46 protein-coding genes (1 of these 46 cut by a window edge) are annotated in these 57,671 nt (G+C 66.2%); 24 read left to right on the plus strand and 22 right to left on the minus strand.

The annotated features are described in order from the left end of the window. The 8 genes from JYP50_RS00295 to JYP50_RS00330 form a co-directional block, all read right to left on the minus strand. Positions 1 to 1,455 carry the 5' end (the start) of a peptidase domain-containing ABC transporter gene (locus JYP50_RS00295; RefSeq protein ID WP_206558457.1) on the minus strand. Its footprint begins 1,605 nt before the window's first position, so only the first 1,455 of its 3,060 coding nucleotides appear in the window; it begins with the start codon at positions 1,453 to 1,455; its stop codon lies off the left edge, out of view. A 57-nt stretch (positions 1,456 to 1,512) separates the two neighbouring features. Further along, on the minus strand, positions 1,513 to 2,262 hold the full coding sequence (locus JYP50_RS00300) for a peptidylprolyl isomerase (protein WP_206558458.1): 750 nt from the start codon (positions 2,260 to 2,262) through the stop codon (positions 1,513 to 1,515). A gap of 13 nt (positions 2,263 to 2,275) precedes the next feature. Continuing rightward, the gene (locus JYP50_RS00305; protein WP_206558459.1) at positions 2,276 to 3,649 is read right to left on the minus strand and encodes an HlyD family efflux transporter periplasmic adaptor subunit; all 1,374 of its coding nucleotides are present in this window, start codon (positions 3,647 to 3,649) and stop codon (positions 2,276 to 2,278) included. Beyond that, positions 3,650 to 6,088 (minus strand): FHA domain-containing protein, encoded by a 2,439-nt coding sequence (locus JYP50_RS00310; protein ID WP_206558460.1) that lies wholly within the window; start codon positions 6,086 to 6,088, stop codon positions 3,650 to 3,652. Further along, positions 6,089 to 7,573, minus strand: a complete 1,485-nt coding sequence (locus JYP50_RS00315) for an efflux transporter outer membrane subunit (RefSeq protein ID WP_206558461.1) — start codon at positions 7,571 to 7,573, stop codon at positions 6,089 to 6,091. 182 nt (positions 7,574 to 7,755) lie between these two features. After that, positions 7,756 to 8,064, minus strand: a complete 309-nt coding sequence (locus JYP50_RS00320; protein WP_206558462.1) for a hypothetical protein — start codon at positions 8,062 to 8,064, stop codon at positions 7,756 to 7,758. A 69-nt stretch (positions 8,065 to 8,133) separates the two neighbouring features. Next, positions 8,134 to 8,442: a hypothetical protein gene (locus tag JYP50_RS00325; RefSeq protein WP_206558463.1), complete on the minus strand. Its 309-nt coding sequence runs from the start codon at positions 8,440 to 8,442 to the stop codon at positions 8,134 to 8,136. Positions 8,443 to 8,694: 252 nt separating this feature from the next. After that, positions 8,695 to 9,033 carry an FHA domain-containing protein gene (locus JYP50_RS00330; protein ID WP_206558464.1) on the minus strand — a complete coding sequence of 113 codons (339 nt, stop codon included), beginning with the start codon at positions 9,031 to 9,033 and terminating at the stop codon, positions 8,695 to 8,697. Between the two features lie 145 nt (positions 9,034 to 9,178). Here JYP50_RS00330 and JYP50_RS21930 point away from each other — a divergent pair, with 145 nt between their 5' ends. After that, a complete protein-coding gene (locus JYP50_RS21930) occupies positions 9,179 to 11,047 on the plus strand; it encodes a patatin-like phospholipase family protein (RefSeq protein WP_206558465.1) in 1,869 nt (622 codons plus the stop codon). Continuing rightward, entirely contained in the window at positions 11,044 to 11,661 is a 618-nt protein-coding gene (locus JYP50_RS00340) for an FHA domain-containing protein (protein ID WP_206558466.1), read from the plus strand. The genes JYP50_RS21930 and JYP50_RS00340 overlap by 4 nt, the downstream gene beginning before the upstream one ends. A 20-nt stretch (positions 11,662 to 11,681) precedes the next feature. On the opposite strand, the gene uvrA is transcribed toward JYP50_RS00340, so the two are convergent. Continuing rightward, complete coding sequence (gene uvrA, locus JYP50_RS00345; RefSeq protein ID WP_206558467.1) at positions 11,682 to 14,540, minus strand: excinuclease ABC subunit UvrA; 2,859 nt, start codon at positions 14,538 to 14,540, stop codon at positions 11,682 to 11,684. Between the two features lie 482 nt (positions 14,541 to 15,022). On the opposite strand from uvrA, the gene JYP50_RS00350 reads away from it, so the two are divergent. The 3 genes from JYP50_RS00350 (at position 15,023) to ssb (ending at position 18,279) form a co-directional block, all read left to right on the plus strand. Further along, positions 15,023 to 16,237 carry an MFS transporter gene (locus tag JYP50_RS00350; protein WP_347136696.1) on the plus strand — a complete coding sequence of 405 codons (1,215 nt, stop codon included), beginning with the start codon at positions 15,023 to 15,025 and terminating at the stop codon, positions 16,235 to 16,237. Further along, on the plus strand, positions 16,234 to 17,649 hold the full coding sequence (locus tag JYP50_RS00355; RefSeq protein ID WP_206558468.1) for an FAD-dependent oxidoreductase: 1,416 nt from the start codon (positions 16,234 to 16,236) through the stop codon (positions 17,647 to 17,649). Before JYP50_RS00350 ends, JYP50_RS00355 begins: the two co-directional genes overlap by 4 nt. 117 nt (positions 17,650 to 17,766) lie before the next feature. Continuing rightward, entirely contained in the window at positions 17,767 to 18,279 is a 513-nt protein-coding gene (gene ssb, locus JYP50_RS00360) for a single-stranded DNA-binding protein (protein WP_206558469.1), read from the plus strand. A gap of 132 nt (positions 18,280 to 18,411) precedes the next feature. Here ssb and JYP50_RS00365 read toward each other — a convergent pair whose 3' ends face one another. Both JYP50_RS00365 and JYP50_RS00370 read right to left on the minus strand, forming a co-directional pair. Next, positions 18,412 to 19,050: a sulfotransferase family 2 domain-containing protein gene (locus JYP50_RS00365; protein ID WP_206558470.1), complete on the minus strand. Its 639-nt coding sequence runs from the start codon at positions 19,048 to 19,050 to the stop codon at positions 18,412 to 18,414. A gap of 1 nt (position 19,051) precedes the next feature. Beyond that, positions 19,052 to 20,095: a 2OG-Fe(II) oxygenase gene (locus JYP50_RS00370; protein WP_206558471.1), complete on the minus strand. Its 1,044-nt coding sequence runs from the start codon at positions 20,093 to 20,095 to the stop codon at positions 19,052 to 19,054. A gap of 211 nt (positions 20,096 to 20,306) precedes the next feature. Here JYP50_RS00370 and JYP50_RS00375 point away from each other — a divergent pair, with 211 nt between their 5' ends. From JYP50_RS00375 to JYP50_RS00385, 3 genes are read left to right on the plus strand one after another with little or no spacing between them, the layout of a single operon-like run. Then, positions 20,307 to 21,179 carry a sugar nucleotide-binding protein gene (locus JYP50_RS00375; protein ID WP_206558472.1) on the plus strand — a complete coding sequence of 291 codons (873 nt, stop codon included), beginning with the start codon at positions 20,307 to 20,309 and terminating at the stop codon, positions 21,177 to 21,179. Positions 21,180 to 21,181: 2 nt separating this feature from the next. Then, positions 21,182 to 21,709, plus strand: a complete 528-nt coding sequence (gene moaB, locus JYP50_RS00380) for a molybdenum cofactor biosynthesis protein B (RefSeq protein ID WP_206558473.1) — start codon at positions 21,182 to 21,184, stop codon at positions 21,707 to 21,709. Then, the gene (locus JYP50_RS00385; protein WP_347136697.1) at positions 21,706 to 22,911 is read left to right on the plus strand and encodes a molybdopterin molybdotransferase MoeA; all 1,206 of its coding nucleotides are present in this window, start codon (positions 21,706 to 21,708) and stop codon (positions 22,909 to 22,911) included. Before moaB ends, JYP50_RS00385 begins: the two co-directional genes overlap by 4 nt. A 182-nt stretch (positions 22,912 to 23,093) precedes the next feature. Here JYP50_RS00385 and fabB read toward each other — a convergent pair whose 3' ends face one another. Together fabB and fabA are read right to left on the minus strand one after the other, a co-directional pair. Further along, complete coding sequence (gene fabB / locus JYP50_RS00390; protein ID WP_206558474.1) at positions 23,094 to 24,320, minus strand: beta-ketoacyl-ACP synthase I; 1,227 nt, start codon at positions 24,318 to 24,320, stop codon at positions 23,094 to 23,096. A 4-nt stretch (positions 24,321 to 24,324) separates the two neighbouring features. Further along, the gene (fabA, locus tag JYP50_RS00395; RefSeq protein WP_206558475.1) at positions 24,325 to 24,840 is read right to left on the minus strand and encodes a 3-hydroxyacyl-[acyl-carrier-protein] dehydratase FabA; all 516 of its coding nucleotides are present in this window, start codon (positions 24,838 to 24,840) and stop codon (positions 24,325 to 24,327) included. A 286-nt stretch (positions 24,841 to 25,126) separates the two neighbouring features. Between fabA and JYP50_RS00400 the strand changes: the two genes are divergently transcribed. Genes JYP50_RS00400 through JYP50_RS00410 form a run of 3 tightly spaced genes read left to right on the plus strand, consistent with a single transcriptional unit; the run spans position 25,127 to position 28,766 of the window. After that, complete coding sequence (locus JYP50_RS00400) at positions 25,127 to 26,569, plus strand: mannose-1-phosphate guanylyltransferase/mannose-6-phosphate isomerase (RefSeq protein ID WP_206558476.1); 1,443 nt, start codon at positions 25,127 to 25,129, stop codon at positions 26,567 to 26,569. Continuing rightward, positions 26,566 to 27,393, plus strand: coding sequence for a UTP--glucose-1-phosphate uridylyltransferase GalU (gene galU, locus JYP50_RS00405; RefSeq protein WP_206558477.1), 828 nt, complete (start codon positions 26,566 to 26,568; stop codon positions 27,391 to 27,393). Before JYP50_RS00400 ends, galU begins: the two co-directional genes overlap by 4 nt. Positions 27,394 to 27,401: 8 nt before the next feature. Beyond that, a complete protein-coding gene (locus JYP50_RS00410) occupies positions 27,402 to 28,766 on the plus strand; it encodes a phosphomannomutase (protein ID WP_206558478.1) in 1,365 nt (454 codons plus the stop codon). 118 nt (positions 28,767 to 28,884) lie between these two features. Here JYP50_RS00410 and JYP50_RS00415 read toward each other — a convergent pair whose 3' ends face one another. From JYP50_RS00415 to JYP50_RS00435, 5 genes are all read right to left on the minus strand, one after another. Further along, entirely contained in the window at positions 28,885 to 30,279 is a 1,395-nt protein-coding gene (locus tag JYP50_RS00415) for a hypothetical protein (protein ID WP_206558479.1), read from the minus strand. Positions 30,280 to 30,608: 329 nt separating this feature from the next. Beyond that, entirely contained in the window at positions 30,609 to 32,651 is a 2,043-nt protein-coding gene (locus JYP50_RS21675; RefSeq protein WP_241262675.1) for a choice-of-anchor U domain-containing protein, read from the minus strand. Between the two features lie 18 nt (positions 32,652 to 32,669). Beyond that, the gene (locus tag JYP50_RS00425; protein WP_206558480.1) at positions 32,670 to 35,213 is read right to left on the minus strand and encodes an IPTL-CTERM sorting domain-containing protein; all 2,544 of its coding nucleotides are present in this window, start codon (positions 35,211 to 35,213) and stop codon (positions 32,670 to 32,672) included. A gap of 53 nt (positions 35,214 to 35,266) precedes the next feature. After that, positions 35,267 to 36,460: a membrane dipeptidase gene (locus tag JYP50_RS00430; protein ID WP_206558481.1), complete on the minus strand. Its 1,194-nt coding sequence runs from the start codon at positions 36,458 to 36,460 to the stop codon at positions 35,267 to 35,269. 69 nt (positions 36,461 to 36,529) lie between these two features. After that, positions 36,530 to 38,836 (minus strand): TonB-dependent receptor, encoded by a 2,307-nt coding sequence (locus tag JYP50_RS00435; protein WP_206558482.1) that lies wholly within the window; start codon positions 38,834 to 38,836, stop codon positions 36,530 to 36,532. Between the two features lie 149 nt (positions 38,837 to 38,985). Between JYP50_RS00435 and JYP50_RS00440 the strand changes: the two genes are divergently transcribed. Continuing rightward, complete coding sequence (locus JYP50_RS00440; RefSeq protein ID WP_206558483.1) at positions 38,986 to 39,906, plus strand: LysR family transcriptional regulator; 921 nt, start codon at positions 38,986 to 38,988, stop codon at positions 39,904 to 39,906. Positions 39,907 to 39,958: 52 nt separating this feature from the next. Here JYP50_RS00440 and pgi read toward each other — a convergent pair whose 3' ends face one another. Further along, positions 39,959 to 41,599: a glucose-6-phosphate isomerase gene (gene pgi, locus JYP50_RS00445; protein ID WP_206558484.1), complete on the minus strand. Its 1,641-nt coding sequence runs from the start codon at positions 41,597 to 41,599 to the stop codon at positions 39,959 to 39,961. Positions 41,600 to 41,689: 90 nt separating this feature from the next. Continuing rightward, positions 41,690 to 42,652 carry a polyprenyl synthetase family protein gene (locus tag JYP50_RS00450; RefSeq protein ID WP_206558485.1) on the minus strand — a complete coding sequence of 321 codons (963 nt, stop codon included), beginning with the start codon at positions 42,650 to 42,652 and terminating at the stop codon, positions 41,690 to 41,692. 271 nt (positions 42,653 to 42,923) lie between these two features. Here JYP50_RS00450 and rplU point away from each other — a divergent pair, with 271 nt between their 5' ends. The 4 genes from rplU to proB all read left to right on the plus strand — a co-directional run bounded on the left by rplU (position 42,924) and on the right by proB (position 46,431). Next, positions 42,924 to 43,232 carry a 50S ribosomal protein L21 gene (gene rplU / locus JYP50_RS00455; RefSeq protein ID WP_206558486.1) on the plus strand — a complete coding sequence of 103 codons (309 nt, stop codon included), beginning with the start codon at positions 42,924 to 42,926 and terminating at the stop codon, positions 43,230 to 43,232. A 15-nt stretch (positions 43,233 to 43,247) separates the two neighbouring features. After that, complete coding sequence (gene rpmA, locus JYP50_RS00460) at positions 43,248 to 43,505, plus strand: 50S ribosomal protein L27 (protein ID WP_206558487.1); 258 nt, start codon at positions 43,248 to 43,250, stop codon at positions 43,503 to 43,505. A 590-nt stretch (positions 43,506 to 44,095) separates the two neighbouring features. Further along, positions 44,096 to 45,286, plus strand: a complete 1,191-nt coding sequence (gene cgtA, locus JYP50_RS00465; protein WP_206558488.1) for an Obg family GTPase CgtA — start codon at positions 44,096 to 44,098, stop codon at positions 45,284 to 45,286. Positions 45,287 to 45,309: 23 nt separating this feature from the next. After that, positions 45,310 to 46,431 (plus strand): glutamate 5-kinase, encoded by a 1,122-nt coding sequence (gene proB, locus JYP50_RS00470; RefSeq protein ID WP_206558489.1) that lies wholly within the window; start codon positions 45,310 to 45,312, stop codon positions 46,429 to 46,431. 44 nt (positions 46,432 to 46,475) lie between these two features. On the opposite strand, the gene JYP50_RS00475 is transcribed toward proB, so the two are convergent. Beyond that, positions 46,476 to 48,017 (minus strand): aldehyde dehydrogenase family protein, encoded by a 1,542-nt coding sequence (locus JYP50_RS00475; protein ID WP_206558490.1) that lies wholly within the window; start codon positions 48,015 to 48,017, stop codon positions 46,476 to 46,478. 218 nt (positions 48,018 to 48,235) lie between these two features. Between JYP50_RS00475 and JYP50_RS00480 the strand changes: the two genes are divergently transcribed. Beyond that, entirely contained in the window at positions 48,236 to 49,075 is an 840-nt protein-coding gene (locus JYP50_RS00480; RefSeq protein WP_206558491.1) for a ZIP family metal transporter, read from the plus strand. Between the two features lie 35 nt (positions 49,076 to 49,110). Beyond that, positions 49,111 to 49,560, plus strand: coding sequence for a methyltransferase family protein (locus JYP50_RS00485; protein ID WP_206558492.1), 450 nt, complete (start codon positions 49,111 to 49,113; stop codon positions 49,558 to 49,560). 30 nt (positions 49,561 to 49,590) lie between these two features. Here JYP50_RS00485 and hemH read toward each other — a convergent pair whose 3' ends face one another. Next, a complete protein-coding gene (gene hemH, locus JYP50_RS00490; RefSeq protein WP_206558493.1) occupies positions 49,591 to 50,673 on the minus strand; it encodes a ferrochelatase in 1,083 nt (360 codons plus the stop codon). 247 nt (positions 50,674 to 50,920) lie between these two features. On the opposite strand from hemH, the gene JYP50_RS00495 reads away from it, so the two are divergent. The 6 genes from JYP50_RS00495 (at position 50,921) to JYP50_RS00520 (ending at position 57,650) form a co-directional block, all read left to right on the plus strand. Next, positions 50,921 to 51,268: a UrcA family protein gene (locus tag JYP50_RS00495; RefSeq protein ID WP_206558494.1), complete on the plus strand. Its 348-nt coding sequence runs from the start codon at positions 50,921 to 50,923 to the stop codon at positions 51,266 to 51,268. A gap of 270 nt (positions 51,269 to 51,538) precedes the next feature. Beyond that, the gene (locus JYP50_RS00500) at positions 51,539 to 52,969 is read left to right on the plus strand and encodes an amidohydrolase (RefSeq protein ID WP_206558495.1); all 1,431 of its coding nucleotides are present in this window, start codon (positions 51,539 to 51,541) and stop codon (positions 52,967 to 52,969) included. 155 nt (positions 52,970 to 53,124) lie between these two features. Beyond that, complete coding sequence (locus JYP50_RS00505) at positions 53,125 to 53,577, plus strand: MarR family winged helix-turn-helix transcriptional regulator (RefSeq protein ID WP_206558496.1); 453 nt, start codon at positions 53,125 to 53,127, stop codon at positions 53,575 to 53,577. Positions 53,578 to 53,818: 241 nt separating this feature from the next. Then, the gene (locus JYP50_RS00510) at positions 53,819 to 55,021 is read left to right on the plus strand and encodes an acyl-CoA dehydrogenase family protein (RefSeq protein ID WP_206558497.1); all 1,203 of its coding nucleotides are present in this window, start codon (positions 53,819 to 53,821) and stop codon (positions 55,019 to 55,021) included. A gap of 10 nt (positions 55,022 to 55,031) precedes the next feature. Beyond that, complete coding sequence (locus JYP50_RS00515) at positions 55,032 to 56,162, plus strand: acyl-CoA dehydrogenase family protein (RefSeq protein ID WP_206558498.1); 1,131 nt, start codon at positions 55,032 to 55,034, stop codon at positions 56,160 to 56,162. Positions 56,163 to 56,261: 99 nt separating this feature from the next. After that, the gene (locus tag JYP50_RS00520; RefSeq protein ID WP_206558499.1) at positions 56,262 to 57,650 is read left to right on the plus strand and encodes an ABC1 kinase family protein; all 1,389 of its coding nucleotides are present in this window, start codon (positions 56,262 to 56,264) and stop codon (positions 57,648 to 57,650) included. Positions 57,651 to 57,671 lie beyond the last annotated feature (21 nt).

Consider the following 57,671-nt stretch of genomic DNA (forward strand, 5'->3'; position numbering starts at 1 on the left):
GAGGATGTTCTGGATAATGATCGGGGGCACGACCCCCAGCAGCTGAATGACAAAGGTGGCCAGGAACAGGTTGGCGAGGATCTTCTTGTAGGGCTTGAGATAGCCGACAAAGCGCACCCAGGGCGAGCGGCTGGCGGCCACCTGCACCATGTCCGCCCCCGGGGAGAACAGCAGGCAGGTGCCGCTCCAGCCGCGCTCGAATTCCTGCACGGTCATCTTGCGAAAGCCCGGCCCGGGGTCCGCGACCCAGACGTGGCTCTTCGACACCCCGTATACGATGATGTAGTGGTAGCCCTCCCAATGCGCGATGAACGGCAGGTCGAAGCCCAGCAGGGAATCGAAGGTACACTGCACGCCGCGGGTGCTGAAGCCTAGCGACTCGCCCACCCGGGCCAGGCTGTCCAGGGTGGCGCCCTGGGTCGTGACATTGGCCATTTCGCGCAGTTTGCCCAGGGTGATGGGGATGCCGTAGTGCTTGCAGATCATCGCCAGGCAGGCGGCGCCGCAGTCCATCTCCTCGGCCTGCTCGATCAGCGGAAAGCGGCGGATCAGCCGTTCGCCCATGCCCGGGCGGTTTTTGAGGTCCAGCAGCAGTGGCCGGCGGCGCCGTTCGGCCAGGGTTTTCTGGCGCAGCAGCTCCCGGTCGAGATACTGGACGCGTTCTTCCAGGGCCTCGCGCAGGCGGGGATTGCGCTCCAGGATGAAGGCCACGGTCTGCGCCGGGATAACCAGCAGGACCGTGTCGGTGACCGCCAGCGCCGAGCTCATCTGCTCTTGCCCGAGCAGGCAGGCCCGCTCGCCGAAGACTTCGCCCTGGCGCAGGGTGGCGAGCGGGTATTCGCTGCCGTCCTCGGTGCGCTGGATCTTGACCTCGCCCCGTCGCACTACGTACAGCCGCCTGTCGTCGCGGTCGCCCTGGGTCAGAATCGACGTGCCCGCCTCGACCCGTTTGACTCCCACGCTGCTGATATAGCGCTCCAGTTCGTCCTTCTCCACCTTGCCGCGCAGGTCGAACAGGCGGGTCACGAAACCGCCGGCGGAGCTGATGGCGATGTAGCTGGTGACGAAGGTGCGCGCGGCCTCGTTGCGCTGCAGCAGCGGCTTGAAGGCGGCCCCCGGAATGTACAGCAGTTCGGTCTTGCCGGACGAGCGCGCGGCGGATTCCAGGCGATGCTGGCGGATGACGGACAGCTCGGCGAAAACCTCGCCGGGTTTGCGCACGCCGAGGCTGACTTCCTTGCCATGCTGTTCATTGAACAGACGAACGGCCCCGGTGCGGACGATATAGAGGCCGCTGGCTTCATCGCCGACATCGGCGATGGTTTCACCGAACTTGTAGTGCCGGGTCTCGGCGACCGCCGCAAGCTGCCGCAACTCCTCCGCGGAGAACGCCGACAGGAATTCCACGTCGTTCAGGAAGTCCTGGGGCGAGCCCGAGTGAGCGGCTTCATTCAATGTGGCATCTCCGGTCATTGTCCTGTCGCGCAATGGGCCTCACTGCCAGTGCCGGCTTCACAGCATCTCGATGCGATGCTCTTTGGCGCGCGCCGCCAGCCACTCGTCGCGCAGCATGCGGCGTATTTCGGCGGCGGTCTCCTCGTCCAGCTGCGCGCCCTGCCTGGCGTCGATGCGAAACAGCTCGAAGTGATCCTTGCCGGTGGCGAAGGGGCCCTGCACCGTGCCGACCTCGGCGTTGAAGACTTTGGACTCGATTTCCGGGGGCAGCGAGCCGCGCAGGACCTTGCCGATGCGCCCGCCGCGCTCGGCGGTATCGGCGACCGAGTGCTCCCGCGCCATCTCCTGGAAGCTGTCCGGGTCATCCTGCAGGTAGGAGAGCATTTCCCTGGCGCCGCCTTCCGAGTCCATTGCGATGTGGCTGATCTCGACGCTGTCGAAGCGCGGCGAATGCAGTTGGAAATAGTCCTTCACGGTGTCTTCGCCGACCGCCAGTGCCATCGCCTTTTCGTGGCGCAGCATGTCGACCAGAAAGGCTTCAAAGTCGTCCAGGCTCACGCCGAGGGCCTTGAAGTACTCGCTGGTGTCCTGCGCCCGGTGTAGTCCGTGAATTCGGCGAAACTCGTTGGCGCGCTGCTGTATCTCTTCGTCGCTGACCGTGATGCCCTGCCGCCGCGCGGCGTGCACCACCAGGCGTTCGCGCAGGATGTCTTCCATCAATTGCTCGAAGCGGCCGTTGAGTTTGAGCAGCTTGATAAAATCGTCGGTGGTGAAGACTTCGTCGTCGATCTTGACTATGTCTGCCATAGGCCTTTCTCCTTCAGCCCTTCAGGCGCCGGAAGGGGTCCAGCGCGAGGTCGATCAGGCGCCGTTCGCGCACCACCACCTCCGCGGTCGCGCGCATGCCATAGCGCAGCGGTATGTGCTCCTGCCCCACGTCGAAGTAGGTCCTGGCCAGGCTGACGCGCGCGCGGTAGGCGGCGGCCTGGCCCGCCCCGGAACTGCGGGTGACCGGCGATATGTATTCCAGGGTGCCGCTGATGAAGCCGTAGCGCTGGTAGGAAAAGGCATTGAATTTGATTTTTACCGGTTGCCCGACTTCCAGGAAGGCGCGATCGGCTTCGGCCACCTCGATTTCGAGGACCGGTTCGGCATCGGTGGCGGCGATGCCGCCGAGGGGGGTGTTGGCCTGCACCTTGTCGCCGGGCTGGGTGTAGGCCACCTCGGTGATCACTCCGGTCTCCGGGGCGAGGATACGCAGGAAATTATCCTCGTCGATGTTGTCGAAGGTCACGCGCGAAGCCGCCTCCGCCTCGAGTTCGGCCCGCCGCAGTTCAGTGGCGACCTTCTGCTCCTCGTAGGCCATGGTGTCCAGCAGGTTGTCGCGTTCGATCTGCAGTTCGGTGAGCTGCTGGTCGCTGCCCTCCAACGCGGCTTGTGCCTCGGCATATTCGCGACTGAGTTGAAACTCCATCTCCCCCAGGCGCGCCTCGGCCAATTGGTGATTGGCGCGGGCGGCGAGCAATTCGCTGCGCTTCTCCTCGACCTGGTTGCGCGATATGCCGCCGCCGCCCTCGCGCGCGAACAGCCGCTGGTAGCGCGCCAGCTCGTCCTCGGCGACCTCCAGGGCGCGGCGGGTTTTATCCAGATTGCCCCGCGCCTCCTCCAGTTTTGCCTGTTGTGACTGGGCCAGCTTGCTCATGCCCTCGGCGATGCGCTTCTCGTGTTCGGCACGGGCGATGTCGATCTGCCGCTCCAAGGCCCTGGCCTGGCGCTGCATCAATTCCTTGCGCGCCGGGAAGCGCTGGGTTTCACGGCGGGCGTTGGCCAACTGCAACTCGGCTTCCAGCGCATTGGCGGCCACTTGAATGGCGCCGCGCGCGTTGAGCCGCGCCAGCACATCGCCCTCGGACACCGGTTGCCCTTCCGAAACGAAGATGTCCACCAGCTCGCCCTCGATGGGGGCGTAAAAACGGCGGACCTCGGAGTTGGGCGCGAGTTGCCCCGGGGCGCTGACAATGACGTCGGCCCGGCCGACAAAGGACCAGGCGAGGGCGGACAGCAGCAGGCCCACCATCAGCGCAATCAGCCAGAAGATCATCCGCGAGGGCTCCGCGGCGAGGATGGCGATGCCCTCCGAGCTGTGATCCTCCAGTGCCTCGCTCAGGGGCTTGAGTCCCGTTCCCGTGTCCATTTACGGGTTCCGTTCCGGGGCCGCGGTTTGTTGCGCGCCATTGCTCACGGGCAGCAGGGCCAGCTTTGCATCCAGCAGGGCCGGCGGCAGTACCATGCTGAGTTGTTCCAGCGAGCGCCGTTGCAGGTTCAGCTCGGCGACAATGTCGGCGTATAGCGAGGTTTGTCCGGCGGTTTCGCGCACACTGAGTAGCCGATACACCTGCCGGCCAGTGGCGGCGGAAGAGAACGCGTCGCGCAGCAGGACAGACTTTTGCTCGAATTCGTCTGACACACTCTCCTCCAGCCTCAGCAGGCCACGTATGCCGCCGCGCTCGCGGTAGTCACGCCAGGCGCGGTCCGCGTTTTGCCATGCTTCATCCGCGCGCTGGCGGGCGGCGCCCCGGTGGGCGCGAAAGTCGCGGGACAGGGCGGCGACGAAGTGTCGGTCCCGGTCCGGGTCGAGGCGGCTGTAGAAACGCACCAGGCGGTCGCCGTACTCAGATCCGCCCCGGTATGTTTGCAGTGTAGCGTAATCACTGATGAGCTGCCGTTTGGCTTGCAACTGCCGCGCCGCGAAGTCACCTCCGGGCTGGTTTCGAAGCCACTCCAGCTGATCCAATGCGCGTTCGAGTTCGCCGTCGCGCCAGTCGCTCGCGGCGGTGGCATAGGCCGCGAGAATGTCGGCCGAGGGTAGCGTTCGGGACTGCAGGGCCTCTACCTGGCGCTGGAAGGGCGGGGTGGAAAACGCCGACCGCTCCACCAGCCCCGCGGCCCGCACCAGCTCGCCGTCATTGACCGCGGCCTCGACCGCCAGGTATTGCTCCAGGTCGGCGCGCAGGGTGTCGATGCCGCCCAGCCTCGGGTACTGGCGCTCGAAATCCGCGAGTTCATCGCGCAGCGACGCCGCATCGCCACTGGCCAGCGCCGCCTCCACCCGCTGTTTGAGCTTGTCGCCGGCGGCCAGGTAAACCGAACGGTCGTTGCGCAGGCTGCGCAGCTGGCTGAACACCTCCCGGTTCATCGGTTCGAACGTCGCCACCTGTTCGGCAATCATGCCCATGGCGCTGCGATGCGCCACCCGGTCGCGGTCCCACCACTCCAGCAGCTGTTCGAGGCGATCGCCGTCGTCGTACAGTCCCACCGGGGCGCCGAGCCCGCCGCGGCGGTCCACGAACTGCTGCAACTGGGTGATCCACTCCAGCAGGTCGAGCAAGCTGTCGTTGCGCGGGGAGTGGCTGGCCAGGGGAGCGGCCCCGTGCACCAGCTGCCGGGCGCCGGCGTAGTCCTGTTGCGACAGCCGTTGCTGCCAGTCCGGCACCAGGTGCCGCAGCAGCGCGCGACTGGCCAGAATCGACAGTGATTCCGAGTCGGGCGCGCGTGCCAGGGCCTCGTTCGCCCGGCGCGCCGCCAGGCCTGCCTGCCCGCTGTCCAGCAGTTGCCGGATTTCCGCCTCCTCTGGTTGCAGGTAGTGGTAGGCGATGCCGCCGGCCAGTGCCAGCGCCAACAGAAAGGGAAGGGCGAAACGCCCCCGTCGCGTGTGAGTGGGGGCGCCGGCCAGGGCCTCGCGGAATTCCCCGAGCAACAGGCGCGCGCGCCGAATGGGGCCGGCCCGGCGATGGTCGGCAACCGCGCCGGATGGCGCCGCTGGCTCGGCGGAGGCGGCGCCGGCCTCGGCCCGGTCATCCAGTTCGACGCAGAATATATCCAGGAATGAATCCGCCGCGGAGATAAAGCGGGTGTTACCCTCCGCCGCCGGGCCGGCGCCGGCGGAGTCATCGCCGGACTCCCCCGCGGCGCGCTCGCGCAGCCGCACCGTATACTGGAAGTGGTCGCCGCCAAAGCCGAGCAGGTCACCGCTCGCCAGCGGGCGCGCGTGTTCGTCCAGGCGCTCGCCGTTGAGGGTGGTGCCGTTGGTGCTGCCGAGGTCTTCCAGGTAGAGCTGGCCGCCGCGGCTGAATATATGGGCGTGGCGCCGGGAGAGGAAGTCGAGCTGCCGCGCGGCTTCCCCACCCCCGGTTTGGAAGGCCTGCTCGTGTTTCCCTACCAGGAAGGGAAACCCGGTTACCACGATGGGTTCCAGCGCCGGTTCCCCCGCCCGGGGCAGCAGCTCCAGCACCGGCGCAGGCGCCTCGTTGGCCGCATGTTGCTCCTGGTCCAGGATGTCCACCCGGTAGGCCAGTTGATTGGCGAAACAGAGAGTGTCCCCCGGAAACAGCCGCATTGGCCTGAACTCGACCTGTTTGTCATTGAGGCGGGTGCCGTTGCGACTGCCGAGATCGGCGATATAGGCGCCGCCATTCTCGATGAAAATGCGGGCGTGACGCCGGGACAGGTGCTCGGTCACCGCGGGCGCATAGGAGGCGAAGGGCTCTTCGGCGCGACCCACGGCAAACAGGCCGTTGTCGATGACAATGTCATCGAGGCCATCGCGCGACTGGGGTTTAAGTATCAGCCGCATCTAGTTCACGCTGCCCGGGGCGTCGGCGGCGCGAACTTGCTCTGCAGGCCAGCCACCGCCCAATGCCTTGTACAACTGGACGGTGTCATCCAGTAGCTGGCGTTGATTGGACAGCAATGCCAGTTCCGCCGACAGCAGGGAGCGCTGCGACTCCAGCACTTCCAGCTGTGATACCAGGCCCTCGCGCAGCTGCGCTTCCACCTCGGCGGCGACCCGTTGCAGCTTGTTGCGCAAAGCGACAATCTGTTGCCGCTGTTGCCGGCGGGCGTCGAGATTCACCAGCGCGTTTTCCACTTCCTCGAAAGCGCGGATCACGGTCCGCCGGTATTCCTGTTCCACCACCCTGGAGGAGGCCTCGCTGACTTTGATGCGCGCGCTGACCGCGGGATCGAAGATCGGGATGCTGATGGTCGGCCGCAGACCGAGGGTCCATGACTGCAGCAATCCACTGAGGTCACCGCTGGTGGTGCCGAGCCCGGAGGTCAGGCTGAAGGACGGCAGCCTGGCGAGCCGCGCCTGTCCCACCAGTTCGTGCGCCTGCAGTACGCGGTATTCCGCGGCCACGATGTCGGGGCGACGGGTGAGCAGGTCCGAGGGCAGGCCGCCGGGTACCGCGACCAGCGAAATATCGTCGCTCAGGTTGCCCGTTGGGACCCGCAGCTCGCCCGCCGGCATTCCGAGCAGGGTGGCGAGGGCATTTTCCGCCAGTGTGCGCAGGCGCTCCAGTTCCAGCAGGCCGTTGCGCAGCGCATCGATTTCCGCCTCCTGCTGCAATACACGGGTTTGCGGCGCGACCCCCTCGTCGTGCAGTGAGCGGTAGATGCCGGCGATCTGTTCGTTGCGGACCAGGGCCTGCCGCTGCCGGTACAGTTGTTCATCGTATTGGCGCAGGGTGAAATAGAGGCTGGAAAGATCGGAGATCAGCGTCAGGTAGCCCGCGCGCCAATCGGCGCCGGTGGCGCGCAACTCCGCTTCCTGCGCCCGCACGCCCTTTTCCAGCTTGCCCCAGATGTCCAGCTCCCAACCGATGGCGGTGGCGCCGCTGTAGCTGGTGACGGCCTGTCCGCCGCCGCTTTGCTGGGCGTTCGCACCCAGCGCCGCATCCACGGTAGGCAGGCGCGCGGCGTTGGCCTGCCCGATGGCCGCCTCGGCGACCCCGATCCGGGCGCCCAGTATCTGCAGGTCGATGTTGTTGTCGAGGGCCCGCTGTATCAGCTGGTCCAGGTAGGGATCATTGAACCCGCGCCACCAGTCCGGCCGCACCGAGTACTCGTCGGCCACCTCGACCCCGAGGCCGTCCCGCCAGGTGGATTTGCCCGGGGAGTCCGGGCGCTGGTAGTCCGGGCCGGCGAGGTTGCCGCAGGCGGCAATTCCCGCGATCAGCGAACCGCCAATGAATTGCCGCAGAAACCGGGCAGCGGATGCCCCCCGAAGGCTGGAGTTGGTCCGGGGTTCGGGTTGCCGCTGTACCATCACGTTTCCCATACTCCGATTCCGTCGATCTCTCGGTAAGGCGCGGGCCAGACAGCAAAAGACATAGCGGAAGGGCTACCAAAAAAAGCTAGACCATGGCCCCGACAGCGTCAACAGCGCCGCCCCGCGCGGGTTTGCACAAAAAAGCGCGAAGGCCCGGAGGCCTTCGCGCCACGGTCGCGGTGACGCCGGTCCTAGCTGACCCAGGTGTTGCCGATATCGAACAGGTCCATGTAGTTGCTCTGGGTCTGGTGCTGGCTCACCGGGGCGTACACGACACCGTTGCCGCCGCTGATGGCCTGGTTGTTGGTGACCGCGCCGGCATTGGCCTGGGACAGTCCGAAGCCGAAGGCCTGGTCCACGTCCGCCACGCGGCTGTCCACGCGGGTGGAGAAGTCCAGCAGGGCGGACAGTCGCTCCTGTGCCAGCGTACCGCCCTTGATGCCGCGCATGTCCTTGCTCTCGAGTTCCTTGCTGACGGAAAGGTCGTTGTATTTCAGCATGATCGTAATCTCCTGGGGGTGTGGGTCGGGGCGGCGAACCGCCCCGGCTTGTTCAGTTGCGCGGTGGGTTTACTTGCTGAAACCGCCGCCGACTGTGGTGTTGCCGATGTGGTCGAGGTACATGTCGTTGTACTGCGACTGGGTCTGGTCCACCGGCGCGTAGATCACGCCGTTGCCACCGCCGATGGCCTGGTTGTTGGTCACTTCGCCGGCATTGCCCTGGGCCAGTTTGAAGCCGAAGATTTGGTCGACGTCGGCTACCTTGTTGCTGATGGACGTGGAAGCCAGGATGGCGAAGGGGTCAAAACCGCCCCGCACCTCGTGCATTTCCTTGCGCTCCAGTTCCTTGCTTACAGTCAGATCGGTCATTTTCAACATGGTCGGTTCCTCTCGGTGTGCTTGAAAGCCTGTGTTTATGAACGTCTTTCCCGTTCACACCAGACTTATTGCAGAGGCCGTGCCAAGATGGGGCTGGTATCGAATAATTTTTTTAATTTATTGAAAAACAAGGAGAAATTTTTTACTGCAGTGGGTGCTTGCCCGGTGGTTGGCGGTGCCGGTCGGCGCTGCCCGGCCGGTTCGCCGTGTGAAATCCCAACACTTCGGGCGACGGTGTTGGTTCCCGGGCAACTAGTCGGCGGGCAGGTCGAGCTGGGTCGCCAGTGCCTCTTCGGTCGGCGCACCGTCCGCCTGGTAGATGAGGATATTGCTGGCGATGAAAATGGCGTCCCCGGCCCGCAGGCGGTGCGGGGCCGTTAGCGGCTCGCCGTTGACCCGCGTGCCGTTGCGCCCGAGGTTCTCGATGGTGTGAGCGCCCTGGTGCGCGGCGATGGTGGCGTGCCGGCGCGACACCCGCGCATCGGCCAGTTGTACCTCGCATTGCGGGTCGCGACCCAACTCGATGCGGTCGCCCTCGAGCTTGATCGAGGCCTGCAGGCTGTAGTTGACGTAGAGGTCCAGGCGCGCCATGGCAGTTTCCCGGGTACATTACCGTGGATGGTAGCACGCGAGCGGGGCAGCGGGTGCGCGGCGGGAGCGAGGCTATACTGGTTGGGAATCGTCCCAGGCAATTATGCCTCCCGCGGAGGGCGCCGTGGCCATGAGCGCAGATTCGATGTCCGATAAGTCCCCGCGGGACAGCCTGCGGCACTGGCGCCTGGAGCACCTGCAAATTTACCTGGACCGCCTGTTTGGCCCCTTTGGTCCGATCCTGCCCCATGTCATGCGGGACATCCAGGGGGAGCTGACCTGGATCAGCCTGCAAAGCGGCGACAGCCTGTACCGGGCCGGTGACGACTGCCGCGGCGCCTACCTGCTGTTGCTGGGGCGCCTGCAGATCGTCGCGCTCGGCGATAGCGGGGAGGAGCGGGTCGTGGGCAGCGTGCTGGAGGGCGAAACGGTTGGCGAAACCGCGCTGCTGACCGCCCGCGTGCACGGCGACACGGTCTACGCGGCGCGCGACTGCGAGTTGGTGCTGTTGTCGCCGGCCTGTTTCGAACTGATGCTGCAGCGCAACAGCAAGGCGGTCTACAAGCTGGCGCGTATCGTCTGCGACCGGGTATCCCCCGGCGGTCGGGTTTCCCATCCGGCGTCCAGCCCGCCGGTGCGCGGCATTTGCCTGCTCGGCGCCTCCGGCGAGGTGGGCTTGTCGAACTGGGTGGCGGAGCTCGAGGCCGCCTGTGGACACTACGGTTCCTGCCTGAGAATACGCCGCGGCGATGTGCTGCGGGAGCTGCGGGCCGACGACAGCGTGCTCCGGGACGAGCGCGGTGTCACCCGCCTGCAGCTCACCCAGTGGCTGCGCCAGCAGGAGGACCGCTGGCGCTACCTGCTGTACGAGGGCGAGGCCGGCTGGTCGGCCTGGAATGCCCACTGCGTGCGTCACAGCGATACCGTGGTGGTGGTGGCGGACACCAGCCGGCCAGCGGATTTGCGGGCGCTGGATGCGCACCTGGCCCGGCCGCGCATGCGCTGGCGCCTGGTGTTGCTGCACCCGCCCGGCACCGATCGCCCGCGACAGACCCAGCAGTGGTTGCGGTGCTGTGACGCGGCCGCCATCTACCACGTGCGCCGCGGCCATGCCGGTGACCTGGGGCGCCTGGCCAGGCTCTTGACCGGCAATGCCGTGGGTGTCGTATTCAGCGGCGGCGCGGCGCGCGGCTTTGCCCATCTGGGCGTGCTGCGCGCGCTGGAGGAACTCGGTATCGCCATCGACATGGTCGGCGGCAGCAGCATGGGCGCCACCGTCGCGGCGATGGTGGCCCAGGGCGCCGGCTATGACGAGGTGAAACAGCGCTGCCGGCAGGCCTACCGGCGCAAGCTGATTGATTACACCCTGCCCCTGGTGGCCCTGGCGAGCGGGCGGCAGATCAATACGGCTATTCAACGGCAAACGGGGGACTGGCGGATCGAGGATTTCTGGCTGCCCTTTTTCTGCGTGTCCACGAGCCTTACCCGGGCGCGGGCGGTGGTGCACGACCGGGGCAGCGCCTGGCGGGCGATACGCGGCAGCATCAGTATCCCGGGAGTGCTGCCGCCGGTGTCGTACCGCGGGGAAATCCTCGTGGATGGTGGCGTACTCAACAATCTGCCGGTGGACGTCATGCGCGAGATGAATCCATTCGGGCAGATTATCGCGGTGGATGTTTCCGCCCCCAGCGGTCCGGTTGCCGCGGCGGAACTCAAGGCCGAGGTCTCCGGTTGGCGGCTGCTGGCAAGCCGCCTTTGGCGGCGAATGGCGCGCGGTGGCTCGCCGGGCATTGTCCAGACCATCATGGACTCACTGATGGTCGGGTCGTCGTTGAATCGCCACCGGAATTTGGAGCGGGGCCTGGCGGATCTGTATCTCAACCTGCATTTGGAGGGTATTGGTATACTGCAGTTCGAGGCCCAGGACGAGGCCGCGCAACTCGGTTACGAGGGTGCCATTGAGCGTTTGCGGCAGTGGCGGGCGCGGCGGCGTAACGAGGAGGGGCGGCGGTGAGCTTACTGCCCAAATTGAGCCGGCTGATCGTGGAGCTGTCGCGGCGGCGGGTGATTCGTGCCGCGGGTGTCTACCTGGTGACCCTGTGGCTGCTGGCCCAGGGCGTGGCCGATATTTTCCCTGCCTTCGGGCTGCCGGACTGGAGCGTGCGATCCTTCGTCGGGGTGGGGCTGCTGTTACTGCCCGCGGTCATCGCGCTGGCCTGGCGCTACGATATTACCCCCGAGGGCCTGGTGCCCGATTACGGCCTGGACGATACCCAGTCGACGCTGACCGACGTCGGCGACAGCGGGATTATCGCCGTCAGCTGGACCGACTGGCAGGCCGGGCGACAGACCCGCCGCTTCGACAGCGAGTTTACCGTGGGCCGCGCCCCGGAAAACGTCATCCACCTCGAGGACAAGCGCGTCAGCAGGCAACACGCGCGGTTCTACCTCGACCACGGCCACTGGTGGGTGGAGGACCTGGGAAGCGCCAACGGCACCTTTGTCGACGGCGAGCGAATCCAGCGGCGGCGCCTGGAGGGCGCCGCGGTGGTGCGCCTGCACCGGCAGGGCCCCAAGCTGATGGTGGACGTTCGCACGCCCGGGCTGTCGGACTCCAGCATCGGCTGAGCCGGCACCCGTCCCCGGGCTCAGGCCGCCCGGCTGCGCGCCTTCGGCCGGGCCTTGCGCTTCAGCAGCGGCGCCAGGAATTGCCCGGTATAGGAGCCCTTCACTTTCGCCACGTCTTCCGGCTGGCCGGTGGCGATGATCTGCCCGCCGCCGGAGCCGCCCTCGGGGCCGAGGTCGACGATCCAGTCGGCGGTTTTGATCACGTCCAGGTTGTGTTCGATGATCGCCACCGTATTGCCGTGGTCGCGCAGGCGGTGCAGTACCTCCAGCAATTGCCGGATGTCCTCGAAGTGCAGGCCGGTGGTCGGCTCGTCGAGGATGTACAGGGTTTGCCCGGTATCGCGCTTGGACAGCTCGCGGGACAGTTTCACGCGCTGGGCCTCGCCCCCGGACAGGGTGGTCGCCGCCTGCCCCAGGCGGATATAGGACAGGCCCACGTCCATCAGGGTCTGCAGCTTGCGGGCGATGGCCGGCACCGCGTCGAAGAAGGCCAGCGCGTCCTCGACGGTCATTTCCAGCACTTCGTGGATGTTCTTGCCCTTGAAGCGGATTTCCAGGGTCTCGCGGTTGTAGCGCTTGCCCTTGCACACGTCGCAGGGCACGTAGATATCCGGCAGGAAGTGCATTTCCACCTTGGTCACGCCGTCGCCCTGGCAGGCCTCGCAGCGCCCGCCCTTGACGTTGAAGCTGAAGCGGCCCGGCTTGTAGCCGCGCGAGCGCGCCTCCTGGGTGCCGGCGAACAGCTCGCGCACCGGGGTGAAGATGCCGGTGTAGGTGGCCGGGTTGGAGCGCGGGGTGCGGCCGATGGGGCTCTGGTCGATATCGATGCACTTGTCCACCAGGTCCAGGCCCTCGATGCTCCCGTGCGGCGCGGGGTTGAGGGTGGTGGCACCGTTCAGGGCGGTGGCCGCGAGCGGGTACAGGGTGTTGTTGATCAGCGTGGACTTGCCCGAGCCGGACACCCCGGTGATGCAGGTCAGCAGGCCCACCGGCAGCTCCAGGTCCACGCCCTGCAGGTTGTTGCCGCGGGCGCCGGACAGCTTGAGCAGGCGCTCGGGGTCGATCGGCACCCGTTTGGCCGGCACCTCGATGGCCCGCTTGCCAGAGAGATAGGCGCCGGTGAGGGAGTCCTTGTGGCGGATGATGTCCTTGACCGTGCCCTGGGCCACGATGCGGCCGCCGTGCACGCCGGCGCCGGGACCGATGTCGATGACGTGGTCGGCGGTGCGGATCGCGTCCTCGTCGTGCTCCACCACCAACACCGTGTTGCCGAGGTCGCGCAGGTGGGTGAGGGTGTTGAGCAGGCGCTCGTTGTCGCGCTGGTGCAGGCCGATGGAAGGTTCATCCAGGATGTACATCACCCCCACCAGTCCGGCGCCAATCTGCGAGGCCAGGCGGATGCGCTGGGCCTCGCCGCCGGACAGGGTCTCGGCGCTGCGGTCCAGGGTCAGGTAGTTCAGGCCCACGTCCACCAGGAAGCGGTAGCGCGCCCGCAGCTCCTTGAGGATCTTGTCGGCGATCTCGCCCTGGCGCCCGCCCAGTTTCAGCCGCTCGAAATACAGCTCGGCGTCGCCCACCGACATGCCGGTGATGTCCGGCAGGCTGCGCTCGTCCACGAACACGTGGCGGGCGTCCCGGCGCAGGCGGGTGCCGTCGCAGTCCGGGCAGTGCTGGGTGGAGAGGTACTTGGCCAGGTCCTCGCGCACCGACTGCGATTCGGTGTCGCGGTAGCGCCGCTCCATGTTGGGCAGTATGCCCTCGAAGGGGTGGGTGCGCTTGAACACGTCGCCGCGGTCGTTGACATAGGAGAAGGCCACCTCCTCCTTGCCGCTGCCGTGGAGAATCACCTTCTGGTGCTTTTTCTTCAGCTTGTCGAAGGGCGTGTCGATGTCGAAGTCGTAGTGCTCGGCGAGACTGGTGAGCATGTGGAAGTAGTAGACGTTGCGCCGGTCCCAGCCGCGGATGGCGCCCTCCGCCAGGCTCGCCTCCGGGTGCAGCACGATGCGCGCGGCGTCGAAGTACTGCTTGACCCCCAGGCCGTCGCAGCTGGAACAGGCGCCGGCGGGGTTGTTGAAGGAGAACATGCGCGGCTCGAGTTCGTCGATGCTGTGGCCGCACTGGGGGCAGGCGAAGCGGGCGGAAAACATGATGTCCTCGCCGTCGCCGTCCATGTAGCTGACGGTGGCCAGGCCGTCGGTCAGGCCCAGGGCGGTCTCGAAGGATTCCGCCAGGCGCAGCTTGAGATCCTCGCGCACCTTGAAGCGGTCGACCACCACCTCGACGCGGTGCTTGCGCTTCTTGTCCAGCGTCGGCACGTCGTCGAGGTCGGTGACGATGCCGTCGATGCGGGCGCGCACGAAGCCCGCGGCCCGCAGTTCCTCGAATACATGCAGGTGCTCGCCCTTGCGGTCGCGCACCACCGGCGCCAGCAGCATCAGCTTGCTGCCCTCGGGCAGGGTCAGCACGCTGTCCACCATCTGGCTCACGGTCTGCGCCTCCAGGCTGACGCCGTGGTCCGGGCAGCGCGGCTCCCCGGCGCGGGCGAACAGCAGGCGCAGGTAGTCGTAGATCTCGGTGATGGTGCCCACCGTCGAGCGCGGGTTGTGGGAGGTGGATTTCTGCTCGATGGAGATCGCTGGCGACAGGCCCTCGATGTGGTCCATGTCCGGCTTTTCCATCATCGACAGGAACTGCCGCGCGTAGGTCGACAGGGATTCCACGTAGCGCCGCTGGCCCTCGGCGTAGAGGGTGTCGAAGGCCAGGGAGGACTTGCCCGAGCCCGACAGGCCGGTGATCACCACCAGCTTGTCCCGGGGAATATCCAGGTCGATGTTCTTGAGGTTGTGCGTGCGCGCCCCGCGGACGTGGATGGTTTCCATGGATCACCTGATACAGCGGCTGGGAGTCAAACGTGACAGTATATGCGGTGGCGCCAGCGTGGCAAAACCGCGTGGCTGTGATACGTCGCCTGAACGCACACGGATGCCCCCACCACCCCTGTAGGACCGAATTCATTCGGCCAAACGAACGCGCTCGGATGTCCCCTCCACCCCTGTAGGGCCGAATTCATTCGGCCAAATGAACGCGCACGGATGTCCCCACCCACCCCTGTAGGGCCGAATTCATTCGGCCAAACGAACGCGTCCGGACGTCCCCACCCACCCTGTAGGGCCGAATTCATTCGGCCAAACGGCTGGGCGTGCCAGTGTGGCCGAATGAATTCGGCCCTACAGGGAGAGAATGAATTTGGCTCCTTCAGGGCGCAAAGCATTGCGCCACGTAAACTTGCGCGACTCGCGCACGGATGTCCCGCGCCGGTGAAACTGGTACCATAGGGCGGCATTTTTTCAGACGAAACCCCGTGATTACCGAGCACCCGATGAACGCCCTCGAGCGGCGCGCCGTATCCGCGCTCGCCCTGTTGTACAGCTTCCGCATGCTGGGGCTGTTCATGGTTTTGCCGCTGCTGGCGCTCTACGCCACCGACCTGGAAGGCGCCACGCCGGCGCTGATTGGTCTCGCCCTGGGGATTTACGGCCTCAGCCAGGCCCTGTTGCAGATTCCCCTGGGCTGGCTGTCGGATCGCGTGGGCCGCAAGCCGGTGATTGTCGGCGGGCTGCTGTTGTTCGCCCTCGGCAGCCTGGTGGCGGGCCTGGCGGATTCGGTGCAGGGGGTGATCGCCGGCCGCGCGCTGCAGGGGGCCGGCGCCATCGCCGGCACCGTCATGGCGCTGGTGGCGGACCTGACCCGGGACGAGCAGCGCACCAAGGCCATGGCCATTGTGGGCGCCAGCATCGGCCTGGCCTTTACCCTGGCATTGATTTTGGGGCCCCTGGTGGCCGCCTGGGGCGGTCTGTCGGCGGTGTTCTTGCTGACCGTCGCCCTGGCCCTGTTGGGCATTGTCATCGTCCTGGGGCTGATTCCCGGCCCGGGCGCGGCGGCTGCGGCGCGCGAAGAGCCCGTCTCCGGGAGCCTGCGGCGCAGCCTGGGGGAACCGGAATTGCTGCGCCTCAACGCGGGGGTGTTCGTGCTGCACTTCGTGTTGACCGCCAGCTTCCTGGTGATTCCGGGCCTGCTGGAAAGCGGCCTGGGGCTGCCGCGGGAGCGGCATTGGGAGGCCTACCTGGCGGCGGTCCTGCTGTCGCTGCTGGGGGTGGTGGTGCTGATGCGCCGGGCCGAGCGCGGCGGCCGCCCGCGGCAGGCCTTCGCCACTGGAATCGGTTTGCTGCTGCTCGCCCTGGGCCTCTTGGCCGAGCTGCCCCGGCCCCTGGCGATCTGCGCCGGACTGTGGCTGTTTTTCGTGGGCTTCAATTACCTTGAGGCCACGCTGCCGTCGCTGGTCAGCAAGGCGGTATTCGCCGGGGGCCGGGGTACGGCAATGGGGATTTATTCCACCTGCCAGTTCCTGGGCGCTTTCGCCGGTGGCGCCGTCGGCGGTCTCATCGTCCAGCGCTACGGTGGCTCGGTCCTGCTGCTGACCTGCCTGGGCCTGGTGGTCGCCTGGCTGTTGCTGGCCCTGCCGCGCCTGGCCTCAGTGGCGGATGCGGCCGCCGGGGGCGAACTGTCCCGCCCGTGAACTGGCCGGGACGCGAACGCTTCCCCGATATCAGCCTGTGGATGGAGGCCCTGCCTCGCGCCGCGCCCCGCGCGCCCCTGCCCGGTGACCGCCGCTACGATGTGGCCATCGTCGGCGGCGGCTACACCGGCTTGTGGACAGCGTATTACCTGAAAACCCTGCAGCCCGACCTCGCCCTGTGCGTACTCGAGGCTCGGGTTTGCGGATTTGGCGCCTCCGGCCGCAACGGCGGCTGGCTGATGGCGGCCCTCGAGGGCGAGCGGGCCCTGCTGGGGGGTATCGATGGCGAGCGCCGGCGTCAGGCCAGGGAGGCGATCCTCGGTATTCTCCCGGAGGTCGCGCGAGTGCTCGATCGCGAGGGCCTGGAGTGCGATTTTCACCGCGGCGGCGGCCTGTTCGCCGCGGCCCGCTACCCGGAGCAGCTGGCCGCCCAGCGGGCGGAGCTGGCCGCGCGCCAGGTGTTGGGCTACGGCGAGGCGGACTACCGCTGGCTGGACGCGGACGCGCTGGCGGCAAGATTGCGTATCCGGCGGCCCCTGGGCGCGGTCTACACCCCGCACATCGCCCGTATTCAGCCGGCGCGGCTGGCTCGGGGGCTCGCCGACTGCGTGACGCGGCTGGGGGTGGACGTGTACGAGCAAACCCGTGTCACCGCCTGCGAGCCAGGGGCGCTGGTCACCGACCAAGGGCGGGTCGTCGCGCCGGTGCGGCTGATGGCGGTGGAGGGTTTCAGCGAGGGGCTGGCCGCCCAGCGCCGGCACGTACTGCCGGTGCAGAGCCGGGTGCTGGCCACCGAGCCGCTGGACGAGGCCCGCTGGCGCGAAATCGGCCTGGCGCGGCGGGAAGTGTTCTCCGACGCCAGCCCGTTGATCACCTACGCCCAGCGCAGCGCCGATGACCGCCTGGTGTTCGGCTCCCGCGGTAGCTACCGCTTCGGCGGTCGTTCGCGCAGCGACTTCCGCGGCGACGGCGCGGCCTTCGCCGCTATCCGCCGGCTGATGCTGGCCTGCCTGCCGCAACTGGCCGACGTCGATGTCACCCACTGCTGGGGCGGCACCCTGGGGATACCGCGTGGGGGCTGCCCGCACGCGGTGTATGATCCGGCGAGCGGATTCGGTACCGCCGGGGGCTACCTCGGCGAGGGCGTGGGCGCTTCCAACCTGATGGCCCGCACCCTGGCGGACCTGGTGTTGGAGCGCGACTCCGCGCTGGCGGCCACGCCCTGGGCCCATCGCGGCCTGCCGCGGCAGGTGCTGCGCCGCTGGGAGCCGGAGCCCCTGCGCTGGCTGGCCTACAAGGCCACCGACTGGGCGCTGGGGCTGGAGGAGGCCGCTTGCGCCCGCGCCGGGCCGCGCTGGCAGCGCCGGCTACTGGGGCGCGCGTCCGGCCTGCTGGCCGCCCTGCGCGGCTGAGGACGACGGCCGTATCGGGCCGACTTTGGCCCGCAATGCTGTCGCATTTGCAGGGCTGGATTGATATAGTCTCCCGCTCGATTCCCTTCTCGCACAGTCCACGACAGAGGAACAATTATGGCTTCACGCGGCGTGAATAAAGTCATCCTGGTGGGTAACCTCGGCGCTGATCCCGAGACCCGCTACATGCCCTCCGGCGGCGCGGTGACCAATATCAACGTCGCCACCAGCGAGCAGTGGAAGGACAAGCAGACCGGCCAGCCCCAGGAGCGCACCGAATGGCACCGGGTGGTGTTCTTCAACCGCCTGGCGGAGATCGCCGGCGAGTACCTGCGCAAGGGCTCCAAGGTCTACGTCGAGGGCTCGCTGCGCACCCGCAAGTGGCAGGGCCAGGACGGACAGGACCGCTATACCACAGAGATCGTGGCCAACGAGATGCAGATGCTCGACAGCCGCGGTGCCGGCCAGGGCCAGGGCGGCTACGCCCCGCCGCCGCCCCAGTCCCAGGGCGACTACGGGCAGGCGCCCGCGCCCGCTCCAGCGCCGCAGAAAGCCCCCTCCGGTGGCGGTGGCCAGAGCAGCCCGCCCGCCTCGGACTTTCCCGATTTCGACGACGATATTCCCTTCTAGCGCCAACTTCCGCCGGGCCCCGATGGCGAGGGCCCGCGGCGGGCCAGTCAAGCCCCCTTATCGACCGCCCCGGCCCCGCCGCTTAGTGGGGTGCCCGCTCCGGGCCCCTGTCCGCGGTCGCGGGTTCAGCACTCAGGCCGACTCCAGAACGCCCGCCTCTCGCACCTGCTGGAAGAGTTCGACATCCCGGGCCAGGGATTGCTCAAGCGCGTTTCTGATGTCGGGGCTCAACTCCATGGCCAGGCTCGGCGCCTTGTTCTTGTGAGGCACCTGGATGGATTTGCCGATTCGCTCGCTGAGAAATTCGGCGACCAGGTCGAGGCGGTCCATGCTGTACACCCGGTCCACGCCAATCTCGCCGTTATCCAGTAGCAGGAACTCACTCTGGGTGGGCAGGTTGGCGAAGGTTGGGCGTTCGCCCTCGCTCATGAAGGCCGTGGCAAATTCGTCAAAGCTCATGTTGCCCGTGTAGTTGTGGGCAAATGGGTGGTTCGGGTCCCGCAGGTCCTTGCGCTGCCGGTAGCGGTACCAGCTGAATAGCCAGTCGACCGGGTCGCGCATCAGGCAGAACGTGGTGATCCTCAGGTGCCGCTGTACTTTCCGGGTATAGCCCATGACGAAGGTCTGGAAGTCCTGGGCGTTGATGTGTTTGAAGCGGTCGTTCCCCGAGAAATTGATATTGCAGTGCTCGGCTATGGCGCTTTCGATGGAGGAGGAAGCGCATTTCGGCATACACAGAAAGGCGAAGCGATGGGCGGTGGACATTTGCATACTAGTTGGAGCTCCTCAGTTTGCGGGCGATTGCCTTGAGTTTGCCCGACAAACCCCCACTGGCATGCCGCTCGGCCCGGGCGAGACTGATGCCATCCAGCACTTTCGCGGCCCCGGCGGCGTCGTTCCGTTCCAGGCATTCCCTGGCCTCGGCCACCTTGTCCATCAGCCAGGCCGCCTTTTGCTGTTGCTTCTCTGCCCGGCCGGAGTGCTTTAACACTTCATTCTGGTAAAAGTTGATCCAGTTGTCGCGCTTGGCAATGCACCCCCGTAGCTCTCTCTCGTGTTCGGGCGCCAGGGTCAATCCCGCGCGGAATTTTTCCGGCAGGGGGGGTTGTACATAAAAGGTCGCGTGACGCGGTGCCTGCTCGCTTGCGGGCCGGCTGCGAGAGAACAGGTAAATGGAGATCGATTTTCGGCTGGTGCCCAATGCCGGTGGAATCTGGATTGGGTCATAGCCGTGCCAGGAGCGCTCAGAGGTTTCCATGATAATGCAGCGATTGAACAGCGGCGCATTGCTCACGGTCTGGTTTTGCGACCAGTCGCGCGGATTGGAGTGCAGCTCCAGGTTGCCGCCCCAGGCGCTGTCCCACTCCTTGTTCAGGTAGAACAGCACGTTCAGGCGCCGGTGCAGGGGCGGGTTTTCACCGAAGTAGTTGTAATCGATGTGGGGCGCGAGGGTGGCTCCGCTGCGGCTTTCGTGGGTGCCGCCGGTTTCGTCGGGCAGGGAGATAAGGTCGTCGATGCCGGTGATTTTCTCGATGGCACCGATAAAGTCCCGGGACACGAGAAAGTCGCAAAACTGGTTGTAAAAGGGGCTGATGGCGCGCATCTTCTTGTTGACCGCCTTGGGGCCGACCTTGCCCATATCGCCCCGGGCCAGTTCTTCATCGAAGGGCGGGAATTCCGACAACAGGCGTTCGGCGGCATCCTCGCTGAAAAAATCGTCGATAACCACGTGCGGAAAGGGCCGCGCCTCGCGGTAATGTGTGGCCCAGGTGCCGAGCCCGTCTGTAACCTGTTGCGAAAACATGAAATATCCCATTCAATTCTCCGCCCGGCCACTATCGCGTCGCGGTGACCTGCCCCTCGAGGAGGGGGCGGAACTTAACATGAAAATGGACATTGTATAGAATCTGTCGGCAGTGGGCGAAAAAATGCCCGCGGTCTCTTGCGCTCGCCTGGCGAGTACCCACCCATCACAGCGGGATTCAATTTTGCAAACAGCCTCCCGATGGCTCAACGGATAGATTCTGGTGCGCGTATTACTCATAGGGGCGGATACATCCCTGGGGCTGGCCCTGGAAAGCCACTTGCAGCGCTGGGGGCGCCACGAGCTGGAGACGGTGAGTTTTTCCGCCAGTCGCTGGAAGAGCGAGCGCCACGCCAAGAAAGCCGTGCGTCGCGCCCGCCCGGACATCATTGTCGACGCCCGCATCCAGGGCGCCGTGGACAGCGGCGAGCAGCTGTTCGACCTGGATGTCGACCGCTGCCTGTGGCTGGCCAAGGTCTGCCAGCGCAGCGAGGCCGCCTACCTGTTGCTCTCTAGCGCGCGCGTCTTCGCCGGTGACCAGGAGCGGCCCTACAACGAGCAGGACGAGCCGGACAGCGAGGAGACCGTGGGCGGGATGCTGCGGCGCAGCGAGGAGCTGGTGCGCGAGCGTTGCGAGAACCATGTCATTCTGCGCCTGGGGCCGGTGTTCGCGCACCGCGGCCGCAATATTCTCACCCACATGCTGGATCAGCTGATGCAGGGCGGGGAGCTCGGTCTCGACACCGGCTTGCGGGGCTGCCCGGTGGCCGCCCCCGATGCCGCGCGCGTGGTGTCGGGCATGCTCGACCAGCTGGGTGCCGGCGCCGAAGCGCGGGGGAATTTTCACTACTGCAGCGCGGACGCCACCAATTGCTACGAGTTTGCCGAGGTGTTGCTGGCCTCGGCCTCCCAGTTCCAGGAGTTCGGCCCGGGGGCCGTGGCGCTGCGGGAGCGGGAGGCCGGTCACAAGCTCAGCCGCCGGCTTGACTGCAATCGCCTGCGCAATACTTTTGCCATCAAGCAGGTGCCGTGGCGCGGCTATGTCGCGGATACGGTAAAGTTGTATTTCGAGCAGTTACAGAATTCGGAGCACTAGCCATGTCACAGCACGCGGATGCGGCCGCCTCCCTGGGGGTGGCGGTCCTCACCGTTTCCGATACGCGCACCCAGGGCAACGACACCTCGGGGCAGTTCCTGGCCGAGGCCTTGGTCGAGAGCGGCCATCGCGCCCTGGACCGGGTGATCGTCCGGGACGATATTTACCAGATTCGGGCGGTGCTGTCGGCCTGGATTGCCGACAGTGATATCAATGCCGTGCTGGTGACGGGGGGGACCGGCTTTTCCGGCCGCGACTCCACCCCCGAGGCGGTTGCGCCCCTGTTCGACAAGGCCATCGACGGCTTTGGCGAGGTGTTCCGCGCGCTGTCCTACGATGAAATCGGCTCCTCCACTATCCAGTCGCGGGCGCTGGCGGGCTTTGCCAACAATACCGTTATCTTCTGCATGCCCGGTTCCACCGGCGCCTGCCGTACCGCCTGGAACGGCCTGATCCGCGAGCAGCTCGACGGCGCCCACAAACCCTGCAATTTTGTCGGTGTGCTCAAGGTGAGCGCGGGGGCTTCGTGAGCCCGCTGTTGCCGGTGACGGAAGCGCTGGCGGCCATGCTGGGGCACGCTCCCGCCGCCCCCGCCGTCCGGGGCGTGGCCCTCGGCGAGGCCCTGGGCGCTATCCTGGCGGAGGATGTGGTCGCCACCATCGACGTGCCGGCACAGGACAATAGCGCGATGGACGGTTACGCCCTGCGCGCCGCCGATGCGAGCCGGCCGCTGTCTGTGTCCCAGCGCATCCCGGCCGGCACGGCGCCGGAGCCCCTCGCGCCCGGTACCGCGGCGCGGATATTTACCGGCGCGCCGATTCCAGCGGGGGCCGATACGGTGGTGATGCAGGAGGACTGCCGGGAGGAGGGGGGCCAGCTGGTCATTGAGGCGACCCCCGCGCCCGGCGACCATATCCGGCCCCGCGGCCAGGACCTCGCCGCGGGCTCCACGGTGCTGCGCGCGGGACGTCGGCTCAAGCCCCAGGATCTGGGCCTACTCGCCTCGGTAGGGGCCGCTTCTGTCGCCATCTATCGTCCGCTGAAGGTGGCTGTGGTCTCCACCGGCGACGAGTTGGTTGAGCCTGAAGACGGCGCCGCCCTGCGCCCCGGCCAGCTGTTCAACTCCAACCGCTATATGCTGGCGGCCCTGCTCGAGGGGCTGGGCATGCAGGTGATCGACGGCGGTATCCTGCCCGACGATGGCCCCGCCACTGGCGCGGCCTTCGAGCGCCTGGCGGGGGAGGCGGACTGTATTATTTCCTCGGGCGGTGTGTCGGTGGGCGAGGAGGACCATGTCCGCGCCCAGGTGGAGCGCCTGGGCGAACTGACCCTGTGGCGCCTGGCGATCAAGCCGGGCAAGCCCCTGGCCTTCGGCCATGTGCGCGGCACGCCGTTTATCGGCCTGCCGGGTAATCCCACCTCGAGTTTCGTGACGTTTTGCCTGCTGGCCCGGCCTTTCCTGCTGAAGTCCCAGGGGGCGAGCGATTGGGAGCCACTTGCAATCCCGGTGCGGGCGGGCTTCAGTGTCGCGCGGCCGGGTACGCGGCAGGACTACTTGCGGGTGAGCCTGGAACGGCAGGGCGATTCCCTGGTGGCGCGGCGTTTTGCCAACCAGAGTTCCGGGGTGTTGAGCTCGGTGTGTTTCAGCGATGCGCTGGCGGTGGTGCCGGTGGGGGCTACCGTGTGTGAGGGTGACCTGGTGGAGGTTCTGCTTCTGGACTCGTTGGCATAGAGCCGGGGGCCGGTCGAATGAATTCGACCCTACACGGGATAGCGTCTTTCCCCCTGTAGGGCGGACAGCGGGCCCCTCTTTTCGGGTCATTCATTCCGCTGGCGCAGGGGGCGAATGCGTTCTACCCCCGCAGGTTCACAGGCCGTCGCGGCCCCGGGATTGTTGCCCCGGAGGGCTCTTGGTCAATCCGCGTATTTCTGGAACACCAGCGACGCATTGGTGCCGCCAAAGCCGAAGCTGTTGGACATCACCCGCTGCAGGTCCACATTGTCGTGGCGCGTCACGGCGATGGGCAGGCCCTCGGCTTCCGGGTCCAGGTTCTCGATATTGGCCGAGGCGGCGATAAACCCGGCCTGCTGCATCAGCAGCGAATAGATCGCCTCCTGCACGCCCGCCGCGCCCAGCGAGTGGCCCGACAGCGACTTGGTCGAGCCGATCACCGGAATGTGGTCGCGGTCCTCGTAGGCCGTGCGCACCGCCTTCAGTTCCTGGATGTCGCCAGCCGGGGTCGAGGTGCCGTGGGCGTTGATATAGTCCACCGCGCCGTCCACCGTCGCCAGCGCCTGGCGCATGCAGCGGATCGCGCCCTCGCCCGAGGGGGCCACCATGTCATAGCCGTCGGAGGTCGCGCCGTAGCCCACCAGCTCCGCGTAGATCTTCGCGCCGCGGGCTTTCGCGTGTTCCAGCTCCTCCAGTACCAGCATGCCGCCGCCGCCGGCGATCACGAAACCGTCGCGGTTGGCGTCGTAGGCGCGCGAGGCGCGCTCCGGCGTGTCGTTGTACTTGGTGGAGAGGGCGCCCATGGCGTCGAACAGGCTGCTCAGGGTCCAGTGCAGTTCCTCGCCGCCGCCGGCGAACACCACGTCCTGCTTGCCCATCTGGATCTGCTCCATCGCGTTGCCGATGCAGTGGGCGCTGGTGGAACAGGCGGAGGAGATGGAGTAATTGACGCCCTTGATCTTGAAGGGCGTGGCCAGGCAGGCCGACACCGTGGAGCCCATGGTCTGGGTCACGCGGTAGGGGCCCACGCGGCGCAGGCCGCGTTCGCGCAGGATGTCCGCCGCTTCGGTCTGGCTGGCGGAAGAGGCGCCGCCGGAGCCGGCGATGATGCCGGTGCGCTCGTTGGAGATGTCGCTTTCGGCCAGGCCCGAATCGGCGATCGCCTGTTGCATGGAGATATAGGCGAAAGCCGCGGCGTCGGCCATGAAGCGCAGTTGCTTGCGGTCGATGTGCTCGCTGACATCGATGTTCGGCGCTCCGGCTATGTGGGAGCGCATGCCCATGTCGATCTGCTCCTGGCGCAGGCCGATGCCGGAACGGCCCTCGTACAGTGCTTCGGTGACTGACTTCGCATCGTTGCCCAGGCAGGAAACGATACCCAGGCCGGTGACTACTACTCGTCTGGTCATATGCCTAAAAAGACTCCGTGGAACTGAACAGGCCTACCCGCAGGTCGGCGGCGGTGTAGATTTCGCGACCGTCGACGGACACTGTGCCATCGGCAATGCCCATGATCAGCTTGCGCTCGATCACCCGTTTCATGTGAATGTTATAGACCACCTTGTGCGCGCTGGGCAGGATCTGGCCGGTGAATTTCACCTCGCCGGAGCCCAGGGCGCGGCCGCGGCCGGGGTTGCCGCGCCAGCCCAGGAAAAAGCCCACCAGCTGCCACATGGCGTCCAGGCCCAGGCAGCCGGGCATTACCGGGTCGCCGGGGAAGTGGCATTCGAAGAACCAGAGGTCGGGGTGGATGTCCAGCTCGGCGACGATCTCGCCCTTGCCGTATTTTCCGCCTTCCGAGCTGATGTGGCTGATGCGATCGAGCATCAGCATCTTGTCCGTTGGCAATTGCGCGTTGCCGGGGCCGAAGAGTTCTCCCAGGCCGCAGGCGACCAGTTCCTCTTTGGCGTATGCGTGTTTTCCGGTCATAGGGTTTCCGATCGTGCCCTGGATTGGGGTTGGGCGCCCCGGTTTGGGGCAGGGTAGCCGGCGGCGCCGGGTTATTGCGATGCCCATTCTAATGCCTGAGCCACACAAGTCCAGCGTGGGCGGTGGGGGCGTCGGTGGCCCTGGCGTGGGGCGATCGGCTACACTGTCCAGCCGTTGGCCCGAATCGGCGCAATCCTTGCAAGGCTCCCGGTCGGGAGTGCCGCAAAGGGGTGTCGTGGTGTTGCGAGGACGGCCGGGGAATGTATCCACCTGACAAAGGCAAACTATGCTAGTTCCAGTTCTATTGTCCGGCGGCGTCGGCAGCCGCCTGTGGCCCGTATCCCGCGAACTCCACCCCAAGCAACTGTTGCCCCTGGCGGGGGAGCTGTCGATGCTGCAGGAGACCCTGCGGCGCACCCGGGGGCTGGAGGCGGCGCCGCCGGTGGTGGTGTGCAACGAGGATCACCGTTTCATGGTCGCCGAGCAGTTGCGGCAGGTCGGCGCCGAGCCCGCCGCCCTGATCCTGGAGCCGGCGGGGCGCAACACCGCGCCGGCGGTGGCATTGGCGGCCCTGCAACTGCAGGCCACCGACCCCGAGGCGGTGATGCTGGTGCTGCCGGCGGACCATTTGATACAGCAAGTGGATGCCTTTGCCGAGGCGGTGGCCCGCGCCCTGCCGCTGGCGCAATCGGGGCGCCTGATGACCTTCGGCGTGGTGCCGGACCGGGCCGAGACCGGCTACGGCTATATCCGCTGTGGCAGCGAATTGTCGACGGGGGTGTTCGAGCTGGAGCAGTTCGTGGAAAAGCCCGATAGTGATACCGCGCAGGGTTACCTGGATAGCGGCGATTTCCTGTGGAACAGCGGCATGTTCCTGATGCGCGCCGCCACCTACCTGGAGCAGCTCGAGGCGCAGGCGCCGGCGATGATGGCGGCCTGTCGCGAAGCCATGGCCGGCGCCGCCAGCGACATGGATTTCGTGCGTCCGGACGCGGAGGCTTTTCGCGCCTGTCCCGCCGACAGTATCGACTATGCGGTAATGGAGCACACCGCGCTGGGCGGCGTGGCGGCCCTGGACTGCGGCTGGTCGGATATCGGGGCCTGGTCGGCGCTGTGGGAGGTCGCCGAGCGCGATGAGAGCGGCAATGTCGTTGCCGGTGACGTGCTGCTGGACAACTGCACGGGCAGCTACCTGCGCAGCGAATCCCGCCTGGTGGCCGCCACCGGGGTGTCCGATCTGGTGGTGGTGGAAACCGCCGACGCGGTATTGGTGGCGGACCGCAACAAGGTGCAGGACGTGAAGCGCCTGGTGAACGCGCTCAAGGCGCAAAGCCGTCCCGAGGCGGAGCTGCACGCCCGCGTCTACCGCCCCTGGGGCTCCTACGAAACCCTGGTGTGCGCCGAGCGCTTCCAGGTCAAGCGCATCATCGTCAACCCCGGGCAAAAACTGTCCCTGCAAATGCACCACCACCGCGCCGAGCACTGGGTCGTGGTCAGCGGCACGGCGGAAGTCACCTGCGAGGACCGGGTCTTCATGCTGGCGGAGGACGAGTCGACCTACATCCCGCTGGGCCACAAGCACCGGCTCGCCAACCCCGGGCGCATTCCCCTGGAGTTGATCGAGGTGCAGTCGGGCACCTATCTGGGCGAGGATGACATTGTCAGATTTGAAGACGTCTACGGCCGGGGCGAACAACCTTCCGGCCACAGCGAGGAGATCGACACATGATCAAGAAATGCCTGTTCCCGGTTGCCGGTTACGGCACGCGGTTTTTGCCCGCCACCAAGAGCATGCCCAAGGAAATGTTGCCGATCGTCAACAAGCCGCTGGTGCAGTACGGCGTGGAGGAGGCCATTGAGGCGGGCATGACCACCTGCGCCCTGGTGACCGGGCGCGGCAAGCGCGCCATTGCCGACCATTTCGATATCAGCTTTGAGCTGGAGCAGCAGATCTCGGGAACCGGCAAGGAAAAGTACCTGGAGAGTATCCGCGACGTGCTGGAGAAGGGGGTGTTCACCATGGTGCGCCAGCGCGAGATGCTGGGTCTCGGCCACGCCATCCTCACCGGCGAGGTGCTGGTCGGCAACGAGCCCTTCGGCGTGGTGCTGTCGGACGACCTTTGCCTCAACGACGGCATGGGCGTGCTCAGCCAGATGGCGGAGCTGTACAACCAGTTTCGCTGTTCCATCGTGGCCATCCAGGAGGTGCCCCGGGAGGATGTGCACAAGTACGGGGTCATTGCCGGCGAGAGTCTCAAGGACGGTATCTTCCGCGTCGACGAAATGGTGGAAAAGCCCGATCCCGACAAGGCGCCCTCCAACCTGGCGATCATTGGCCGCTATATCCTCACGCCGGATATTTTCGACATCATCCGCGAAACGCCCCCCGGCGCCAACGGCGAGGTGCAGCTCACCGACGCCCTGCAGACCCAGGCCCGCAAGGGCTGCGTGATGGCCTACCAGTTCAAGGGGCGGCGCTTCGACTGCGGCAGCGTGCCGGGCTTCGTGGAAGCCACCAATTTCGTGTATGAAAACATCTACCAGCAAGACTAGGGGGTTCCGTGGCTGAGTTAACCTGCTTCAAGGCCTACGATGTCCGCGGCCGTATCCCGGACCAGCTCAACGAGGATATCGCCCGCCGTATTGGTCGCGCCTACGCCGAGGTGGTGAAGCCGCGCAAGGTGGTGGTGGGGCACGACATCCGTCTCACCAGCGAGTCGATCAAGGCGGCGTTGACCGAGGGCCTTCTGGAACAGGGGGTGGATGTCTACGACATCGGCCAGAGCGGTACCGAGGAAATTTACTTCGCCACCTCCCACGCGGGGATGGACGGGGGTATCGCGGTCACCGCCAGCCACAACCCCAAGGACTACAACGGCATGAAGTTCGTGCGCGAGGGATCGCGGCCGATCTCCGGTGATACCGGCCTGTTCGATATCCGCGACCTGGCGGCGCAAGGCAGCTTTACACCGGCGGCCAGGCCGGGCCAGCGCCACGCGCTCGATACCGACCAGGCCTATATCGAACACCTGCTGGGCTATGTCGACCCGCCGTCGCTGAAGCCCTTGAAAATCGTGGTGGACGCGGGCAACGGCGGCGCCGGCCGCATCGTCGACCTGCTGGAGCCGCACCTGCCCTTCGAATTCATCAAGCTGCACCACGAGCCCGACGGCAACTTTCCCAACGGCGTGCCCAACCCGCTGCTGGAGGAGAACCGCGCCGCCACCATCGCCGCGGTGCGCGAGCACGGCGCCGACCTGGGCATCGCCTGGGACGGCGACTTCGATCGCTGCTTTTTCTTCGACGAGCGGGGCGATTTCGTCGAGGGTTACTACCTGGTGGGCCTGCTGGCGGAGTCCTTCCTCAAGCGCGAACCGGGAGCGGGCATCGTCCACGATCCCCGGCTGACCTGGAATACCGTGGCCATCACCGAGGCGCTGGGCGGGCGAGCAATCCAGAGCAAGACCGGCCACGCCTTCATCAAGGAACGCATGCGGCTGGAGAACGCGGTGTACGGCGGCGAAATGAGCGCCCACCACTATTTCCGCGACTTTGCCTACTGCGATAGCGGCATGATTCCCTGGCTACTGGTAACCGGGCTGATGTCGAGTCGCGGCCAGTCACTGGCCGCGATGGTCGCCGAGCGCGTGGCGGCCTACCCCTGCAGCGGCGAGATCAACCGCACCATCGACGATCCGGCGGCGGTGCTGGCGAAGGTGGAGGCTCGCTACGCCGGAGTCGCCGAGAGTATCGAGAAAATCGACGGTCTCAGCATGAGCTTCGGTGACTGGCGTTTCAACCTGCGTATGTCCAACACCGAGCCGGTGGTGCGCCTGAATGTGGAGAGCCGCGGCGACCGGGCGTTAATGCAGGCGAAGACCGGGGAGCTGCTGGACATGATGGCGGAGGCTGGCCAGCCGGCTTAGCGGCCAGGTGTGGCATGCCGGCGGCGGGGAGTGCTCGCCGGCAGGTAAACGGCGGCACCGGCTTGAGAGGCGGTGCCGCGCGCTGCGGGCGGGCTATTTTTCAACAGCCCGCCGGGGCCTAGAAAGCGGCGTTGATTCCCAGCATCAGGATGTTGGAGTCCGCGTCGGCGTCGCTGTGGGTCTGGCCATCGGGCACGTTGCCGCCGCTGATAAAGTTGAGCGGTACATAGCCCTCGGTCCTGATCAGCTCCGCAAACAGTTTGGTGGATGGCGTGAGGAAGCCGGCAACCCCCAGAACCCATTGGTCTTGCCGCTCCCAGGGCGAACCGCCGGGACCGGATTCGAAGCGGCTGAAATCCGCGGACCAGTCGACGCGGTAGCCATTGAATTCGCTGCTGATACGCCCGCCCACATCCCAGCTGCTGACCTTGGCCGGGTCAAACTGGGGGATGCTGGGGTTGTAGGTGCCCGGCCACAGCTCCTCGGTCTTGGCGTATTCCGCCTGTACCATCCAGTTACTGCCGATCAGTTGCGTGTAGGCATCGTAGGCGCCGTTTTCCTCCTCGCAGCTTTCGAAGTGCACAACCGGGTAGTCCTGGCAATAGGGGCTGCCCTTGAGATAGGAGGCGCCGACGACCCACTGGGTGTCATCCTCAACCTGGAAACGGTAGTTGATGTCGGCGGCAAAGTTATTCAGTTTGCTGGGCACATTGCTGCCATCGACCGGCACGTTGGCGGCGCGAAACTGGGCCCCGCCCTGAATCCCCATCAGTTTGATACTCAGGCCGTTATTGAGGTAGCCGGCGTTGATGCCATAGGCAAGGCCGCCAAAGGCGTGCCATACCGTGGAGGCGGTGAAGGGGTTGGGGGTGTCGGTCAGGCCAAAGGGTGTCGCCATTTTACCCAGGGACAGGTAGAAGGGAGACGCGTCCAAATTCCCCAGCATCACATAGCCGCGGCGCACCTGAACCTGGTTGCGATTGACGTCGGTGATGGTGCCGGCGCCGAAGCTCTGTTCCGGGTCGTAGAGCATCTCGATGTAGGCGCTGATCCAGTCGCCGAGATTGGCGGTCAGCGCGATTTGCGCCGAGTGCAGCACGGCCTCAGACACCGTCTTGGTGCGCTGGTTGGAGGAGGTGGGGTGGCGCATCAAATAGCCGAATTTACTCTCGGTGGTTGACTTCTGGTAGTTGGCTATGGGTGTCACCGCGGCGCTCAGGTACACGCTGTTTTTATCGATGCCGCCGTTCCTCTTGCTTTCCAGGATCAGCTCTTGCTTGCGGTTGATGTTGGTGGTGGGGTCGAGAATGGCGTAGCTGTAGTCGTGATCGAGTTTGATATACCCGCCCAGGTTTGGCGTGGTGCCGTCTTTTTGCCCACTCTGTTGCGTTGCCGTTGTGTCTGCGCCCTCTTCGAGCGCCGCGATACGCTGTTTGAGTTGGGCGTTTTCGCTGGCCAACAGCTCCAGTTTGGCGGCGAGCTCTTCCAGAGTGGGTGCGGCATGTGCAGACATGCTGCCTGCCAGCGTGGCGGCAAGAGCCAGTGATAGCCTGGTTTTTTTCATTGTTAAGTCCTTTTTTTGTGCTGAAATCTTTTTTTTTGAAGATATTCTTCCGTGAAGAATCTTGGCCAAAAAATGCCGAATGGCATGTATTTGTGCCATCGCATCGTTATCGGCGGTTGCGGATGATACTTGAGCCGGCGCGGGGAGGGGAAGAATCTTGGTGCCCGGACGGACGCTAGCCAGTCCGGGCACCTTTTCAGAATTGAGGTGAAGCCCTATTCGCGCGGTTGACGCTCCAGCCGCGCCAGGGCGATTTTTCGCTCGCCGTCGATCCGTGCCTACCCGCGGACGCGACGGGCGCCGTACCACCCGGTGAGTCCCGCAAGCAGGATCAGCAGCCACGGTGAAAGCACGGGGATCGGCTGGGTCGCGCCGGTTCCCGAATCTGTCGCCATGGCGGCGATGGTTACCGGGTCGCGGATCACTCCGTCGGTGGCGTCGACATCGTAGGGACCGTTGTCCACCACGGTGTAGGTGGCGGTCTGGCCGGAGATGCTCGCGCCGGCCACGGCAATCCACTCGTCGCCCATCAGTTTGTACAGTCGACCTCCCGCCGGGGGTGTTTCGCCGAAGTCGATGCTGACCTCCACGGATTCGGCGCCGCCACCTGTCGAACACCCGACCAGGGTAAAGGACGCCAGCCTCGACAGGGCACTGCCCGGCAGCGCCGGTGAAGCGGGCACCGGCGCGACATCCAGCGCATCGATCTCGCAGGTGGAGGCACCAAAGCCCGGGGTGATGGTCAGGGTGACACCTTTGGTGGCTACGCGATTGCGGACATGGGGGAAGGCGTCGCTGTTGTCGCCGATACCGTCGCCGTCGGTGTCGTGGGTTTCACCGGGGTCGTTGGGAAAGGCGTCGTCAGTGTCGCGCACGCCATCGCCGTCGGCGTCCGGGCAGCCTTGGGCGCTGGCGTCGCCGGCGGTGGTCGGGCAGGCGTCGGAGGCGTCGGGAATGCCATCGCCGTCGGCATCCGGGCAGCCATCGGCGCTGGCGTCGCCGGCGATGGCGGGGCAGGCATCGATGTCGTCGGTGATGCCGTCACCGTCGCTGTCGGGCTTGAAGATGCGGGCGACAATCCCCTGGCTGTCACCGGGGCCGTTGCCACTCCAGGCAACCGTGACCAGGCCGGCGTCGTTGATATCGACAACAGGCATTTCCTGGTCGCCGGCCGTTGTTTGGTTGACCCGTGTTTCGACTCCTTGCGGGTTCCCGTTTCTGTCGAAGGTGCGCATATAGACACCGGTCCCGGAAGCATCGGACCCCATCCAGACGATAACGAATTCCCCCGTCTCGTTGATGGCGACACGGCCGTGCTGTTGATCACCCGTTGTCACCGAATTGACCCGTACCGGCGCGGCATGCAGGGCGTTGCCGGAGGCGTTGAGGCGACGCATGAAAATGTCGGTGCCGTCGGCGCCGCTGTCATCGCTGTGCCAGACCACAATGGCGTTGCCGAAGCGATCTATGCCAACGGATGGCGAATGCAGCGGCGGTGGCTGGGTATTGGCATCGTTGACGATGACCTCATTGAATTTCGGGGTGTTCACGTCGTTGTACAAACGGAAGTAGGCATTGGCGTTGGTTTGATCCATCCAGGCATAGCCGATCTGGCCCGATGCGTTGATGGAGATGGTGGGGGCCCCCTGGTTGCCGGGGAGGGTATTGGTGTTGATCTTGGCCGAATTGGCTCGTTTCATCCCATCGGAAAACCGGTAGGCTGTGCGGCCCACGTCCTCGCCGTCACCAGTGAAGATGTTCTCGCCGCCGAAGGTCACGATAAACTCCCCGCCCCTGAAGTCCACGGCGGAGCTCCGCTGGTGTCCGTCCAGAATGTTGGGCACGTCGACGGCCTGCTCCAGGGGAATGCCATTGTGATCGAAGCGGCGCAGCATGACGCCATCACTATTCCAGTGGTTAAGGTCGCCACCGTTCGCCTCGAGGCGCGTAAACGTGAGCACCACGTTGCCAGTGTTGTCTATGGCGGCGTTGACCCGCTCGGCCTTGCCGACGCCACCGGAGAATTCCGGTGTGAGCGGGGTTCCGTCCGAATCAAACACCCGGGCACTGACGCCATTGTCGTCGGTCCAGCTCATCACCCAGTTGCCGGCAGCATTCATGTGCAGTGCCGAGCCACTGGCAGCGTCAATACGCTGTGCACCGGTGGCGTTGCTGTTGACCCTGAATTCCGTACCCCCCTTGAGCGCGGCGAAACCTGTGTCTGGCAGGAGGGCTATCAGCGCCGCGGTGGCGGCCGCGGCCATGGACCTGCCGCGGCCTTGTTGGGTGGACAGGGTTTGGGGGGGGCGAGACAACTGCATCTTGAATTCCTTGAACAGTCAGTTTTGGTGGTTGGAAGAGGTCGCGCGGGCGCGCAGGCGACGGAAGCCCAGTCCGCCCGACAGCGCCGCGAGAAGGGCGAGCGCCCACGTTGGCAGTGTCGGTACCGGGGTCGCGGCGGCGGGGGCTTGCGCGGGGGGCAGGGCGACAGTCACCGGGTCGCGGATCACACCCGCCGTGGGATCGAGGTCGTAGGGCCCGTTGTCGGCCAGGGTGTAGGTGGCGACGGAGCCACTGATGCTGGCGCCCGTTATCGCCACCCACCGGGAGTCGAGCAGCTTGTAGAGCACACCGTCCGCTGGCAGCGCCTCCCCGAAGTCAATGCGGATCTGCACCGTTTCGGGAGTGCCGCCGCCGTGGCAGTTTGTCAGTACAAAGGCGGCCATGCGCGAAAGGCCATCACCCGGCAACGGGGGAGCGGTGCCCAGGGGCGCGAGTCCGAAACTGCTCACGCTGCAGGTGGAAGCGCTGTCGGCCGGGCTTGTATCCAGGGTTGCCGCGCCGGCGGTGGCGCGGGTGATCGCGTGGGGATACGGATCGCCGTTGTCGCCCGCGCCGTCGCCGTCGCTGTCGGTGTGCTCGCCGGGGTCGTTGGGGAAGGCGTCGTCGGTGTCGCGCACGCCGTCGCCATCGGCGTCGGGGCAGCCGTTGGCGCTGGCATCTCCGGGCACCGCGGGGCAGGCGTCGCCGTTGTCGCCGATGCCATCGGCATCGCTGTCGGTGTGCTCGCCGGGGTCGTTGGGGAAGGCGTCGTCGGTGTCGCGCACGCCGTCGCCATCGGCGTCGGGGCAGCCGTTGGCGCTGGCATCCCCGGGCACCGCGGGGCAGGCATCGCCGTTGTCGCCGATGCCATCGGCATCGCTGTCGGTGTGCTCGCCGGGGTCGTTGGGGAAGGCGTCGTCCGCGTCGCGCACGCCGTCGCCATCGGCGTCGGGGCAGCCGTTGGCGCTGGCATCCCCGGGTATCGCGGGGCAGGCGTCGCCGTTGTCGCCGATGCCATCGGCATCGCTGTCGGTGTGCTCGCCGGGGTCGTTGGGGAAGGCGTCGTCCGCGTCGCGCACGCCGTCGCCATCGGCGTCGGGGCAGCCGTTGGCGCTGGCATCCCCGGGTATCGCGGGGCAGGCGTCGCCGTTGTCGCCGATGCCATCGGCATCGCTGTCGGTGTGCTCGCCGGGGTCGTTGGGGAAGGCGTCGTCCGCGTCGCGCACGCCGTCGCCATCGGCGTCGGGGCAGCCGTTGGCGCTGGCGTCGCCGGGTATCGCGGGGCAGGCATCGACATCGTCGGCAATACCGTCACTGTCGGTGTCGGGCTTGAACACCCGGGCGAAGATTCCATCGTCATCCCCCGGGCCCCGTCCGCTCCAGGCCACCGCGATGCGCCCGCTGTCATCGATGCCGACGACCGGATTGGACTGTTTGCCGGAAACGGTTTGGTTGACCGGAATATCCCCGCTTTTCGGCGTTCCGCTGGCATCGAAAAGGCGCATGCGGACCTCCTCGGGCTCGTAGAAGCCGTCGCCCTCTTCGGGGGTCGCCCAGGCAATCACGAAATTGCCCGCGGTGTTGACGGCCACGGCGGGTAGTGACTGATCGCCGGCTGTCGTTACGTTGACCCTTACAGGGGCGCCGTCGATCGGGTTGCCCGAGGCGTCGTAGCGGCGCATGTAGATATCGTATTTGTCGCTGCCAGAACCGAAACCCGACCAGGTCACGATAGATTCGCCCACACTGTTAATGGCCAGGCCGGGGGCGGCATCCAATCGGGTTTGCGTTGTCGCGGTGCTGACGATGGCTTCACCGGCAACCGGGTTGCCTCCGGCATCGTAGCTGCGGAACCGCACCGTGAGCGTGGTGTCGTCGAGCCACGCATAGGCGGCTTGTCCCGCCGGGTTTACGTCCAGTGAAAGCTGGGTCCGGTTGCTGAAGCCGTTGCTATTCACCGGGGTTGCCGCAGTGAGGGGGAGGCCGTCCTGGAAGCGGTAACGCTTGCGCCCCATGTCCTGGCCAGCGCCGCCGGCTATGCTCTCGCCGCCAAAGGCAACGATGATGTCGCCGCCGGCGAAGTCCGCCGTGGCCATGTATTGGTGGCCAGTGGTGTTGTCGGGTATGTCGATGGCCGGGCCGAGGGGGACGCCGTTACTGTCGAAGCGGCGCAGCATGGTGCCCTCGCCCGTCCCGCCGTTCAGGTCGCCGCCCCTGCCCGCGGTTCTCGAGAACGTCAGCACCACGTTGTCGGATGCGTCTATCGCGGCACCGACGCCGAAGGTGCCTAAGTTGATGCCGCCGTCCAGGATGCCGCCCAGGGCCTGGCCGTCGGCGTCATAGACGCGCGCGTATGGCCTGGCGTTGTCGCTCCAGCCTATCACCCAGTGGCCGCCGGGTGTCATGCGCAGGGCACCCTTGGTGCCGGGAAAGTTGACCTGCAAGCCGGAGGGCGAGTCGTTGACTCTGAATTCCGCCTGGCCCACGACCGCGGCGAAACTCTCAGAGGCCGAGAGGCCATATAAAAGGAATGCGGCGATGCCGGTGAGTCGTGGACGCATGGTGGTAACCTCCAGTGCAGATACGTAGAGTTGGAAATGTTGTCGGCAGCAATCTAGCCGGCGGGCGTATCGCCCGCAGGCAGGTTTTCTCGCAGGAAACGCACCATATTGCCGCCCATGACCTGGCGGATTTCGCCTTCGCTGAACCCGGCTTCCAGCATCCCTTGGGTCAGCGTGGCCAGTTCCGCGCTGTCGATATGGGTGGTGGTGCCGCCGTCGAAGTCGGAGCCGAGGGCGATATGGTCGATGCCAAAGCGGTCAATGCCGTAGCGCAGGGAGGCCACGATGCCCTCGGGTGAGGCATCGCAGATGGCCTTGGCCCAGAAGCCCACCGCCACCAGGCCGCCGGCATCGACGATACGCTGTACGAGGGCGTCGGGAATGTTGCGGGGTTTGTCGCAGTTGCCCCGAAAGCCGGTGTGGCTGACCACCGGGGGACGTTTGCTGATCGCCAGAACGTCGGCGACCACGGCTTCGGAGGCATGCGCGAGGTCGATGATCATATCGAGCGCGTCCATGCGCTCCACGACTTCGCGGCCAAAGGGGGTCAGCCCGCCTTTGGTCTGTCCATGCAGGGAGCCGCCCAGGGCATTATCGAAAAAGTGCTGCAGGCCGATCATGCGGAATCCCCGCTCGTACAGGCGGTCTAGCGAACCGATACGGCCCTCCAGCGCATGTCCGCCCTCGACGCCGAGCAGGCCACCGATTACGGCTTCGCCGGCGGCGCGACGCGCCAGCAGTTGTTTCAGGTCCTCCTGGCTGCGGATGACCATCAAGGCCTCCGGCGCCTGCGCCGCCACGGCCAGCAGGCGGTCGCCCTGCAGCAGTGTGCGCTCGGTCAGGTCGCTCCAGGCCCGGAGGGGCCAGGTCTGAAGCAGGGCCTGCAGGAGCATCGCGTCGGGTGTGTCGGCATTGTTGCTGACGTGGTCGCGGAACATCGGGACTTTCGACACCGTGGTAAACATCTGTAGCGCGACATTGCCCTCGCGCAGGCGCGGAATGTCCACATGCCCCGTGTCGGCCCGTTCGAGCAGGTCGGGGCGCCACATCAGCGTATCGGCGTGCCAGTCACCGACGACAAGGCTGGCGTGCAGGCGGCGCGCGTCGGCGGAGATGTCGGCGGGTGCATGATCGACCACCCGGTTGGTGCGGGCCTCGATAAAACTCCCCCCGTACTGGAACACCAGGGCAAGCGGCAGCGCCAGCAGGACTGCGGCGATACTGGTGCGGCGAAGTGTGGGGCTCACGTCAGATCCTCTGTCGGGGTTGAACAAGCCACCGCCCCCGAGGGGGCTCGCGGTGGCTGCGGTCCGGGTTTAGAAGTACTTTTTGATCGAAACGCCGGCCTGGCGGGGCGCGCCGTAGATCTCGTAGCCGACGCCGAGTCCGCTGGTCAGGAAGTCGGCGTTGACCCGGTAGGTCTTGTCGGTGAGGTTCTTGACGTAGGCCGAGAACTTCCAGTCGCCGGGGGTAAGGTAGTCAACGCGGGCGTTGACCAGGGTGTAGCCGTCGAGCTTGAGATCGGCCAGCGGTTCATCGGCGGGGTTGATCGCGGAGTAGGTGTCGCCCTGGTAGCTGAGATCGATGCGGGTATTGATATCGTGCCCGCCGGCCAGGTTGAACGCGTACTCGAGCCCCAGCGTCGCCGACCAGTCCGGCGTTCGCGGGAATACGGTCTGTTCATCGATATCCACGGCGGTTTCGCCGATCTGGGTGTACTCCGCGTCGAGATAGCCCAGGCTGGCGTCGATGCGCAGCGAAGGCGTCAGCTGGGCCAGGAGATCGATTTCGAGTCCGCGGATTTCCGCCTCGGCGGCGTTGCCCACGGTGTTTACCACGTCGCCGCCGATAACCTGGGTCGTCTCGGTCTGGATGTCGCTGTATTCACTCTGGAACAGGGTGGCGTTCAGGCGCAGGCGTTGATCCCACCACTCGGAACGCATGCCCAGTTCCGCGGTCCAGACTTCTTCCGGCTCATAGGGCTGGATGCCGCCGTTGGGGAGCAGGGGGTTGAGCCGTCCGTTGAAGCCGCCGCTCTTGTAGCCCTGGGCGGCGGAAACGTAGGTCATGAGATCGTCGTGCCACTGAAATTCCAGGCTCAGGCGCGGGGTGAGCGAGGTCCAGGTATCGCTGTTGCGCCCGGTGGCGACCACGCGCTCGTCGGGAAAGCCACTGGCGAAGGTCTGTACGCCCGACAGTGTCTTTTCTTCTTTTGACCAGCGCAGTCCGGCCGTGGTGCTCAGCCGGTCGGTAATACGGAAGGTGCCCTGGCCGAAGACCGCGCTGGATTCGGACTCCAGTTCGGTGACCATGTTGCGTCGGAAATCGGTGCTCAGTGCGGGGACGACCGCGGCCAGGCCGAGGTCCAGAAGCGAGCCCAGGCGCTGGCTGGTGACGTCGCGTTCGCCGTCCTCGGAGAAGTAGAACACCCCGGCGACCCAGTCCAGGCGCGTGTCGAAGGCACTGCCGCTGAGCTGAAGTTCCTGTCCCCACTGGGTTTGCTCGTTTTCCTCGAACTGGTCGAATATGCGGGCTTGCAGGCCGTCCAGGTCGATGCCGATTTCGTTCTCGAGCGAGCGGTAGGAGGTAATCGACTTGACGCCGATCTCTCCGATGTCCCACATCAGGGTAAGCCCGCTTCCCCAGACGTCCAGGTTGGCGGTTTCCCCGAAGGTGCTCGCGGTGGTGTAGGGGTCACCGGGCACGCCGGCGGCGTCGGCCAGTGGCAGTGGCAGGCCCGCGCTCTGCACGACCGCATTGTAGAAGCCGGCGAGATTCACCGGGTTGAGGGAAGGCTGCGGTACGAAGGGGTGGCGCGGTGAGCCGTTGCTGCGTGAGCGCGTGGTGTCGAAAGACCAGCGGGCCTCCACGCGGTCGCCCCGCCAGTCGAGCTGTACGAGGCCCGCGCGCAGGTCTTCGTCGGCCCGCTTGCTGCTGGCGGGCTGCGCGCCGAATTCCGGTGCGAGCGGTTTCGCCTGGCCCCAGCCATCGCTGCTCCGACGGGTGAGGGCGACCTTGCTGAACAGCTGGTCGCTCAGGGGCAGGCTGACACTGCCGCCGACATCCAGGCGCTGGTCTTCCCCCATGGTGGTGTAGGCGGAACCCTCAAACTGTTCGGCGGGGCGCTTGCTGTCGAGCTTGATCGCCCCGGCCACTGTGTTTTTACCGAACAGGGTGCCCTGGGGGCCCTTCAGGACCTCAATCCGCTCGACGTCCAGCACATTCAGCAGGCCGCCGACCGCGCGGGGAATCAACACCCCGTCCACGTACATCGTGACCGCGGGGTCGGTGAAGATACGGAAGTCCTGCTGGCCGACCCCCCGAATGTAGATGTTGGCGGCCGCCGAGCCGGCCTGGGCGTCCGGGGCGATGCTGACATTGGGCACCAGGGGGCCGATGTCTTCGATATTGCGGATCGAGCGCTGTTCAATGGCCTCTGCCCCGAAGGCGCTTACCGCCACCGGTGTGGCTTGAAGATCTTCCGTTTTGCGCCGGGCGGTGACGACAACTTCCTCCAGCATGGCGACGTTCTCCGTCGCTGCCGATGTCTGGGGCAAATAGGTGCCCAGCAACGCCGCGACCGTCAGGGACAGGGGGCGCCCAATGGCAGGTGGATATCTCATGGTTTTGTGCACCTCGGGTTGGCTGTTCGTTGTTATATGCGTCCCGGTGGGGACTGCGGGGAGTAGCCTATTGAGTCCAGGGCATAGATACCAATGATATTATTTGTGTTATATATAGCTTTTGTATATGGATGGGGAAAGCTCCGCCAATGAGTCGTCTCAACCTCAGGCGCCTGGAGATATTCCAGGCGGTCTATGAACAGGGCTCGGTCAGCGCGGCGGCGAGGCTGCTCAATATCACCCAGCCTTCGGTCAGCCGCATGCTGAAAGATTTCGAGCTGGATCTCGGCTTCAAGCTGTTTGAGCTGGAGCGCGGCAAGTTGCGGCCAACCCCGGAGGCCGATCACCTGCACGGGGAGAGCGTGCCGGTGTTTTCGCAGGTGGCGCATGTTGCGCAGGTGGTTGAGCAATTAAAGGGGGCGCCGGAGGGGGTGCTGCGGGTCGCCGTTGCCCCTTACCTGGGTTATGACATTCTGCCCAAGGCCGCCCTGAGGTTTGCGGATAGTTATCCGCGGGCGCGGCTGCACCTGGCAATCAAGAGTCTCGGCGATCAACGCAACGCCTTGAAGCAGGGCAGGATTGACCTGGGTATCGCCATGGTGCCCCAGGCGGTGCCGGGTATCAGCCATCAAACGCTGGGCAAGGGCGCATTCGTCTGTTTGGTGCCGGAGGGGCACCCCCTGGAATCGGCAGCCGTGATCGCGGCCGAGGACCTGGAGCGAGAGCGCCGTATTACGGGGGAAGCGGGCTCGCCATTGGTCAGGGCGCTATCGCGAAACAGCGGGCTGGACATTGAGCAGGACAAGCCGATTTCCGTGAGCTCGTCATACCTGGTCGCCCGCTTGGCGAGCCTGGATCGCAGTGTCATGCTGGCGGATATGTTCACGGCGGCCCACTGCCGGGGGCGCGGTAGCATCAGGCCGTATGAAAGACAGATAGAATTCAATATTGCCGTTCAGCACCTCAGTATCCGCTCGCTGTCCCACATGCAGCGTGTCTTTCTGGATTATTTCACCGAAGCAATGTCCGAGTTCATGCGCGAAAACAACGTGTACCCCACCCCGGGATAAAGTTGTCCGGTCGGGCCTGGTGTTGGCGGCGGGCCAGTCCGCGCCTGGCCCGCTAGCGCTGTGCTCGACGCCATGCCTGCAGCAGCCGTTCGGTCGCCGCGTCCAGCCCCGGTCGCGGCGCATCGTCATCCATGCGGGCCAGGATGCTGCTGCTGATTTCCTTGCCCAGTTCGACTCCCCACTGATCGAAGGGGTTGATGCCCCATAGCTGGCCGCTGCAGAAGGTGCGGTGCTCGTAGAGGGCAATCAGCGCGCCCAGGCTGTGCGGCGTGACCGCCTCGAAGCTGATCACGCTGTGGGGCCGGTTGCCCGGCATGACCAGGTGGGGCGCCAGGCGTGCGGCTTCGGCCTCGTCCAGGCCGCGGGCCAGCAGCGAGGTCCGGGCCGCTTCCTCGCTCCGGCCCACCAGCAGGGCGCGGCTCTGGGCCAGGCAGTTGGCCACCAGGCGGCGGTGCTGCCGCGCCATCCCGGTGTGGGTGGTCAGCGGCAGGATAAAGTCCGCCGGGCACGGCCGGGTGCCCTGGTGCAGTAACTGGTGGAAGGAGTGCTGGCCCATGGTGCCGGCGGAGCCCCACAGCACCGGGCCGGTGTCGTAGTCCAGTGCCGTGCCGTCGGCCGCCACCCGCTTGCCATTGCTCTCCATGGTCAGTTGCTGCAGGAAATCCGGCAGCCGCGCCAGGCCCTGGTCGTAGGGCAGCACGACGTGGTTGCCGGCGCCGAGCAGGTTGCAGTTCCACACTTCCAGCAGGCTCATCAGCATAGGCAGGTTGTCCGCCACCGGGGCCGTGGCGAAATGCGCGTCCATCGCCGCGGCGCCGCCCAGGAAGGCCTCGAAGTGCTCCCAGCCGATGGCGATGGCGCAACTCAGGCCCACCGCCGACCACACCGAGTAGCGGCCTCCCACCCAGTCCCACATGGGCAGGCAGTTGTCTCTGGAGATGCCAAATTCGGCCGCCGCCTCGAGATTGGTGGTGATTGCGAGGAAGTGCTTGTCGAGGTCCGCCGGCGCGGCTCCGGCATTCAGCATCCAGTCCCGGGCGGCGAGGGCGTTGCTCAGCGTCTCTTCGGTGCGGAAGGACTTGGAGCAAACGATAAACAGGGTGGTGGCCGGGTCCAGTTCGAGCAGGGTGTCCTGCAGGTCGGCGGGATCGACATTGGCCACGTAGTGGCAGGCGATGTTGTCGTGGAAGGCCTTGAGCGCGCCGCTGACCAGGCGCGGTCCGAGGTCCGAGCCGCCGATGCCGATATTGACCACGTCGGTGATGGCCTGCCCGGCGTAGCCGCTGTGCCGTCCCTGGTTCAGGCGCTCGGCCCAGTCGCGCATGCGCGCGCGGGTGTCGCTCACCGCCGCGAACGCGTGCTCCAGTCCCGGTGGCGCCGCGGGCGCGCGCAGCAGGCTGTGCAGGGCCGGGCGTGCCTCGGTGTTGTTGACCTCGTCTCCGGCGAGCAGCGCCCGCGCCCTGGCCGGCAGTCGGGCCTGCTCCGCCAGCGCGATCAGGGCGGCGAGTGCCGCCGCGTCCAGCAGTTGCTTGGAGAAGTCCAGGTGCAGGCCCGCGGCCTCGCGGCAGTAGCTTGTGGCGCGCTCGTGCTGGTCCCGTAACAGATCTTCAATGGCGGTGGATTGCAGGGCGGCCGCCAGCGCTCGCAGCTCCCCGAAGGCAGGCAAGTCAGTCAGTTTGGTACAGGGTGTCATGGCTTTTCCCGGGATGGAGAAAGCGCTCAAGTATAGGGAGGGCCGGCGGCGGGTGTCTAGCCGCCCGTCGGATCTGGGAGCGTGGCGGGCCTAGTGATCCCGGTTGATGGACAGCGCGGTGACCTCCATCAGCGCGTCTTTGGCCGGGCCCGGTGGCAGCATGGACAAATTGTCCAGGGCCCGGTCGTGGTAGGCCCGCGCCTGTTCGCGGGTATAGGCGCAGCTGCCGCAGCGCCGCACCGCGGCCAGTATGTCGGGCAGGGCCTCGGCGGATTTGTCGCTGATCGCCTTGCGCACCCGCGCCCGCTCGGTCTCGTTACCGTGCGCCATGACGTGGATCAGTGGCAGGGTGGTCTTGCCTTCGGTGAGGTCGTCGCCCACGTTCTTGCCCATTGTCGCCGGGTCGCCCTCGTAGTCGAGTACGTCGTCGATCATCTGGAAGGCGATCCCGAGGTCGAGGCCGAAGGCGGCCATCCGCTCGCGCTCCGCCTTGTCCCTGCCCGACAGGGCCGCGGCGCCGTGGCAGGCCGCGGCGAACAGTACCGCGGTCTTGCGGGTGATGACTTCCAGGTAGTCGGCCTCGCCGGTATCGGGGTTGCCGGCCCGGGCCAGTTGCAGCACCTCGCCCTCGGCGATGGTGTTGGTGGTGTCGGCCATGTGGCGCAGAATGTCCATATTCTCCAGCTGCACCATCAATTGGAAGGCGCGGGTATAGAGGAAGTCTCCCACCAGCACGCTGGGGGCGTTGCCGAATTCGGCGTTGGCGGTGGGGCGCCCGCGGCGCAGGCTGGAGATGTCCACCACGTCGTCGTGGAGCAGGGTGGCGGTATGGATGAATTCAATCACCGCGGCGAAGGTGATGTGGCGCTCGCTGCAACCCCCGAAGGCGGCGCCGCACAGCAGGGCCAGCAGCGGCCGCAGGCGCTTGCCCCCGGCGTCGACAATATAGTGGCCGATGTTTTCCACCATGGGGACGTCGGAGTGGAGCTGTTCGACAATCAGGCGGTTGACCGCCTCGAACTCCCCGGCGACGCTGGCGCGGATCTGCTGCATAGGTTGTGGGCGCTGTAAAAAGTCGTGGCATGCTAGGGTGCACCCGCGAAGCTGTCAAGAATGCCCCGGGGGACCGTCAGGCGCTGGTTTGCGTGGGTAAAACAGCCCTTGCCCCGAAGGGGTGATTTGAGTAAAATCGCCGCCCTCTGCACCTGCCCTGGGCCCCAGCGGACCGCGGCCGGCTTATTTCAACTGTTTGTGCCTGTCTCTGCCCCCTTGATTTATAAGGGTTTTTTTATACCGCGAGCAGGCTAATTGAACGGAGCGCGCAATGTACGCAGTAATTGAGAGCGGTGGCAAGCAGCACCGCGTGGTTGAGGGCGAGACCCTCAAGCTGGAAAAGATCGAAGTGGCCACTGGCGAGACGGTGGAGTTCGATAAGGTTCTGATGATCGGCGGTGAGGAAGTGAAGATCGGCACCCCGGTTCTGGAAGGCGGCAAGGTAACTGCCGAGGTGGTTGGCCATGGTCGTCACGACAAGGTGAAGATCGTTAAGTTTAACCGTCGTAAGCACCACCGGAAGGAAACTGGCCACCGCCAGTGGTTCACCGAGGTGAAGATTACCGGTATTACGGGGTAAGGGAGGTTATCGACTATGGCACACAAGAAAGCTGGTGGTAGTACTCGTAACGGTCGCGATTCGGAGAGTAAACGCCTTGGCGTGAAGCGCTTCGGCGGCCAGGAAGTGAGAGCGGGCAACATTCTGGTGCGTCAGCGCGGCACGCGTTTCCACGCGGGCGAGAATGTGCGTATCGGCAAGGACCATACGCTGTTCGCGACGTCTGACGGCAAGGTGGAGTTCGTGGTCAAGGGCCCGAACAACCGCAAGTTCGTTCAGGTGGTGAGCGCCTGAGCGACAGTTCACTCGAACTGAACAAAAGCCTCGTCGTTTGACGGGGCTTTTTTTTTGTCTGGTGAATCTGAGGGCTCCGGTTTGGGGATTGCACTTCGTAGCGTGGGCCTGAGGCGGTATCGATTGGGTGTGCTTTAGGGCTGGGGGCTCTGTAGCTCGGGCCCGGGACGGGCGCATGCCTCTCCGGACACGCTACAAGCATGACATCCCTGTCGCGCTCGGCAGCGGCCGTCCCTGGCCGCTGACGGTCCGGAGAGGCACGCCCCCGCCTCGGGCCCTCCTTACGAGCGAGATTCAGCATTTAGGACTTACTGAGTTTCTCTGATTGGGCGTATCTCGAATCGAAGTTGAAAGATTTGGATTTGCCTATGAGAGAGCGTGCGGGTTGTCCGGGCCCCCTTTCGGGACTGTGTGAGACATGGATGTCGAGCACAAGCCCCCATGGATGGGTTCACGGCGTGTCCCGGAAGGGGGCCCGGGCAGCCCGTGCGCGACAATTGGGCTCCTAAATCAGATAGGTCCATCACGGCACACGAACCACAACTGGTATAAAGTGCACCAACAAACCCGGTCGAAAGAGACCCCGAGCCATGAAATTCGTAGATGAAGCGACAATCAAAGTATTCGCCGGCAAGGGTGGCAATGGCTGCCTGAGTTTTCGCCGCGAGAAATACATCGAGAAGGGCGGTCCCGACGGCGGTGACGGGGGCGACGGCGGCAGCGTGTTCATGGAGGCCGACGAAGGCCTCAACACCATGGTCGACTACCGCTTCCAGCGCGCCTACCGGGCCGAGAACGGCGAGCCCGGGCGGGGGCGCAACTGCACCGGCAAGAGCGGTGAGGACCTCGTGCTCAAAGTGCCCGTCGGTACCACCATCATCGACGAGGACAGCGGCGAGATCCTCGGCGACCTGTCCGTGGCCGGCCAGCAGCTCAAAGTCGCCCAGGGCGGCTTCCACGGGCTCGGCAACACCCGCTTCAAATCCAGCACCAACCGCGCCCCGCGCCAGACCACGCCCGGTAGCGAGGGCGAGCAGCGCCACCTCAAGCTCGAGCTCAAAGTGCTGGCCGACGTCGGCCTGCTGGGGCTGCCGAACGCCGGCAAGTCCACCTTTATTCGCGCCGTCTCCGCGGCCACCCCCAAAGTGGCGAACTACCCCTTCACCACCCTGGTGCCCAACCTCGGCGTGGTCAAGGTCGACGCCCATCGCTCCTTCGTGGTGGCGGACATTCCCGGGCTGATCGAGGGGGCTTCCGATGGCGCGGGGCTGGGTATTCGCTTTCTCAAGCACCTGACCCGCAACCGCATCCTGCTGCACATCGTCGACATGGCGCCCTGGGACGACGTGCCGCCGGCGGAGGCGGCGCTGTCCATCGTGCGCGAGCTGGAGCGCTTCAGCCCCGCCCTGGCGGCGCGGCCGCGGTGGCTGGTATTGAACAAGGTCGACCTGCTGGACCCCGAGGAGCTGGCCGAGCGGCGGCAGGCATTGATAGACGCCCTGGGCTGGGAGGGACCGGTGTACGAAATCGCCGCGATCAGCGCCAGCGGCACCGAGCGCCTGTGCCAGGATATGATGGTGCAGCTGGAGATGCAGCGCGAGCGCGAGGCGACGGACCCGGAGGTCGCCGAGGCGGAGCGGGAAGTGCAGGCGCGCATGCAGCGCGAGGCGCGGGAGCGCATCGAGGCGCTGCGGGCCAGTCGTCGCAAGTCGCGGGACGACGAAGGCGACGATGACGACTTCGACGACGATGACGACGTGGAAGTGGAATACGTACACTGAGTATCAGTGAATAAGGAACGTGTGTGACTGAGCGCAATGAGGTAGCCGTCGCCCGACGCTGGGTGGTGAAGGTGGGCAGTGCACTGCTGACCGACGATGGCCGCGGCCTGGACGAAGGGGTGATCGCGCGCCTGGTGGCGCAGCTGGCGGGCCTGCGCCAGCGCGGCTGCGAGGTGGTGCTGGTATCCAGCGGCGCGGTGGCCGCGGGGGTGGTGCGCCTGGGCTGGTCGTCGCGGCCCTCGGCGCTGCACGATTTGCAGGCCGCGGCGGCGGTGGGGCAGTCGGTGCTGGTGCAGAGCTACGAGAACGCGTTCAAGGCCTACGATATCGCCACCGCGCAGGTGTTGCTGGGTCACGACGATGTGATCGCCCGGGATCGCTACCTCAACGCCCGCGGCACGCTGGGCACCCTGCTCGGCCTGGGGGTGATGCCCATCGTCAACGAAAACGACACGGTGGTGACCGACGAGATTCGCTTTGGCGACAACGATACCCTGGCGGCGCTGGTGGCCAACCTGATTGACGCCGACGCGCTGTTGCTGCTGACCGACCAGCAGGGCCTGTTCAACGCCGACCCGCGCCACGATCCCGCGGCGGAGCTGGTGCGCCAGTGCGACGTGCACGCGCCGGAGCTGGACGGCATGGCCGGGGAGGGCGGCGCCCTGGGACGCGGCGGCATGGTCACCAAGCTGCGGGCCGCGCGCCTGGCGGCGCGTTCGGGTACCGAGACGGTGATCGCCTCCGGCCGGGAGGCGGATATCGTTGAGCGCGTGACCGCCGGCGAGGATGTGGGCACCTGGCTGCGCACCGGTAAGCGGCCGCAGAACGCCCGCAAGCAGTGGCTGGCGGGGATGGTGCGGGTGCCCGGCAGCGTGGAACTGGACGACGGCGCGGTGCGGGTGTTGCGCGAGTCCGGCCGCAGCCTGCTGCCGGTGGGGGTGCGCGGGGTGCAGGGCAATTTCCAGCGCGGCGACATGGTGGCCTGCCGCGACGGCAGTGGCCGCGAAGTGGCCAGGGGATTGATCAATTACAGCGCCGAAGAGGCCCGCCGCCTCCAGGGGCAGCCCTCATCGGCGATCGAAGGCATTCTCGGCTACCGCGGCGATGACGAGCTGATCCACCGCGACAACCTGGTGGTATTGTAGGGTCGAATTCATTCGACCAGCTTTTCCCCCCGATGGGGCTTGCCCTAGGCCAGCCACCGCCCCAGCGGCGTTTTGCGCCACAGGAAATCCATCATCTTGCGCATGCCCTCGGCGCTTTTTACGCTGTTGGGGTAGGCGTTGGGCATCTTGCCGCCGAAGCGGTCGATGACGATGGGCATTTCGTGGCAGTAGCCGCGCATGCCCTTCTTGCCGTTGACCTGGCCGAGCCCGGACTGTTTGCGCCCGCCGAAGGGCGCGGCGGGGATGCCGTAGCTCAGCGCCATGTCGTTGACGCTGCAGGCGCCGGTGTCGATGGCCGCCGCCAGGCGGTAACCCTTGTCCTTGTCCTTGGTCCACACGTTGCCGTTGAGGCCAAATTCGGAGTCATTGGCCAGGCGCAGGGCCTCCTCCTCGGAGGCGACCTTCTGGATGCACATGACGGGGCCGAAGGTCTCCAGGCGCATGATATCCATGTCGTGGTTCACGTCGGTCATCACCGTGGGCTCGTAGTACAGGCCCGGCAGGTCGGGGTTGCGGCGACCTCCCGTGTGAATGGTGGCGCCCTTGTCGCGGGCGTCCTCAACGTGGGCCTCGATGATGGCCATCTGGCGGTCCCAGAACACCGCGCCCACGTCCTCCGCCCAGCCGTGTTGATTGCCCTGTTTGATCTGTTTGCCCTTCTCCAGCACCCGGCGCAGAAACTCGTCGTAAACCGACTCCACCACGTAGATACGCTCGGTGCCGCAGCAGTAGTGGCCGGTGTTCATGCACGAGCCCAGCCAGGCGCCGTCGGCGGCCCGGTCGAGGTCGGCGTCGGCGCACACGATCATGGCGTCGTTGCCGCCCAGCTCCAGGGTGCAGGGGATCAGCTGGCTGGCGCAGGCCTCGGCCACTTTGCGGCCGGTGGCCACGCTGCCGGTGAAGGACACTTTGTCCACCCCGCCGCGAACGATGGCGGCACCGGTGTCACCGTCACCCAGCAGGACTTGTAAAACCCCCTCCGGCAGGCCGGCGTCGCGCAGGAGGGTCTCGGCCAGTTTGGCGGAGTAGGGGGTGACCTCGGAACCCTTGGCCACCACGGCGTTGCCCGCCAGGATCGCCTGCACCGCCTGGTTCATCACCAGCACGAAGGGCCCGTTCCAGGGGGTAATCAGGCCGATTACGCCGAGGGGTTTGTAGACGATGCGCAGTTGCTTGGCGATCCCCACGATGCCGGGCACCCGGCGCTTGCGCGGCCTGAGGAAGTCTTGTGCGTGCTTGGCGTAGTAGCACAGCGAGTCCGCCACCGAGAATATTTCCATGCTCATGGCGTCGGTGCGCGCCTTGCCGGTCTCCGCCACCACCGTGTCGATGATCTCGTCCTGGCGCTCCAGCAGCAGTTTGAGGGCGCGCTCGGCCACCTTGGCCCGCTCGCGAATGGGCGTGGCGGCCCAGGCCGGCTGCGCCTGGCGGGCCAGCGCGATGGCGGCCGCGACATCCTCCTCGTTGGCGCACACCAGCTCGCCGCTGGGCTCCAGGGTGAGGGGGCTGCGCAGCCGCAGGTGACGCCTCGAATCGTCGGATTCTATGGGTTCGTAGATCGCCATGACTCGGTACTCTGGATGGGGTGTCTGTCCAAACTAATAACCGTTAGTCTGGGTGTCAATGACCTCTCCGATCGCGGTGATGGCCGCTGTGGCCACTGTGGTTGTTGGGGTCGCGTGCTTCCTGGTTTTTTCGAGGCCGCAGGAGACACCGCACATTACAAGTGGTCGGCAATATGAAATAATCGCCCGCTTGCCCGCAGCTTGACTCCGGAAGATCCATGACCGCGTCCCCCGCGCTATTACTCAGCCTGTATTGCATCGCCATTGCCCTGTTCTCCTTCCTCGGTGGACTGCTGGCCGACCGGGTGCGCATGACCCACACCCGTACCCAGGTGATCATGAGTTTTGTGTCCGGCCTGATGTTGGGTGTGGCTTTCTACCACCTGGTGCCCCACAGCATGGCGCTCAGGGGAGGCGAGAACGCCGCCGATTTTACGGTGTGGTGGGTGATCATTGGCCTGATCAGCATGTTGCTGCTGCTGCGCACCTTTCATTTCCACCAGCACGATTTCAGCCACGAAGAGCACGAGCACCATCACCACGAAACACCCTCGGTGCACAGCCTCAGCTGGGTGGGGATTGCGCTCGGCCTGGCCGTGCACACGCTGATCGACGGCGTGGCGCTGGGGGCGGTGCTGCAGGGCGAGGTCGCCGGGCACGGCCTTGCCGGCCTGCTGGGCATGGGGGTGTTCCTGGCCATCCTGTTGCACAAGCCGCTGGATGCGATGTCGATCATTACGGTGATGGAGGCCGGGGGCTGGAGCCGCTCGGCGCGTCGCGTCGCCAATGTGGTGTTTGCGTTGATGTGCCCGCTGGGGGCGCTGCTGTTCTATTTCGGGGTGGACCTGCTGGGGGATGCCCGCCATTACGGCGTGGCGGTGGCGCTGGCCTTTTCCGCCGGCGCGTTCATCTGCATCGCGCTGAGTGACCTCCTGCCCGAGGTGCATTTTCACAGCCACGACCGGGGCAAGCTCACGCTGGCCTTTCTCGCCGGTATTGCCCTGGCCTACAGTATCGGTAGCCTGGAACCCGCCAGCGCCCACTTGGCGGCGGGCTAGCAGTCCGGGTAAACGGAACTCAACTGGAGCGAGCGATGCCGCGTCGAATCATCTATCCCCCGATCTGGCTGGTCATTGGCGTGATCGCCATATTCAGCTTCAATGAGTTCCTGCCGGGGCCGCGCTACACCGGTACCGCGAGCCAGATGGCAGGGGGCGTGCTGCTGGTGGCGGGCCTGCTCCTGCTGATCCTGGCGGGTGGTTTGTTCAAGCGCGCCGGCACCGACATGGTCCCCTTCAAGAACGTCAGCGCCCTGGTGACCACCGGGGTGTACGCCTGGAGCCGCAATCCGATGTACCTGGGCATGACCCTGGTGTTGCTGGGCACCGCGGTGACGGTGGGGGCCGCTACCGCCCTGCTGGTGCCGCCGCTGTTCATGGTGATCATCGAGTTGCGCTATATCCGCCCGGAGGAGGCGATGCTGCGGGGCCTGTTCCCGGAGGATTTTCCCGCCTACTGCCGGCGCGTGCGGCGCTGGCTTTGAGTTTCGCCCCGCGATCCCGCCCCTGAGGCGCTAGTTCGGCGCGCCCATGGCCCGGGCGCGCTCGCGGGTGCCTTCCCGCGGCGCCGGCCGCGCCAGCCAGTCGGCGATCTGTCCGTCGACAATTTGCCGCAGGGCCTCGATGTGCCCGCGCCCGGCGTTCAGGCAGGGAATGTAGTCGAAGCGCTCGCCCCCCGCCGCCAGGAAGACCTCCCGGTTTTCCACCGCGATTTCCTCCAGTGTCTCCAGGCAGTCGGCCGCGAATCCGGGGCAGATCACCTGCACCGAGCGGTTGCCGCTTGCGGGCAGGCCCTTGAGGGTTTCGTCGGTGTAGGGCTGTAGCCAGGGTTCGCGCCCGAAGCGGGACTGGAAGGCGCTCTGGTACTCGCCCTCCGACAGGCCGAGTTCCCCGGCCACCAGGCGCGAGGTTTTCAGGCATTGGCAGTGGTAGGGGTCGCCCTGGTCCAGATAGCGCTGGGGCTCGCCGTGATAGGAAAACAGCAGTTGGTCGGCGCGGCCGTGGTCGGCCCAGTGCGCGCGGACACTGTCGGCGAGAGCGCCGATGTAGGCGGGGTGGTCGTGGTACTGGTTGAGGAAACGCAGCTCCGGCAGCCAGCGCCGATGGCGGAAATTCGCCGCCACCGCGTCAAAGGTGGAGGCGGTGGTGGGACCGCTGTACTGCGGGTACAGGGGCAGGACCAGCAGCTGTCTGGCGCCGCGCCGCCACAATGCGTCGAGCCCGCTGGGGATGGACGGATTGCCATAGCGCATGGCGAAGTCCACCACCACGCGTTCCCCGTGGGTCTTGTGCAGCGCCTCTTGCAGGGCCCGGGCCTGGTCCCGGGTGTGCACCAGCAGGGGCGAGCCCGCCTCTGTCCACACCGTGCGATAGGCGCGGGCGGAGCGGGACGGCCGCACATTGAGTATCACCCCGTTGAGGATGCACCACCACAGCAGCCGGGGAACCTCCACCACGCGCGGATCCGAGAGGAATTCGCGCAGGTAACGGCGCAACGCGCTCCGGGTCGGTGCGTCCGGGGTGCCGAGGTTGACCAGCAAGACGCCGATGCGCGGGGTTTCGCCGTGGTCGTGGTTTTGGGTGCCGAGGTATTGCATGCGGGGCCAATATACGTGCGGGCGGCGGGATTGCCAAGCGCGTTGGCGCAGGTGACGCCATCGGCCGCCGCGCCGGCAACTCGTCGCCGCTTTGTCTCGCTTCGCCGAGGACAGCATGCAGCTCATCGAATGGCTATATCGCGCGCTCGCGCAATTCTCTAACTTGTTCTCCAAGGGCGCTGGCGAACACCGATACGCCCCTGGGTCAACGAGCTGTCACAGATGTGTAAAGGTAGGGAGAACTGCAATGAGCAAGGTGCGTATGAGCAAAAAATTCGTGGGACTGGCCGCCGCGGCGGTCGCCGTTCTGTCGCTGGAGGCAGCCGCCGACAACTACGGCGAGACCCTGGTAAAAAGCAAGGCGGTGCGCAGCGAGACCGTGAGCTTCGAAGACCTGGATCTCGGTTCCGTGCAGGGGCGGGAGAGCCTTCACTATCGCCTGCGCGATGCGGCGCGGCGGGTCTGTGGGTCGGATGATTACCGGGTGGCCGGCGGCCTTGGCGCCGCGGCGGACAACCGGGCCTGCTACGAGCGGGCGATGGGCGACGCCCTCAGCCAGGTCAACGCCGGCCAGGTCGCGGTGGTCATCGACTGACCGGATAGGGAATTTGCGCCCGTTACCCCTGGCGGGCGCGAATCGGGTGGCCGGCACCGCAGTGTCCGGCCTTCCGCGGCACCGGGATCCCATCCCCGGTGTCCAGGGCGGCGGCGCGGGTCAGGCATGCACCCGTCACGCCGCCCGGGGAAGCCCGCTCGGGTTTCTTTCTCCACCCTCAAGGGGGCTGTCTTTCGGGGCAGCCCCCTTGTGCTGTTTGTGCCGGGCAGTGGTAAGGTGTGCAGCGTACTCACCCAATTGAGGATTGCCATGCGCCCCATTGCCTCCCTGGCCGCCGGCCTGTTACTGGGCACCGTCGCTGCTACCGCCAGTGCCGCGAGCCCCGAACCGATGCTGGATTACCTCGAGCAGAACAGCGACCGCTACGCCCAACTTGCGCAGTCCATCTGGGACAAGGCGGAACTGGGCTACCTGGAAACCGAAAGCTCCGCCCTGCTGCAGCAGACCCTGGCGCAGGAGGGTTTTGCCGTGGAACACGGGGTGGCGGATATCCCCACCGCCTTCATCGCCAGCTATGGTACCGGCGGGCCGGTCATCGCCCTGCTGGCCGAGTTTGACGCCCTGCCCGGCATCTCCCAGAGCGTGGCGCCGCACCGGGAGGAAATCGAGGGCAAGAACGCCGGTCACGCCTGCGGCCACCACCTGTTCGGCGCCGGCTCCACCGCGGCGGCGGTGGCGATCAAGCGCTGGCTGGAAGACAACGACGTGCCCGGCACCGTGCGTCTCTATGGCACACCGGCGGAAGAGGGGGGCAGCGGCAAGGTGTATATGGTGCGCGCCGGCCTGTTCGACGATGTCGACGCGGTGTTGGTGTGGCACCCGGCGGATCGCAACGCCGCCGACCCGGCCACCAGCCTGGCCAATAAGTCCGCCAAGTTTCGCTTTCACGGCATTTCGTCCCACGCCGCGGTGGCGCCAGAGCGCGGTCGCTCCGCGCTGGACGGGGTCGAGGCGATGAATTTCATGGTCAACATGATGCGCGAACATATTCCCCAGGAATCGCGTGTTCACTACGTGATCACCAGTGGCGGCTCGGCGCCCAACGTGGTGCCGGATTTCGCCGAGGTGTTCTACTATGTTCGCCACCCGCGCGCGGCGGAATTGCAGAAAATCTGGGCGCGGGTGATGGCCGCCGCCGAGGGCGCGGCCAGCGGCACCGGCACCACGGTGGAGGCGGAGGTGATCCACGGCAACCACAGCATGCTGCCCAACGAGACCCTGGCCACGGTCATGCACCGACGCCTGGAACAGGTGGGCGGTGTCGAGTACGACGCCGCCGAGCGCGGTTTCGCGAAGCAAATCGCCGCCAGTATCGAGGGCGCCGAGAAACTCCGGGGCCAGGAGTCCCGGGTGCTGCCGATGGAGTTCGTGCAGGGCATGGGCTCCACCGACGTCGGCGATGTCAGCTGGCAGGTGCCGACGGTGGAGATGCGCGCCGCCACCTGGGTACCGGGCACCGCGCCGCACACCTGGCAGGCCATCGCCGCCGGCGGCACCTCCATCGGCCACAAGGGCATGATGGTGGCGGCCAAGACCATGGCCCTGACCGCGGCGGACCTGTTCCAGGATCCGGCGCTGGTGGCGGCGGCCAGGGCGGAGTTCGAGGAGCGCCGTGGCGAGGACTTCGACTACGAGCCACTGCTGGGCGACCGCGATCCACCCCTGGACTACCGCCGCTGAAACCCGGCGGGCAGACGAACGATTGAGGCATGGAGCAAGACGATGACCTTGCTGGATAGATTCAGGCAGGACGGGCAGATTGCCCTGGCCGCGGGCGGCGGCAGGGATATCGATGCCGGCCACGCCCTGGGTGGCGTGGCTTAGGGGCGCCGGGCATGGATGACAGACTCAGCCTGCGGCAGTTCCTGCCCTACCGCTGCAACAGCCTGGCCCAGCGCATCAGCGTCTCCCTGTCCAGAATCTACGTGCAGCGCTTTGGTATCACCGTGCCCGAATGGCGGGCGCTGGTGACCCTGGCGGAGTACGGGGAGCTGCAGTCCAAGCAGATTGCGGCGCAAACCGATATGGACAAGGTGCGTGTGTCCCGGGCGGTGGCGACGATGACCGACAAGGGCCTGATCAGCCGGCGCCCCTGCGACCGCGACAGTCGCGCGGCCTATCTCAAGCTGACCGACGAGGGCCTGGCGCTGTATCGCCGCATAGTTCCCGAGGCCCTGGCCTGGGAGGAGCAGTTGCTGGCGCCACTGTCGCCCGCCGAGCGGGAATCCCTGTTCGGCCTGCTGGATAAGCTGGACGGGCGCCTGTCGGAATTGTCCTCCGGCCGCTAGCGGCCCGGTTCCTGGGGCGCCGGGGGCTGTCCTGTCCGCGCCAATACACTCACCGCTTGCGCGGCCGCGCGAACGGGTCCACGTCGGCCCACTGGAATTGCCTCGGGTGGTCGCCAGGAGGACATTTTAAGTTGACACTGTCAATACTAGACACCTCCGGGGGCGGCTTGTAAGGTTTTTGGCTCGCGCGCCGGGCGGCATCCAGCCCGGGGCGGATAATTATCGAGCGAGGAGCTGTCCCGTGAGCGCCACCGACCAGGAACTGAAGGAATTTCGCGGCCAGGTATCCGCCTGGCTGTCCGACAACAAACCCGCCGACCCCGGCTTCCTGCTGCCGCAGTCCTTCATGGAGGTGGGCACCGAGCAGCAGCTGGACTTCCTGCGGGAGTGGCAATACCAGGTGTGGAACGCGGGCTACCTGGGCCTGGCCTGGCCCAGGGAGTACGGGGGTGGGGGTGTCGAGCCGGTGTACCAGAACATTGTCGACCAGGAGATGCGCCGCCACGGCGTGCCGATCTGCTTCAATGTGATCGGTCTTGGCTGGGCCGGCCCGCTGATCAATGATATCGGCACCGAGGAGGAGAAAGCCCGCTACCTGAAGGGTATTCTCACCGGCGAGGATATCTGGTGCCAGGGCTTCTCCGAGCCGGATCACGGCTCGGACCTGGGCAGCGCCCAGACCCGCGCGGTGCGCGATGGCGACGATTACGTGATCAACGGCACCAAGATCTGGACCACCCTGGGCAACTACGCCAAGTACATGATCCTGCTGGCGCGAACCAACCCCGATGCCGGGCGCAAGTACGATGGCCTGTCTTTCTTCCTGTCGCCCATGCATGTGCCGGGCATCGAGGCGCGGCCGATCCGCAAGTTGACCGGTGAGTACGGCTTCACCGAGACCTTCTTCACCGACGCCCGCATTCCCGCCGATTGCCTGATGGGCGAGGAAGGACAGGGCTGGAAAATCGCCATGCAAACCCTGCAGTACGAGCGTGGCGCCGAGGCTGGCGCCGCCGGCGGGCTGGCTTTTGAGCGCATCGTTATCGACGACATGATCGCGCAGCTGCGCGACATGACCCGGGACGGCGAGCCACTGCTGTCGGAGCCGGTGGTGCGGGACCAGCTGGTGCGCCTGATCATGGAGGAGAAGGCCATCGCCCTGGGTGACAAGCGCGCCGCCATCGCGCCCCTCAACACCGATTACCCCTTTTCGCTGCAGCTCTCCAACAAGTTGCGTTTTTCCGAGTACGCCCGGCGCATGCGCCAGACAGCGGTGGACCTGCAGGGAGCGGCGGGCAGTCTCTATGTGGGTGACGAACAGGCCCGGCAGGGCGGTTTCTGGCAGCGCGCCTACTTCAACAGTTTTTCCGCCACCATTGGCGGCGGCACCAGCCAGGTTCAGGCCAATATCATCGCCGAGCATGTGCTCGGCCTGCCGAAGTGAGGAAGCGACCATGAGTGTAACCGCCAATACCACCCTGCGCTTCGACGAGGAGCAGGCCATGATCATGGACGTGGCGAGAAATTTCTGCCGCGAAAAATCCCCCATCAGCGCGGTGCGCGCGCAGCTCGATTCCCCGCTGGGTTACGACGAGGCCCTGTGGCGGGAAATCGTCCAGCTGGGCTGGACCGGCATCGCCCTGCCGGAACATGTGGGTGGCGCCGGGCTCGGCGTGTCGCACGCGGTGGCCATTGCCGAGGCCATGGGCCGGGCCATGCTGGGTACCCCTTTCCTCAGCAGTACCCTGGCGGGACAGTTGGTGGCGCGGGCGACGCCGGGACTGCGGGTGGACGCCTTCCTGGCGGATGTCGCCGCCGGCGTGCCGGCCACGGTGGCCCTGCAGGAGAACCCCGACTGGGGCTCGGACGCCTGCGACTGCCTGTTCGACGACCGGGGTGTGCTGCACGGCAGCAAGTGTTTCGTGCCCGACGCGCTGGCGGCGGGCTGGTTCGTGGTGGTCACCCGCCACCGCGGCGCGCCGGCGCTGGCCCTGGTCAGGGCGGAGCAGTTGCCCGAGGGCGCCATCCGTCCACACACCCTGGTGGATGAAACCCGGCGCGCGGCCACGGTGGATTTCACCGGCGTGCAGCTCGAACCCGAGGCCATTATCGCCGGCGACCAGGTCACGGTGGCCCTGTGCGACCACTACCTGCTGGGCGCGCTGCTGGTGGCCGCCGATGCCTGCGGCAGCGCGGGCGCCTGCCTGGACACCACCGTGGAGTACCTCAAGACCCGCAAGCAGTTCGGCAAGCTAATCGGCTCCTACCAGGCCCTCAAACATCCCTGCGTGGACATACTCACCGGCCTCGACGCGGCGCGCTCCTTCGTCTACCACGCCGCCAGCCTGGTGGGCGACGGCTCCCTGGACCGCGATGCCGAGATCGCCTGCCGCATGGCCAAGGCCCAGGCCACGGACGCGCTGTGCCAGGCCGGCGACCGGGCGGTGCAGTTCCACGGCGGTATGGGCTTTACCTACGAGTGCGACGCCCAGCTGTACATCCGCCGGGCCCAGTGGAGCCAGCAGCAGTTCGGCGACGCCCTGCATCACCGCAAGCGCCTGGCGGTGTTGCTGCTGGATCAATAGGCATGAATCCGCCGGGCGCGGCCCGGCGGACCATGGTCATCTCGCGCGCGGCTTGCGCTGGTATAGTGTGGCGGTAGTTGAGCGGACAGCGGGCATGCCATGGCGAAAAAATCCTCCCCCTTCGGACGCAGCGGCCTTGGCCGGGGCCTGAGCGTATCCCTCGCGGGCCTGCGCGCCGGCGGCGCCTTCGCCCTCGACAACGCCATCGGGCGGCTGCGCGGGGGGGAGGGGGAACCGCTGGATTCGGCCTTCGCGCGCCGCGAGGCCCGGCGCTTCGTGTCCGAGCTGGGGCGGCTCAAGGGCACCTACGTCAAAATCGGCCAGATGCTCGCCCTGCTCGGCGAGCATTTCCTGCCCCCGGCGTTGACCGCGGCCCTGCACGAACTGGAATCCGCCACCGAACCATTGCCCTGGTCCGAGGTGGAGCCGCTGCTGCGCGAGGCCCTGGGCCCGCGCTTCGACGAGCTGGAGATAGAGCGCCGCGCGTTGGCGGCGGCCTCCCTGGCCCAGGTGCACCGGGCCACGGTGCGCGACACCGGCGAACAGATCGTGCTCAAGGTGCAGTACCCGGGCCTGGCGGGGGTGATCGACGCCGACTTCGACGCCGTGGTGCGCATGTTGCTGCTGGCCCGCTGGGTCCAGGCCGGGCGCGACCTGGACGACTGGCTGGGCAGCATGCGCGAGCAGCTGCACCACGAGATCGATTACCGCCGCGAAGCCGACATGATCGCCGAGATGGCGCGCCTGGCGGCGCAGGCCAACGCCGCCGGCGCGCGGCCGGTGCGCTATCACGTTCCCGCGCTGTACCCGGCGTACTGCGCCGATACCGTGCTGGCACTGGAATTCATCGAGGGCCACCTGGTGACCCGGGCCGAGGTGGCCCAGCTCAGCCAGGCGCGGCGCGATGCCCTGGGCGAAGCCATGCTGGAGCTGTTTTTCTTTGAGCTCTACGACTGGGGCCTGCTGCAGACCGACCCCAATTTCGGCAACTACCTGCTGCGCCTGTCGCCGCAGGGCGATGAGTTGGTACTGCTGGATTTCGGCTCGGTGCTGGTGCCCGACGACGCGTTCCTGTTGCACCTGGGCAACACCATCTCCGCCGGCATGGCCGGCGACGAGGACACCCTCGTCGACAGCCTTATCGGGCTTGGCTGCCTGCGCGAGGACAGTGGCGAGGAGGCCCGGCACAGCTTCGCCGCCTTCTGCATGCGCCTGCTGGAACCCCTGCAGGCGCCGGCGTCGCTGCCGCCGCGATACCTGAACCGGCAGGGCGAATACCGCTGGGGACACTCGCAGTTGATGCGCCGGGTGGGCAAGCAGGCCGCGAGTTCCGCCGCCACCCGGCACTTCGCCACGCCCACCCGGGAGTTTGCCTTGATCGCGCGCAAGCTGACCGGCGTGTTCACCTTCATTGCCGTACTGGGCGCGGAATTCAATGCCCACGGGATGGCGCAGCGCCACATCGAGGCCTGGTTGAAGCGCGACTGATCCGCGCTGGTCTGATCTTGC

The sequence above is a fragment of the Parahaliea mediterranea genome, from assembly GCF_017255185.1.
In the GTDB taxonomy this organism is placed as follows: domain Bacteria; phylum Pseudomonadota; class Gammaproteobacteria; order Pseudomonadales; family Halieaceae; genus JAFKCZ01.

Coding starts and splice junctions, on each gene's coding strand:
- ssb (WP_206558469.1), top strand. CDS start 17,767: ATGGCTTCACGCGGCGTGAATAAAGTCATCCTGGTGGGTAACCTCGGC.
- JYP50_RS00370 (WP_206558471.1), bottom strand. CDS start 20,095: ATGGGATATTTCATGTTTTCGCAACAGGTTACAGACGGGCTCGGCACC.
- JYP50_RS00500 (WP_206558495.1), top strand. CDS start 51,539: ATGCGCCCCATTGCCTCCCTGGCCGCCGGCCTGTTACTGGGCACCGTC.
- rplU (WP_206558486.1), top strand. CDS start 42,924: ATGTACGCAGTAATTGAGAGCGGTGGCAAGCAGCACCGCGTGGTTGAG.
- JYP50_RS00425 (WP_206558480.1), bottom strand. CDS start 35,213: ATGCGTCCACGACTCACCGGCATCGCCGCATTCCTTTTATATGGCCTC.
- JYP50_RS00435 (WP_206558482.1), bottom strand. CDS start 38,836: ATGAGATATCCACCTGCCATTGGGCGCCCCCTGTCCCTGACGGTCGCG.
- JYP50_RS00480 (WP_206558491.1), top strand. CDS start 48,236: ATGACCGCGTCCCCCGCGCTATTACTCAGCCTGTATTGCATCGCCATT.
- JYP50_RS00365 (WP_206558470.1), bottom strand. CDS start 19,050: ATGCAAATGTCCACCGCCCATCGCTTCGCCTTTCTGTGTATGCCGAAA.
- JYP50_RS21675 (WP_241262675.1), bottom strand. CDS start 32,651: ATGCAGTTGTCTCGCCCCCCCCAAACCCTGTCCACCCAACAAGGCCGC.
- galU (WP_206558477.1), top strand. CDS start 26,566: ATGATCAAGAAATGCCTGTTCCCGGTTGCCGGTTACGGCACGCGGTTT.
- JYP50_RS00475 (WP_206558490.1), bottom strand. CDS start 48,017: ATGGCGATCTACGAACCCATAGAATCCGACGATTCGAGGCGTCACCTG.
- JYP50_RS00320 (WP_206558462.1), bottom strand. CDS start 8,064: ATGCTGAAATACAACGACCTTTCCGTCAGCAAGGAACTCGAGAGCAAG.
- JYP50_RS00450 (WP_206558485.1), bottom strand. CDS start 42,652: ATGCAGCAGATCCGCGCCAGCGTCGCCGGGGAGTTCGAGGCGGTCAAC.
- JYP50_RS00515 (WP_206558498.1), top strand. CDS start 55,032: ATGAGTGTAACCGCCAATACCACCCTGCGCTTCGACGAGGAGCAGGCC.
- fabA (WP_206558475.1), bottom strand. CDS start 24,840: ATGACCGGAAAACACGCATACGCCAAAGAGGAACTGGTCGCCTGCGGC.
- JYP50_RS00440 (WP_206558483.1), top strand. CDS start 38,986: ATGAGTCGTCTCAACCTCAGGCGCCTGGAGATATTCCAGGCGGTCTAT.
- JYP50_RS00485 (WP_206558492.1), top strand. CDS start 49,111: ATGCCGCGTCGAATCATCTATCCCCCGATCTGGCTGGTCATTGGCGTG.
- JYP50_RS00520 (WP_206558499.1), top strand. CDS start 56,262: ATGGCGAAAAAATCCTCCCCCTTCGGACGCAGCGGCCTTGGCCGGGGC.
- JYP50_RS00315 (WP_206558461.1), bottom strand. CDS start 7,573: ATGGGAAACGTGATGGTACAGCGGCAACCCGAACCCCGGACCAACTCC.
- JYP50_RS00400 (WP_206558476.1), top strand. CDS start 25,127: ATGCTAGTTCCAGTTCTATTGTCCGGCGGCGTCGGCAGCCGCCTGTGG.
- JYP50_RS00300 (WP_206558458.1), bottom strand. CDS start 2,262: ATGGCAGACATAGTCAAGATCGACGACGAAGTCTTCACCACCGACGAT.
- fabB (WP_206558474.1), bottom strand. CDS start 24,320: ATGACCAGACGAGTAGTAGTCACCGGCCTGGGTATCGTTTCCTGCCTG.
- JYP50_RS00415 (WP_206558479.1), bottom strand. CDS start 30,279: ATGTCTGCACATGCCGCACCCACTCTGGAAGAGCTCGCCGCCAAACTG.
- JYP50_RS00505 (WP_206558496.1), top strand. CDS start 53,125: ATGGATGACAGACTCAGCCTGCGGCAGTTCCTGCCCTACCGCTGCAAC.
- JYP50_RS00330 (WP_206558464.1), bottom strand. CDS start 9,033: ATGGCGCGCCTGGACCTCTACGTCAACTACAGCCTGCAGGCCTCGATC.
- JYP50_RS00325 (WP_206558463.1), bottom strand. CDS start 8,442: ATGTTGAAAATGACCGATCTGACTGTAAGCAAGGAACTGGAGCGCAAG.
- moaB (WP_206558473.1), top strand. CDS start 21,182: ATGTCACAGCACGCGGATGCGGCCGCCTCCCTGGGGGTGGCGGTCCTC.
- pgi (WP_206558484.1), bottom strand. CDS start 41,599: ATGACACCCTGTACCAAACTGACTGACTTGCCTGCCTTCGGGGAGCTG.
- JYP50_RS00305 (WP_206558459.1), bottom strand. CDS start 3,649: ATGGACACGGGAACGGGACTCAAGCCCCTGAGCGAGGCACTGGAGGAT.
- uvrA (WP_206558467.1), bottom strand. CDS start 14,540: ATGGAAACCATCCACGTCCGCGGGGCGCGCACGCACAACCTCAAGAAC.
- JYP50_RS00495 (WP_206558494.1), top strand. CDS start 50,921: ATGAGCAAGGTGCGTATGAGCAAAAAATTCGTGGGACTGGCCGCCGCG.
- cgtA (WP_206558488.1), top strand. CDS start 44,096: ATGAAATTCGTAGATGAAGCGACAATCAAAGTATTCGCCGGCAAGGGT.
- hemH (WP_206558493.1), bottom strand. CDS start 50,673: ATGCAATACCTCGGCACCCAAAACCACGACCACGGCGAAACCCCGCGC.
- rpmA (WP_206558487.1), top strand. CDS start 43,248: ATGGCACACAAGAAAGCTGGTGGTAGTACTCGTAACGGTCGCGATTCG.
- JYP50_RS21930 (WP_206558465.1), top strand. CDS start 9,179: ATGTCCGATAAGTCCCCGCGGGACAGCCTGCGGCACTGGCGCCTGGAG.
- JYP50_RS00310 (WP_206558460.1), bottom strand. CDS start 6,088: ATGCGGCTGATACTTAAACCCCAGTCGCGCGATGGCCTCGATGACATT.